The organism is uncultured Amphritea sp. (assembly GCF_937127095.1).
Classification (GTDB): Bacteria; Pseudomonadota; Gammaproteobacteria; order Pseudomonadales; family Balneatricaceae; genus Amphritea.
In genome coordinates this window covers 1-57,671 of the sequence record NZ_CAKZLP010000085.1, presented here as the reverse complement: position 1 = coordinate 57,671, position 57,671 = coordinate 1, and the positions used below count along the sequence as shown (strand labels likewise).

General features: G+C 47.3%; 60 protein-coding genes and 1 tRNA gene (1 of these 61 running past the window's edge). 20 read left to right on the top strand and 41 right to left on the bottom strand.

Annotated features, from left to right (window positions below):
- The 9 genes in view from Q0499_RS22535 to Q0499_RS22495 are tightly spaced (at most 25 nt apart) and all read left to right on the top strand, a layout consistent with a single transcriptional unit that may run on beyond the window.
- A protein-coding gene (locus Q0499_RS22535) for an LPS-assembly protein LptD (protein WP_299204896.1) crosses the window boundary here: on the top strand, positions 1 to 1,041 show its 3' end. The gene continues 1,611 nt to the left of window position 1, outside the view; only the last 1,041 of its 2,652 coding nucleotides appear in the window; the start codon falls outside the window, past its left edge; its stop codon occupies positions 1,039 to 1,041.
- 25 nt (positions 1,042 to 1,066) lie between these two features.
- Complete coding sequence (locus tag Q0499_RS22530) at positions 1,067 to 2,323, top strand: peptidylprolyl isomerase (RefSeq protein ID WP_299204894.1); 1,257 nt, start codon at positions 1,067 to 1,069, stop codon at positions 2,321 to 2,323.
- Between the two features lie 5 nt (positions 2,324 to 2,328).
- Positions 2,329 to 3,339, top strand: coding sequence for a 4-hydroxythreonine-4-phosphate dehydrogenase PdxA (gene pdxA, locus Q0499_RS22525; RefSeq protein WP_299204892.1), 1,011 nt, complete (start codon positions 2,329 to 2,331; stop codon positions 3,337 to 3,339).
- Entirely contained in the window at positions 3,329 to 4,129 is an 801-nt protein-coding gene (rsmA, locus tag Q0499_RS22520) for a 16S rRNA (adenine(1518)-N(6)/adenine(1519)-N(6))-dimethyltransferase RsmA (protein ID WP_299204889.1), read from the top strand. Before pdxA ends, rsmA begins: the two co-directional genes overlap by 11 nt.
- A 19-nt stretch (positions 4,130 to 4,148) precedes the next feature.
- A complete protein-coding gene (apaG, locus tag Q0499_RS22515) occupies positions 4,149 to 4,535 on the top strand; it encodes a Co2+/Mg2+ efflux protein ApaG (protein WP_299204886.1) in 387 nt (128 codons plus the stop codon).
- Between the two features lie 8 nt (positions 4,536 to 4,543).
- Positions 4,544 to 5,365: a symmetrical bis(5'-nucleosyl)-tetraphosphatase gene (locus Q0499_RS22510; protein WP_299204883.1), complete on the top strand. Its 822-nt coding sequence runs from the start codon at positions 4,544 to 4,546 to the stop codon at positions 5,363 to 5,365.
- Complete coding sequence (gene glpE / locus Q0499_RS22505) at positions 5,365 to 5,691, top strand: thiosulfate sulfurtransferase GlpE (protein WP_299204880.1); 327 nt, start codon at positions 5,365 to 5,367, stop codon at positions 5,689 to 5,691. The genes Q0499_RS22510 and glpE overlap by 1 nt, the downstream gene beginning before the upstream one ends.
- 7 nt (positions 5,692 to 5,698) lie before the next feature.
- Positions 5,699 to 6,823, top strand: a complete 1,125-nt coding sequence (locus tag Q0499_RS22500; RefSeq protein WP_299204875.1) for a hypothetical protein — start codon at positions 5,699 to 5,701, stop codon at positions 6,821 to 6,823.
- Positions 6,820 to 7,560, top strand: a complete 741-nt coding sequence (locus Q0499_RS22495) for a pteridine reductase (RefSeq protein ID WP_299204872.1) — start codon at positions 6,820 to 6,822, stop codon at positions 7,558 to 7,560. Before Q0499_RS22500 ends, Q0499_RS22495 begins: the two co-directional genes overlap by 4 nt.
- Before the next feature lie 52 nt (positions 7,561 to 7,612).
- Here the strand turns inward: Q0499_RS22495 and Q0499_RS22490 are convergent, their stop codons facing one another.
- From Q0499_RS22490 to Q0499_RS22470, 5 genes are read right to left on the bottom strand one after another with little or no spacing between them, the layout of a single operon-like run.
- Positions 7,613 to 9,523 carry a M48 family metallopeptidase gene (locus Q0499_RS22490; protein WP_299204869.1) on the bottom strand — a complete coding sequence of 637 codons (1,911 nt, stop codon included), beginning with the start codon at positions 9,521 to 9,523 and terminating at the stop codon, positions 7,613 to 7,615.
- A 48-nt stretch (positions 9,524 to 9,571) separates the two neighbouring features.
- Positions 9,572 to 10,168: a LemA family protein gene (locus tag Q0499_RS22485; RefSeq protein WP_299204866.1), complete on the bottom strand. Its 597-nt coding sequence runs from the start codon at positions 10,166 to 10,168 to the stop codon at positions 9,572 to 9,574.
- 36 nt (positions 10,169 to 10,204) lie between these two features.
- Positions 10,205 to 10,714: a 2-amino-4-hydroxy-6-hydroxymethyldihydropteridine diphosphokinase gene (gene folK / locus Q0499_RS22480; protein WP_299204863.1), complete on the bottom strand. Its 510-nt coding sequence runs from the start codon at positions 10,712 to 10,714 to the stop codon at positions 10,205 to 10,207.
- Positions 10,714 to 11,070: a dihydroneopterin aldolase gene (gene folB, locus Q0499_RS22475; protein WP_299204860.1), complete on the bottom strand. Its 357-nt coding sequence runs from the start codon at positions 11,068 to 11,070 to the stop codon at positions 10,714 to 10,716. Before folB ends, folK begins: the two co-directional genes overlap by 1 nt.
- A 50-nt stretch (positions 11,071 to 11,120) precedes the next feature.
- The gene (locus Q0499_RS22470) at positions 11,121 to 11,435 is read right to left on the bottom strand and encodes a hypothetical protein (protein ID WP_299204857.1); all 315 of its coding nucleotides are present in this window, start codon (positions 11,433 to 11,435) and stop codon (positions 11,121 to 11,123) included.
- Positions 11,436 to 11,532: 97 nt separating this feature from the next.
- Here Q0499_RS22470 and plsY point away from each other — a divergent pair, with 97 nt between their 5' ends.
- Positions 11,533 to 12,123 carry a glycerol-3-phosphate 1-O-acyltransferase PlsY gene (gene plsY, locus Q0499_RS22465; RefSeq protein WP_299204854.1) on the top strand — a complete coding sequence of 197 codons (591 nt, stop codon included), beginning with the start codon at positions 11,533 to 11,535 and terminating at the stop codon, positions 12,121 to 12,123.
- Positions 12,124 to 12,155: 32 nt separating this feature from the next.
- Here the strand turns inward: plsY and tsaD are convergent, their stop codons facing one another.
- Positions 12,156 to 13,190 carry a tRNA (adenosine(37)-N6)-threonylcarbamoyltransferase complex transferase subunit TsaD gene (gene tsaD, locus Q0499_RS22460; RefSeq protein WP_299204851.1) on the bottom strand — a complete coding sequence of 345 codons (1,035 nt, stop codon included), beginning with the start codon at positions 13,188 to 13,190 and terminating at the stop codon, positions 12,156 to 12,158.
- A gap of 220 nt (positions 13,191 to 13,410) precedes the next feature.
- On the opposite strand from tsaD, the gene rpsU reads away from it, so the two are divergent.
- The 5 genes from rpsU (at position 13,411) to Q0499_RS22435 (ending at position 18,459) form a co-directional block, all read left to right on the top strand.
- Positions 13,411 to 13,626, top strand: a complete 216-nt coding sequence (gene rpsU, locus Q0499_RS22455; RefSeq protein ID WP_019622914.1) for a 30S ribosomal protein S21 — start codon at positions 13,411 to 13,413, stop codon at positions 13,624 to 13,626.
- Positions 13,627 to 13,672: 46 nt separating this feature from the next.
- Positions 13,673 to 14,122, top strand: coding sequence for a GatB/YqeY domain-containing protein (locus tag Q0499_RS22450; RefSeq protein WP_299204848.1), 450 nt, complete (start codon positions 13,673 to 13,675; stop codon positions 14,120 to 14,122).
- A gap of 46 nt (positions 14,123 to 14,168) precedes the next feature.
- Positions 14,169 to 16,097 (top strand): DNA primase, encoded by a 1,929-nt coding sequence (gene dnaG, locus Q0499_RS22445; RefSeq protein ID WP_299204845.1) that lies wholly within the window; start codon positions 14,169 to 14,171, stop codon positions 16,095 to 16,097.
- Positions 16,098 to 16,313: 216 nt separating this feature from the next.
- Positions 16,314 to 18,131, top strand: coding sequence for an RNA polymerase sigma factor RpoD (rpoD, locus tag Q0499_RS22440; RefSeq protein ID WP_299204843.1), 1,818 nt, complete (start codon positions 16,314 to 16,316; stop codon positions 18,129 to 18,131).
- A gap of 251 nt (positions 18,132 to 18,382) precedes the next feature.
- Positions 18,383 to 18,459, top strand: a tRNA-Ile gene (locus Q0499_RS22435).
- A 251-nt stretch (positions 18,460 to 18,710) separates the two neighbouring features.
- Here the strand turns inward: Q0499_RS22435 and Q0499_RS22430 are convergent.
- The 15 genes from Q0499_RS22430 to Q0499_RS22360 are packed head-to-tail and all read right to left on the bottom strand — an operon-like array spanning position 18,711 to position 35,095.
- Positions 18,711 to 20,180 carry a DegT/DnrJ/EryC1/StrS family aminotransferase gene (locus Q0499_RS22430; RefSeq protein ID WP_299204841.1) on the bottom strand — a complete coding sequence of 490 codons (1,470 nt, stop codon included), beginning with the start codon at positions 20,178 to 20,180 and terminating at the stop codon, positions 18,711 to 18,713.
- Positions 20,173 to 20,799, bottom strand: coding sequence for an acetyltransferase (locus tag Q0499_RS22425; protein WP_299204839.1), 627 nt, complete (start codon positions 20,797 to 20,799; stop codon positions 20,173 to 20,175). The genes Q0499_RS22430 and Q0499_RS22425 overlap by 8 nt, the downstream gene beginning before the upstream one ends.
- Entirely contained in the window at positions 20,789 to 21,919 is a 1,131-nt protein-coding gene (gene neuC, locus Q0499_RS22420; RefSeq protein ID WP_299204837.1) for a UDP-N-acetylglucosamine 2-epimerase, read from the bottom strand. Before neuC ends, Q0499_RS22425 begins: the two co-directional genes overlap by 11 nt.
- Entirely contained in the window at positions 21,916 to 22,950 is a 1,035-nt protein-coding gene (gene neuB / locus Q0499_RS22415) for an N-acetylneuraminate synthase (protein ID WP_299204835.1), read from the bottom strand. The genes neuC and neuB overlap by 4 nt, the downstream gene beginning before the upstream one ends.
- Positions 22,951 to 23,000: 50 nt before the next feature.
- On the bottom strand, positions 23,001 to 23,705 hold the full coding sequence (locus Q0499_RS22410; protein WP_299204832.1) for an acylneuraminate cytidylyltransferase family protein: 705 nt from the start codon (positions 23,703 to 23,705) through the stop codon (positions 23,001 to 23,003).
- A 16-nt stretch (positions 23,706 to 23,721) separates the two neighbouring features.
- Positions 23,722 to 24,933 (bottom strand): N-acetyl sugar amidotransferase, encoded by a 1,212-nt coding sequence (locus Q0499_RS22405; protein WP_299204829.1) that lies wholly within the window; start codon positions 24,931 to 24,933, stop codon positions 23,722 to 23,724.
- Positions 24,934 to 24,943: 10 nt separating this feature from the next.
- The gene (gene hisH / locus Q0499_RS22400) at positions 24,944 to 25,546 is read right to left on the bottom strand and encodes an imidazole glycerol phosphate synthase subunit HisH (protein ID WP_299204827.1); all 603 of its coding nucleotides are present in this window, start codon (positions 25,544 to 25,546) and stop codon (positions 24,944 to 24,946) included.
- Complete coding sequence (locus Q0499_RS22395; RefSeq protein ID WP_299204824.1) at positions 25,543 to 26,298, bottom strand: imidazole glycerol phosphate synthase cyclase subunit; 756 nt, start codon at positions 26,296 to 26,298, stop codon at positions 25,543 to 25,545. The genes hisH and Q0499_RS22395 overlap by 4 nt, the downstream gene beginning before the upstream one ends.
- 34 nt (positions 26,299 to 26,332) lie before the next feature.
- Positions 26,333 to 27,553, bottom strand: coding sequence for a CDP-glycerol glycerophosphotransferase family protein (locus Q0499_RS22390; RefSeq protein ID WP_299204821.1), 1,221 nt, complete (start codon positions 27,551 to 27,553; stop codon positions 26,333 to 26,335).
- On the bottom strand, positions 27,550 to 28,569 hold the full coding sequence (locus Q0499_RS22385; RefSeq protein ID WP_299204818.1) for a hypothetical protein: 1,020 nt from the start codon (positions 28,567 to 28,569) through the stop codon (positions 27,550 to 27,552). Before Q0499_RS22385 ends, Q0499_RS22390 begins: the two co-directional genes overlap by 4 nt.
- Positions 28,562 to 30,343 carry an asparagine synthase (glutamine-hydrolyzing) gene (asnB, locus tag Q0499_RS22380; RefSeq protein WP_299204815.1) on the bottom strand — a complete coding sequence of 594 codons (1,782 nt, stop codon included), beginning with the start codon at positions 30,341 to 30,343 and terminating at the stop codon, positions 28,562 to 28,564. Before asnB ends, Q0499_RS22385 begins: the two co-directional genes overlap by 8 nt.
- A gap of 2 nt (positions 30,344 to 30,345) precedes the next feature.
- Positions 30,346 to 30,900: a sugar transferase gene (locus Q0499_RS22375; protein WP_299204812.1), complete on the bottom strand. Its 555-nt coding sequence runs from the start codon at positions 30,898 to 30,900 to the stop codon at positions 30,346 to 30,348.
- Positions 30,884 to 31,714, bottom strand: coding sequence for an aldolase/citrate lyase family protein (locus Q0499_RS22370; RefSeq protein WP_299205131.1), 831 nt, complete (start codon positions 31,712 to 31,714; stop codon positions 30,884 to 30,886). The genes Q0499_RS22375 and Q0499_RS22370 overlap by 17 nt, the downstream gene beginning before the upstream one ends.
- Before the next feature lie 6 nt (positions 31,715 to 31,720).
- Positions 31,721 to 33,202, bottom strand: coding sequence for a lipid II flippase MurJ (locus tag Q0499_RS22365; RefSeq protein ID WP_299204809.1), 1,482 nt, complete (start codon positions 33,200 to 33,202; stop codon positions 31,721 to 31,723).
- 39 nt (positions 33,203 to 33,241) lie between these two features.
- Positions 33,242 to 35,095 (bottom strand): nucleoside-diphosphate sugar epimerase/dehydratase, encoded by a 1,854-nt coding sequence (locus tag Q0499_RS22360; protein ID WP_299204807.1) that lies wholly within the window; start codon positions 35,093 to 35,095, stop codon positions 33,242 to 33,244.
- 612 nt (positions 35,096 to 35,707) lie between these two features.
- Between Q0499_RS22360 and Q0499_RS23725 the strand changes: the two genes are divergently transcribed.
- A complete protein-coding gene (locus tag Q0499_RS23725) occupies positions 35,708 to 35,887 on the top strand; it encodes a transposase (protein ID WP_363317851.1) in 180 nt (59 codons plus the stop codon).
- On the opposite strand, the gene rfbC is transcribed toward Q0499_RS23725, so the two are convergent.
- The 4 genes from rfbC to rfbB are packed head-to-tail and all read right to left on the bottom strand — an operon-like array spanning position 35,841 to position 39,254.
- On the bottom strand, positions 35,841 to 36,431 hold the full coding sequence (gene rfbC, locus Q0499_RS22355) for a dTDP-4-dehydrorhamnose 3,5-epimerase (RefSeq protein WP_299204804.1): 591 nt from the start codon (positions 36,429 to 36,431) through the stop codon (positions 35,841 to 35,843). The two genes, Q0499_RS23725 and rfbC, sit on opposite strands and share 47 nt — an antisense overlap.
- 3 nt (positions 36,432 to 36,434) lie before the next feature.
- On the bottom strand, positions 36,435 to 37,307 hold the full coding sequence (rfbA, locus tag Q0499_RS22350) for a glucose-1-phosphate thymidylyltransferase RfbA (protein ID WP_299204801.1): 873 nt from the start codon (positions 37,305 to 37,307) through the stop codon (positions 36,435 to 36,437).
- Complete coding sequence (rfbD, locus tag Q0499_RS22345) at positions 37,304 to 38,179, bottom strand: dTDP-4-dehydrorhamnose reductase (RefSeq protein ID WP_299204798.1); 876 nt, start codon at positions 38,177 to 38,179, stop codon at positions 37,304 to 37,306. Before rfbD ends, rfbA begins: the two co-directional genes overlap by 4 nt.
- Position 38,180: 1 nt before the next feature.
- The gene (gene rfbB, locus Q0499_RS22340; protein ID WP_299204795.1) at positions 38,181 to 39,254 is read right to left on the bottom strand and encodes a dTDP-glucose 4,6-dehydratase; all 1,074 of its coding nucleotides are present in this window, start codon (positions 39,252 to 39,254) and stop codon (positions 38,181 to 38,183) included.
- A 136-nt stretch (positions 39,255 to 39,390) separates the two neighbouring features.
- On the opposite strand from rfbB, the gene mnmC reads away from it, so the two are divergent.
- A complete protein-coding gene (mnmC, locus tag Q0499_RS22335) occupies positions 39,391 to 41,379 on the top strand; it encodes a bifunctional tRNA (5-methylaminomethyl-2-thiouridine)(34)-methyltransferase MnmD/FAD-dependent 5-carboxymethylaminomethyl-2-thiouridine(34) oxidoreductase MnmC (protein WP_299204792.1) in 1,989 nt (662 codons plus the stop codon).
- A gap of 35 nt (positions 41,380 to 41,414) precedes the next feature.
- Positions 41,415 to 42,083: a CBS domain-containing protein gene (locus Q0499_RS22330; RefSeq protein WP_299204788.1), complete on the top strand. Its 669-nt coding sequence runs from the start codon at positions 41,415 to 41,417 to the stop codon at positions 42,081 to 42,083.
- A 55-nt stretch (positions 42,084 to 42,138) separates the two neighbouring features.
- Here the strand turns inward: Q0499_RS22330 and Q0499_RS22325 are convergent, their stop codons facing one another.
- The 14 genes from Q0499_RS22325 to ccmA all read right to left on the bottom strand — a co-directional run bounded on the left by Q0499_RS22325 (position 42,139) and on the right by ccmA (position 54,656).
- Positions 42,139 to 42,813 (bottom strand): DUF4126 domain-containing protein, encoded by a 675-nt coding sequence (locus Q0499_RS22325; RefSeq protein WP_299204785.1) that lies wholly within the window; start codon positions 42,811 to 42,813, stop codon positions 42,139 to 42,141.
- 17 nt (positions 42,814 to 42,830) lie between these two features.
- Complete coding sequence (locus tag Q0499_RS22320; protein WP_299204782.1) at positions 42,831 to 43,043, bottom strand: YheU family protein; 213 nt, start codon at positions 43,041 to 43,043, stop codon at positions 42,831 to 42,833.
- Between the two features lie 2 nt (positions 43,044 to 43,045).
- A complete protein-coding gene (locus Q0499_RS22315) occupies positions 43,046 to 43,636 on the bottom strand; it encodes a hypothetical protein (protein WP_299204780.1) in 591 nt (196 codons plus the stop codon).
- A gap of 13 nt (positions 43,637 to 43,649) precedes the next feature.
- The gene (gene ligA / locus Q0499_RS22310; RefSeq protein WP_299204777.1) at positions 43,650 to 45,680 is read right to left on the bottom strand and encodes an NAD-dependent DNA ligase LigA; all 2,031 of its coding nucleotides are present in this window, start codon (positions 45,678 to 45,680) and stop codon (positions 43,650 to 43,652) included.
- Positions 45,681 to 45,699: 19 nt separating this feature from the next.
- On the bottom strand, positions 45,700 to 47,562 hold the full coding sequence (gene zipA, locus Q0499_RS22305; RefSeq protein WP_299204774.1) for a cell division protein ZipA: 1,863 nt from the start codon (positions 47,560 to 47,562) through the stop codon (positions 45,700 to 45,702).
- Between the two features lie 67 nt (positions 47,563 to 47,629).
- Positions 47,630 to 48,883: a c-type cytochrome biogenesis protein CcmI gene (ccmI, locus tag Q0499_RS22300; RefSeq protein WP_299204771.1), complete on the bottom strand. Its 1,254-nt coding sequence runs from the start codon at positions 48,881 to 48,883 to the stop codon at positions 47,630 to 47,632.
- Positions 48,880 to 49,350 (bottom strand): cytochrome c-type biogenesis protein, encoded by a 471-nt coding sequence (locus Q0499_RS22295; protein WP_299205128.1) that lies wholly within the window; start codon positions 49,348 to 49,350, stop codon positions 48,880 to 48,882. Before Q0499_RS22295 ends, ccmI begins: the two co-directional genes overlap by 4 nt.
- A gap of 2 nt (positions 49,351 to 49,352) precedes the next feature.
- Complete coding sequence (locus Q0499_RS22290) at positions 49,353 to 49,883, bottom strand: DsbE family thiol:disulfide interchange protein (protein WP_299204768.1); 531 nt, start codon at positions 49,881 to 49,883, stop codon at positions 49,353 to 49,355.
- Positions 49,884 to 49,907: 24 nt separating this feature from the next.
- Positions 49,908 to 51,869, bottom strand: coding sequence for a heme lyase CcmF/NrfE family subunit (locus Q0499_RS22285; protein WP_299204766.1), 1,962 nt, complete (start codon positions 51,867 to 51,869; stop codon positions 49,908 to 49,910).
- Entirely contained in the window at positions 51,866 to 52,333 is a 468-nt protein-coding gene (gene ccmE, locus Q0499_RS22280; protein ID WP_299204763.1) for a cytochrome c maturation protein CcmE, read from the bottom strand. Before ccmE ends, Q0499_RS22285 begins: the two co-directional genes overlap by 4 nt.
- A complete protein-coding gene (gene ccmD, locus Q0499_RS22275; protein WP_299204762.1) occupies positions 52,333 to 52,509 on the bottom strand; it encodes a heme exporter protein CcmD in 177 nt (58 codons plus the stop codon). Before ccmD ends, ccmE begins: the two co-directional genes overlap by 1 nt.
- 10 nt (positions 52,510 to 52,519) lie before the next feature.
- A complete protein-coding gene (locus tag Q0499_RS22270) occupies positions 52,520 to 53,272 on the bottom strand; it encodes a heme ABC transporter permease (protein WP_299204760.1) in 753 nt (250 codons plus the stop codon).
- A gap of 20 nt (positions 53,273 to 53,292) precedes the next feature.
- Positions 53,293 to 54,021, bottom strand: a complete 729-nt coding sequence (ccmB, locus tag Q0499_RS22265) for a heme exporter protein CcmB (protein WP_299204757.1) — start codon at positions 54,019 to 54,021, stop codon at positions 53,293 to 53,295.
- Positions 54,018 to 54,656, bottom strand: coding sequence for a cytochrome c biogenesis heme-transporting ATPase CcmA (ccmA, locus tag Q0499_RS22260; protein ID WP_299204754.1), 639 nt, complete (start codon positions 54,654 to 54,656; stop codon positions 54,018 to 54,020). Before ccmA ends, ccmB begins: the two co-directional genes overlap by 4 nt.
- 154 nt (positions 54,657 to 54,810) lie before the next feature.
- Between ccmA and Q0499_RS22255 the strand changes: the two genes are divergently transcribed.
- Together Q0499_RS22255 and Q0499_RS22250 are read left to right on the top strand one after the other, a co-directional pair.
- Positions 54,811 to 56,388, top strand: a complete 1,578-nt coding sequence (locus Q0499_RS22255; protein ID WP_299204751.1) for a flagellar hook-length control protein FliK — start codon at positions 54,811 to 54,813, stop codon at positions 56,386 to 56,388.
- A gap of 20 nt (positions 56,389 to 56,408) precedes the next feature.
- Entirely contained in the window at positions 56,409 to 56,672 is a 264-nt protein-coding gene (locus Q0499_RS22250; RefSeq protein WP_299204748.1) for an EscU/YscU/HrcU family type III secretion system export apparatus switch protein, read from the top strand.
- Between the two features lie 33 nt (positions 56,673 to 56,705).
- Here the strand turns inward: Q0499_RS22250 and Q0499_RS22245 are convergent, their stop codons facing one another.
- Together Q0499_RS22245 and Q0499_RS22240 are read right to left on the bottom strand one after the other, a co-directional pair.
- A complete protein-coding gene (locus tag Q0499_RS22245) occupies positions 56,706 to 57,098 on the bottom strand; it encodes a DUF2802 domain-containing protein (protein ID WP_299204745.1) in 393 nt (130 codons plus the stop codon).
- Between the two features lie 15 nt (positions 57,099 to 57,113).
- A complete protein-coding gene (locus Q0499_RS22240; protein WP_299204742.1) occupies positions 57,114 to 57,569 on the bottom strand; it encodes a chemotaxis protein CheW in 456 nt (151 codons plus the stop codon).
- Between the last annotated feature and the right edge of the window lie 102 nt (positions 57,570 to 57,671).

Below are 57,671 nucleotides of genomic sequence, written 5' to 3'. Positions count from 1 at the left end.
TACCTCAGCGATGCTACCCAGTTTGACCGTAAGATCGACGACCTGAGCGGCATTGACCGGGTGACCGGTAGCCGCCTGCATCTGCAGCCCTCTATCAGTGTTCCGATGCTCTGGTCCTGGGGTTATCTTACACCCAAAATGAGCTATTGGTTAAGCCACTATGATCTGCAGGATCAGGTCGCCGGACAGGACGACAGCATTAACCGGGCAACCGGTGTTTACAGTATTGACTCAGGCTTAATCTTTGAACGCCAGTTGCAAGACTATACACAAACGCTTGAGCCCCGCCTGTTCACTCTATATAGCCAGCATGAGGATCAACAGGGTATTCCCGACTTTGATACCGCTGAAACCGATTTCAGTTACCAGGGACTTTTCCGGGAAAATCGTTTTACCGGACTGGATAAAATCGGCGATAGCCAGCAGCTGTCTCTGGGTCTGAGCTCCGGCATCTTCCGTAACGATGGCAGCGAAATGGCCCGTTTTGGCGTAGCACAGGCCTACTATTTCGCTGACCGCTCTGTGCAACTTAACGGCATTACCCGTGTCGATACAGAAGACCAGTCCAACTTCGCCGCTGAAGCCTACTGGAACCCCAACGCGAAACTTCGATTATCAGTCGATACCGAGCTGGATAAAAGCACCCTGAACCCGTTAGAGAGCAATTTCAAAGCGCGTTACACCCCGGCTCTCAACAAAGTGATCGGCTTTAGTTACCGCTACCGGGAAAACACCAGAAGCCAGGCAGAGATATCCTTTATCTGGCCTCTGGCACCGGAGTGGACGCTGATGGGACGCTGGCAGGAAGATATGGAGAACTCTCAGACACCGGAAGCACTGCTGGGTCTGGAATATGCCAGCTGCTGCTGGAAAGTTCGGGTTGCTGCCCGCCAGTGGATAGAGGATGATAGCGGTGGAAGGGAAGATAGTGCGCTATTTCTGCAATTTATCCTGAAAGGTCTCGGCACTGTAGGCGGTGGTAGCGCTGCTCTGCAAGATATTATTGGCTTTAAAGAACGTGAAGAGAATGATGACTACTAATCTCATAAAAAAACTAAAGCCAGGTATGGCTGCCCTTCTTTTGGGCCTAAGTGTCTCGGCCAGCGCCGCGAATACATCCCTTGACCGGATCATCGCGATTGTCAACGATGATATCGTTCTGCAAAGCGAACTGAATGACCGCGAAGCGATAATTAAGTCACGTCTAAGTGCTCAGGGGCGCTCGTTACCTGATGAACAAACCCTGCAGAGTCAGGTGCTTGATCGACTGATTCTGGATAATATCCAGCTACAGATTGGTGAAGAGCGAGGTATCCGCATCAGTGACAGCGAACTCAATGCCTCGATGGAACGGATCGCCGCCAGCTCTAATCTGACGTTGGAACAGTTCCGCGAAGCACTGATCGCTGAGGGTCAGGATTATGCTCAGGCACGTCAGCAAATCCGTAACGAGATGCTGATACAGCGAATTCAGCAGCGTATCGTTAACAGTCGCATCAACGTTTCCCAGCAAGAGATTGATAACTATCTCAGCTCACAACAGGGAGAGCAACTCAGTGCCGAAAGTTATAACCTGTCACAGATACTGATTGCTGTGCCGTTGCAGGCCACAGCACAGATGATTCAAACCGCGCAACAACAGGCAGAAAAGATCGCAACAGAGCTAAAAAACGGCGCTAATTTCGCTGAAACCGCGATTGCTCAGTCAAAAGGCCCTAACGCCCTCAAAGGCGGTGAAATCGGCTGGCGTAAGTTGAATGAGATACCGGAAGAGTTTGCTGCTGTTGTGAAAAAACTTAACCCAGGCGAATTCAGCGCCCCACTTCGCAGCCCTAGCGGTTTTCATCTGCTGAAAGTGAATGATAAACAAGGTGGTTCAGTTCAGCTGGTAAACCAGGTAAAGGTAAGGCATATCCTGCTCTCACCGAACGAGATTCGCTCGCCAGCGCAGACCCGTCGGGAGATCGAATCTATCTACCAGAAACTGCAACAGAGCGTACCTTTTGCAGAACTGGCTAAACAGTACAGTGATGACCCGGGCAGCGGCTCACTGGGAGGTGACCTGGGCTGGGCACAAGCCGGCCAGATGGTGCCTGAATTCGAAGATGTGATGTTCAATACCGAACCGGGTAGTATCAGCGCACCCTTTGAATCCCGCTTTGGCTGGCACATTCTTAAAGTTGAAGATCGCCGTCAGCAGGATATGGGCGAAGAGATGAAGACCAATCAGGCCAGAGCCACCATTCGCCAGCGCAAGTTTAACGAAGAGTTGCAAAACTGGTTGCGCGAGATCCGTTCTCAGGCCTATATCGAGATTAAGTAATTCAGATGCACTCCTACAGACTGGCCCTGACCCCGGGCGAACCGGCCGGGATCGGGCCGGACCTTTGTATTCAGATCGCCCAACAAGGACACGACCACCAACTGGTCGTCATTGCAGACCCCCTGATGATGCAAGCCAGGGCGCGCCAGCTTAACCTGCCGATCACTCTGATTCCCTACAATGCCGACGAGCCGGTCTATCCGACGGCTCCGGGCACCCTGTGGATCGAACCGGTTTGTCTGGTAAAGACCACCGTGCCCGGGCAACTAAATCCAGCCAACGCCCGCTATATTCTCGACACCCTGACCCGTGCCACCCTGGGCTGTCAAAGTGGCGAGTTCGCTGCCCTGGTCACAGCTCCGGTACATAAAGGGGTTATCAACGACGCCGGCATACCGTTCAGCGGCCACACTGAGTTTCTCGAACAACTGACCCACAGCAGCAAAGTGGTCATGATGCTGGCAACCGAAGGGTTACGGGTGGCTCTGGCGACCACCCACCTGCCTCTGGCAGCCGTACCTGCAGCGATCACCCAACCGCTGCTAGAGGAGGTCCTGTCGGTGTTGCAGCAAGACCTGATACACAGCTTTGGCCTAAAGCATCCCAGAATTCTGATTGCCGGGCTGAACCCCCATGCCGGGGAAGGTGGCCATATGGGGCGGGAAGAGATTGAGGTCATTCAACCGGTCATCGACCGCCTCAGAGCTCAGGGCTATAATCTGAGCGACCCGCTGCCTGCCGATACGCTGTTTACCGACAAACTACTCAACACAGCGGATGCAGTGCTGGCGATGTACCATGATCAGGGACTACCGGTGCTAAAATACAAAGGCTTCGGCCGGGCGGTTAATATTACCCTGGGGATGCCGATTATCCGCACTTCAGTTGATCACGGCACTGCGCTAGACCTGGCCGGAACCGGCAAAGCCGATTATGGCAGCCTGTTAACCGCTATTAATTATGCTGCTGAGATGTCAGCTAACCGAAACACCACCGGAACTATGAATGAGCAATAAACCCGCAGGCCATAAAGCACGCAAACGTTTTGGCCAGAACTTTCTTCAGGATCAGGGCGTTATCCGCCGCATCATCCGGGCCATCGCCCCGGGTGACACAGAGCACCTGATCGAGATTGGCCCCGGCCTCGGCGCCATCACTGAAGAGTTACTGGACCTGTGCCAGCGACTGGATGTGGTTGAACTCGACCGCGACCTGATACCAATTCTACGCACCAAATTTTTCAGCTATGCCGATAAGTTCACCATCCATGAAGGCGATGCCCTGAAGTTTGATTTCAGCACCCTGCAGCAGCAGGATGAACAGTTACGTGTGGTCGGCAACCTGCCCTATAACATCTCTACACCACTGATCTTTCATCTGCTCACCTTTGCAGATCAGATTGAAGATATGCATTTTATGTTGCAGAAAGAGGTAGTCGATCGGCTGGCAGCGCAGCCTGGTGAAAGCGCCTATGGCCGCCTCGGCATCATGGCGCAATATTACTGCCAAATAGAGCCGTTGTTTCTGGTACCGCCCCATGCGTTCGACCCAGCCCCGAAAGTTGATTCGGCCATCGTCCGCCTGATACCTTATAAAGAGCTGCCCCAAAAAGCACAGGATATCAGCAAACTGGAAACCGTTGTGCGCACCGCATTTGGCCAGCGCAGGAAAACCCTGCGTAACAACCTCAAGCCACTGCTGGATGCCGACGAGATTGAATCGCTGGGCATTGATCCGGGTCTGCGCCCGGAACGCCTTGCTCTGACTGACTTTATCCGGATAAGTGATTATCTGAGTAGTAAATAACAACTTATAACGAAACTATATGATCCTCTCAGAGATACCTCATAACATCGCGATCAATGTGGAAACCGCCTATCTTCCGGAGCAATCCGATCCGGAAAAAAAGCGCTATGTTTTCTCCTATCACATTACTATCACCAATCATGACCCTCATCCGGTTCAGCTAATGCGCCGCCGCTGGCTGATTGTCGACGGGGATGAACTGGTTCAGGAAGTTGAAGGTGAAGGCGTGATCGGTGAGCAACCGGTTATCGAGCCCCAACAGAGTTATAGCTACACCAGTGGTACAGTGTTAGCTACACGGGTCGGTAGCATGCAGGGGCATTATCAGATGAAAACTAATGACGGCCAGACATTCAATGCGGATATCGAGCCATTCACCCTGGCTTTGCCGAACGCGCTGCACTGAGGAGTTTCATGGCCACCTATGCGATCGGCGATATTCAGGGCTGTTATGATGAACTGCAGTCACTGTTGGAAACAATAGCGTTCAGCGAAACTGACCAGCTCTGGCTAGCCGGAGATCTGGTCAACCGGGGGCCTAAATCCCTTGAAACCATCCGTTTCCTTTACAGCATTCGTGACCGGGTTACAGTCACCCTGGGCAACCATGACCTGCATATGCTGGCAGTGTATAGCGGTGCCATCAGACCCAAACGCTCTGACACTTTTCATGATCTGCTGAAAGCCCCCGAAGCCAAACAGCTGATGAAGTGGCTGCGCGGTCAACCGTTGTTAATTACCGATAAACAGCTGGGCTTTACCATGGTGCATGCAGGCATCCCACCCCAGTGGTCGCTGGAAAAAGCCCATAAACGGGCAAAAGAGGTTGAAACCGTGCTGCAAAGCACCCTGGGCTCTGAGTTTTTCAAGCGGATGTATGGCAACCAGCCAGCCTGCTGGTCTGGAAAACTGGAAGGTTTCGACCGGCTCAGGACTATTACCAACTATTTTACCCGCATGCGCTTTTGCGACAGCAAAGGCCGAATGGAGTTTTCCGCCAAAGGTACACTCGCCAGTCAGCCAACCGGCTTCCTGCCCTGGTTCAGCCATGAGGGTAAAACGTTACAGGAGAGCCGGGTCATCTTCGGCCACTGGGCCGCGCTGGAAGGCAGAGCTGACCGACACAACGTCTTTGCTATCGACACCGGCTGCGTCTGGGGGAATAAACTGACGGCACTGCGACTGGAAGATCAACAACTGTTCACTGTAAATAGCAAAATGAGGTACGGCAACTGATGGACAACTTTGAATGTATCGACATCGTCAGGGCTGAAAAGCTGATCGCAGAGGGTGCGGTAGTCGCTGATATCCGCGACCCACAAAGCTATCAACAAAACCATATCAAGGATGCCGTTCACCTGAGCAATGACACCCTGCACGATTTTATCCAGTCTGCCGATATGGATACACCGGTGATCGTCTGCTGCTATCACGGTTTCAGTAGTCAGTCGGCTGCCGGCTTTCTGATCCAGCAGGGGTTTGACCAGGTGTACAGTTTAGATGGCGGCTTTGAACTCTGGCAAACCAGCCGTCCTGAGCAGTGTTCCAATAGCGCTGAATAACCCAAGAATGCAAATCTATCTGGTAGGCGGAGCAGTCCGGGACACACTTCTGGGGTATCCGGTGTACGACCGCGACTGGGTTGTGGTCGGGGCAACCCCTGAACTGATGTTACAACAGGGATTCCGCCCCGTCGGCAAAGACTTTCCTGTATTTATCCACCCGGACAGCGGTGAAGAGTATGCCCTGGCCCGCACCGAACGCAAGTCTGGCAAAGGCTATACCGGATTTCATTATCACGCCAGCCCTGAAGTCACCCTCGAAGAGGATCTGATCCGCCGGGATCTGACCATCAACGCCATGGCCATGGACGATGATGGCAACATCATCGACCCTTATAATGGCCAGCACGATCTGCAACAAAAGCTGCTGCGCCATGTCTCACCCGCCTTCTCTGAAGACCCTCTGCGGGTCATCCGGGTCGCCCGTTTTCAGGCCCGCTATGCCCACCTGGGCTTCACCGTTGCCCCCGAAACACTGCTATTGATGCAACACCTGGCAGCAGGCGATGAGCTCGAGCACCTGACCGCCGAAAGAGTGTGGCAGGAGTTCCAGCGTGCGCTGGGTGAAAAGACACCGCAGCAGTTCCTGCTAACCCTGAAGCAAGCGAACGCGCTGCAGATACTGTTTCCTGAACTGATTACCGCCGTGAATGATCAACAAACTCTTACGGCGATCAGCAAACCCGCCGATGCCCGGGTCAGGTTCGCTGTACTCCTTCGCAGCGCCTTCGCGGCAACGAACGCCGAGCTTCGCAGTGAGAAGATTAAAACCTTTTGCGACACTCACCGCAGCCCCAATGCCTATCGTGATCTGGCGCTGCAGTTCAGCAGCCAGGCTGATCAACTGTGTCGATTCACCCAGCTTAACGCTGGTCAGCGACTAGAGTTGATAAAGAACCTCGACCTTTTGCGTCGCAGCGAACACCTCGATCTACTACTGGAGGGCTGCTCTCTGATCACCGATAATTCGATCACTGCAAAAACAGAACTCCCCCTGCTACTGCAACGACTACAGCAGGTTGACCCGGCTCAATTGATGGCGCAGGGTTTCAAAGGCAAGGCACTCGGCAAAGCGATCAATCAGGCTCAACTGCAGATCTGTCAGCAACAGATTGTCGGAGTCTCAATATGACGCAGCCTGTAGCCCTGATTACCGGTGCGGCACGAAGAATTGGCGCCACCATTGCCCGCCAGTTATGGCAACAGGGATACCGGATTATTGTTCACTGTCATCACTCACTTGACGCGGCGAATCAACTGGCGCTGGAGTTAAACGAATTAAAGCCGGATAGCGTCAGAGTATTACAGGCTGATCTGAACAATAGCGTCGAAGTCTCAACATTAGCCGATCAGGCACTGTGCTGCTGGGGACAGATCGATCTGCTAATCAATAATGCGTCCTCATTTTACCCGACGCCGCTTGAGCAAAGCACTGAGCAGCAATGGGATGATCTGGTCAACAGCAACCTCAAAGCCGCTTATTTTCTCTCAGCTAAGCTGGCAGCGTCACTCAGACAGCAACAGGGCAGTATTATTAATCTGATTGATATCCATGCTCAGAGAGCGATGCCCGGTTACCCGATCTATTCAATTGCTAAGGCGGGATTACAGATGATGACCATCAGTCTGGCTAAAGAGCTGGCCCCGGAGGTGCGCGTCAACGGTGTTGCCCCAGGGCCGATACTCTGGCCAGAACAAGACGCCGCAATCAGCCCTGAAGAGCAGCGCGCCATTGTGGATAAAACACTGCTCAAGCGGGCGGGAACACCGGAAGATATTGCCCAGGCGGTGGTTTTTCTAGCCAGCCAGACCTTTATAACCGGGCAGATTATCGCCGTGGATGGCGGAAAATCACTCTATAGTCACTAAAATCCATCTAAAGTAACTAAGATTGTATTTATACGTTCACCCGGAGCCAGGCTTAATCCTCGTCCAGACCGACCAGCGGACTCTCCATTACCGCGGCGACTGCGGTTATCAGTTCACGCTCAACCGCCACAATCCTGCCATCGTGGCGCACCACCTGAACCATCCCTTTAAGCATCCGCTGGCGCACAAACGGTGTGGCCGCAGCCAACTCTGTTACCGCTGCAGCGAAAGCCTCCCGGGTGCATTCAGACAGGGGAACGGGTTGCAACATATAAAGCCCGGCAACGCCTGCGCCACGGTTAAATGCTTTGAGAGTCATCTCATCGGATGTTTCACCATGATAAGCCAGCATCGAGATAACCACGGCATAGTGCTCAGACAGGGAATCAATACTGTTGTAACGATTTTCCCGTTTACGCACCGCGCCAAAATGAGCATCACAAAAGCGACTCACCAACTGATACAACACCCACTCAAACAGATCGATCTGCTGATCCGCCTTAACAACCTGCAACAATAACCGCTTGAACGCTTTGTACTGATTGGCTGACTGCGACTTAAGGGCCGGCAGGGCCAGTTGAATCAGTTGCAAATACTCAGATCGGGATAGCGTTTGAAACTGATCCAGACAGTGATACAAACGATCCGCCAGCGCCGATTCTTCTGCCGCAATCAGCTTAAACTGCTGCCGCCTGATCTGGCTATCGCCATCCATCAACAAACCCAGCAACACCACCCGGGCATCATAAGGATCTCGTGCCAGTTGATACAGGTCATGATCAGATGATTGCAGTTCTTCAGGCACCCCTGCCCCGTCCTGCCCGACATAATCGAGCAACTCCGCGCCTGCCAGGGTGCCGATAAGACTATCAATGACCTGAGCGGTGGGACGATTGGCTTTTAAGGTTTTATCAACATCGGTCTCCGGAGTCACCATAGAAGGCTGCGGCTTGAGGTATTGACCGTCCCAACGGGGATCAACCTTACGAATCCGGACATCCAGAGGAGGATGCGTAGACCAGAGCCAGCCGGGCATCACCGCAGAGAAAAACAGGTGTCCGGCTTCCTGACATTCCGGATGATTCAGATGCCCCTGAAACCGACTGCCACCGATCACTTTCAGCGCCCCGCCAATACCTTCAGGGTTGCGGGTAAACTGCACCGCTGAGGCATCCGCGAGAAATTCCCGCTGCCGACTGATGGCAGCTTTGAGCATATTACCAAGCATCACCCCACACCAGCCGACCACCATCAACCCCAGCCCCAACAGCACCAGATAACCACGACTGGAGCTGCGCGACTTCGTTGAGTCAGCCCACCAACTGGTTTTACTGCTGGCAAACACCCGACCTAATTCAGCAAAAAACACCATCCCGTGGAGCATCACCAGCAAACGCATATTGATACGCATATCGCCATTAATAATATGACTGAACTCGTGGGCAATCACCCCCTGCAACTGATCGCGGCTCAAACTATCCAGCGTCCCCCGGGTCACGCAGATCGCCGCATCGGTCAACCCCAGTCCGGCTGCAAAGGCATTGATTCCCATCTCACTGCGCATCACATAGACTGGTGGAACAGGCACCCCGGCAGCCAGTGCCATCTCCTCAACCACGTTGATTAACCGTCGCTCGGCCGTATCCCGGGTTAAAGGCTGCACCTGCTGACCACCAAACATCTCTGCAACGGCCCCGCCACCTTTTTTTACATCCAGCCATTTCAGCCAGGCAGCAAAAAGCAGCAACAGCGCTATCGCACTTGCTACAACAGCGATTCGTTGCCAACTAAGATAATCAAGAAACACCCGGTCGGGCAGCGCCAGAGGGTCATCATTCACCCAGAGATACCAGGCAAACAGCAGGTTTATCAGTACGACCAGGCCGATATTCAGCAGAATAAAGAGCAGCAGGAGAAAGCGACTGCTCTTACGGGCCTGGTCCTGGGCCGCATAGAAATTCATTGATCGTCCCTATCTCAGATATGTGTCACACAGACGGCGACGGGCAAATCAGAAACTAACTTTAGGCGCGATTTGCAGTTGTTCCCGATCCGCAAATTCAAGTAGTGACGCATCCCGCACATGGCCAAAGGTGCCCGCCAGAATAACCGGCGGGAAGCTCTGTTTGTAGCTGTTGTATTCAGTCACTGCATCGTTAAACGCCTGACGGGAAAAAGCGACGCGGTTTTCCGTTGAAGTTAACTCCTCACTCAACTGACGCATGTTGGTATCGGCTTTCAATTCAGGGTAAGCCTCAACCACGATACTGAGCTTGCCCAGAGCGCCCTGCAAACCACCTTCGGCCTTTGACAACTGCGACAGCGCCTGCGCATTACCCGGATCAGCTGCAGCAGCTTTAAGCCCTGCCATCGCCTCATTACGGGCGGCAATAACCGCTTCCAGCGTGCCCCGTTCATGTTCAAGATATGCCTTAGCCGTTTCCACCAGATTAGGTATCAGGTCATAGCGACGTTTCAGCTGCACATCGATTTGAGCAAAGCCGTTTTCATAGCGATTTTTCAGTGTCACCAGGCGGTTGTAAATCGCCACAACATAGAATACCAACGCGGCAATAATAACCAGAAAAATAAGTGATCCCATTCCCATCGTGTAACTCCTTTTTCATGAATAGACTGGCCTGTATCAGGCGGAGAGATCCTTCTTGCGCCAGATAAACGGTACCGGGTGTAGCGACTGTTTGGTTTTATCGTAATCCAGCCATAACTGCTGATAGGTTTCAGCCAGAACCGGATGCCGGGATTTAGGCGCCAGTTCCGCTAAAGGCCACAGCACAAAGGCGTTCTCAGTAATCTCCTCACGAGGCAAAGTGACACCATCAATATTGCCAATCAATGCATCATAGGTGAGGATATCGATATCCAGGGTACGGCTACTGAACTTGGGTGATGTCCGGCAACGGCCGTTATCATCCTCGATCATCTTCAGTTTCTTGCTCAGCTCACCTACCGGCAAATCGGTTTTAAAAGATGCCACCAGATTGTAGAAGTTGTCTCCATCAAAACCGACCGGCGCACTTTCATAAACCGGCGACAGCGCCAGCTTTTCAAAGTTAGCATCCAGCGCCTCAAGGCACCGTTCAATATAGACTTCACGTTCGGTATTGCTACCAATGCTTACAAACACCTGAGCCATCAGAAGCGCTCTCCCCGTTCAATAATTACACCGACATCCTCCGCCATCGGCACTGCACCGGGTTTTCCCAGTTTCAGCTTCAGCCAGCGGACACCAAACTCTTGCAAAATAATCTGCGCAATCTCTTCAGCCATCGTTTCCACCAGCAAAAATTCACTGGTCTCTATAAAACTGATCAGGCGATCGGAGACCGTCTTATAATTGAGAGTACTGTCAATATCTTCAGCGGCTGCCGCTTGTTGAATATCGGTAGCCATCTTAATATCCAGACAGACGGTCTGACGGATCTCTCGTTCCCAATCGTAGATGCCGATCAAGGTCTCTACCTTTAAACCCTTAATGTACACAATATCCAAGACAAAACCCTTACAATCCAGCAAACATTATCAGTCTGCCCTAAAAATATTTAAAAGGCGGCCTTAAGCTCTCTTTGTGAACGCGTCCAGCCTGTTTTTATAATCATCCGCCCCGACACCTGCACCAGCATATAACGACCATCACGCTGCCAGATCAATCGTCGAGTAGAGCAATACTCCCGCTTTAACGCAATAATACGATTGCAGGTCTTTTCAGTCACCAGTCGCTGACTCTCTTTACCCCAGTGATCATAGAGCTGATCGATATTATCACCTGCGCCGACCAGACTACCATCCTCCATCCTGAATCCTGCTTCACAGCTGTTTGCCAATAGCAGCAACGATAACACTATTCGTTTCTTCATCCCTGAAATCCTCAGCCGCACCGTTTACCGCTTTCATCCTGAGCCTAAGTGCGTTATAAAAAATAGTTAACTTTAAAGAAAACAGCGGAACAGGACTATGATCGGAGCAGAGGGCCTCACAACGCTGACCGTTATGTTAATCGCCTATCTGCTGGGTTCCATTCCTAATGCTGTACTCATTTGTCACTTTATGGGGATCGAAGACCCTCGTCAACTGGGCTCGGGTAATCCTGGTGCAACAAATGTTTTACGTACAGGAAACCGACCTGCAGCATTGTTAACACTAACCGGTGATGTCAGCAAAGGGATGCTGGCCGTGTCAATCGCCCAATGGGCAGACCTTGCTCTGTTTGACCAGTCACTGGTCGCGATATCAGCCCTGATCGGCCATGTCTGGTCGATTTTTCTGCGCTTCAGAGGAGGGAAAGGCGTTGCCACCATGCTCGGTGGCTGCCTGTTTCTCGATTATCGACTGGCACTGGCGCAGAGCGCCGTGTGGCTAACCGTATTAGCCATCCGCAGGATTTCATCTCTGGCAGCGGTCAGCATGGCGTTACTCAGCCCGCTGATTTGCGGAATTTTTATTCCACAGTTGCTACTACCGATCATGATTATGAGCAGTCTGATCCTTGCCACTCATCATCAGAATATCCGCAACCTGTTAAACAACAAAGAAAGCCAGCTTTAAACTCAACGGGCTGCTTATACAGTTTTATTAGCTCAAGGCTGCTTGATAGGCTCAAGGCTGTCCATCGGCCAGCGCGGTACACACTGAATAGACAGGTCACTTCGCTGTCCCGCCATCAGACGCTGGCAACCGGCATAGGCGATCATCGCACCATTATCGGTACAAAAACGGGGGCGGGCATAAAACAGTTTCGCCCGTTCTTTTGCGACCATCTCTTCAAGACGGTCACGCAGCCGCTGGTTAGCGCTCACTCCACCGGCAATGATCAGCTGTTTAAATCCGGTTTGTTGCAGCGCACGGCGACATTTAATCGCCAGGGTTTCAACCACCGCCTCTTCAAAAGCAGCGGCGATATCACGACGATCTTTTTCTGCCAGCACCCCATCCACCCGTAGGTCATTCGAGGTATTCAGGGTAAAGGTTTTCAGGCCGCTAAAGCTAAGATCCAGCCCGGGACGATCGGTCATTGGGCGTGGAAAGCGAAATCGTTTCCGATCACCCAGCGCGGCCAGACGAGCCACTTCAGGCCCACCCGGATAGTCAAGACCCAGCATCTTAGCGGCTTTATCAAACGCCTCCCCTGCTGCGTCATCCAGAGACTCGCCAAGCAAGGTGTATTCACCGATTGCATCGACCTGCACTAATTGCGTGTGTCCGCCAGAGACCAGCAATGCGACAAAAGGAAACTCAGGAGGATGCTCCTCCAGCATCGGCGCCAACAGATGGCCTTCCATATGATGCACACCGATCGCAGGTATATCCCAGGCCAGCGCCAGCGCCCTGCCGGTTGAAGCACCCACCATCAGCGCACCGATAAGACCGGGGCCTGCGGTGTAGGCCACCGCGTCCAGTTCTGCCGCGCTGGTATTCGCCTGACCCAGCACCTCTTTGATCAGCGGCAACAGTTTGCGAACGTGATCGCGGGAAGCCAGCTCCGGCACAACACCCCCATACTCTGCATGCATCGCAACCTGGCTATAAAGCGCATCGCCCAACAACCCGGTTTCGCTATCGTAGATCGCCACACCGGTTTCATCACAGGAGGTTTCGATTCCTAACACACGCATTGTTGACTGTTCTCACTCTAAATCACGAATAAAAAGCGGCGTTCAAAGCCGCAGGACTGCTCATGTCGCGTCATTATCATCCATTTTAACAATCATTTCATCGTATTTAGGCTTTACACTGCCTGATCATGAGAATAAAATACCGGCCCTTATTGGCCAGCTGTGTCTAAAGCTCAGCGGAACAGACATTAAATTTCTACAGGAAAGGTAAGGTATTTATATGCCAGCAGTTAAAGTTAAAGAAAACGAGCCATTTGACGTAGCTCTGCGTCGTTTCAAACGTTCTTGCGAAAAAGCCGGTGTACTGGCTGAAGTGCGTCGTCGTGAATTCTACGAGAAGCCAACTTCTATCCGTAAGCGTAAGGCTGCTGCTGCTGTTAAGCGTCACCTGAAGAAAGTTCAGCGCGAAAACCAGCGTCGCGTTCGTCTGTACTAAGATCGCTACAACGCATTAAACAGCCCTATACAGACAGGAGAGCGGTATGTCCGAACTGAAGCAACGCATCAGTATCGAGATGAAAGCAGCCATGCGCGCGAAAGCTAAAGAGCGCCTGGGCACTATCCGCATGATTCTGTCTGAGCTCAAACGCATCGAAGTTGATGAGCGTATTGAGCTGGATGATGCACGTGTACTCGCGATTCTGGACAAGATGCAGAAGCAGCGTCGCGATTCGATCGAGCAGTTTAACGCTGCCGGTCGTGATGATCTGGCCGATATTGAGCAACAGGAACTTCTTGTTATCAGGGAGTTTCTGCCTCAGCCGCTGACCGAAGCAGAACTTGAAGCCATTGTCGCCCAGGCGGTGATAGATTCAGGTGCGCAGAACATGCAGGAGATGGGCAAAGTCATGGCCCTGGTAAAACCTCAGGTTCAGGGACGCGCAGATATGGGCGCCATCAGCCAACTCGTCAAAAACGCTCTGAATAGTTAATATAACTGCTGAACCTTCCCCTCTAATCAGCAGGTAGTCTGACACTATGGCCGGACGCATACCGCAAAGTTTTATCGATGATCTTCTGGCGCGAGTCAATGTACTCGATATCGTTGAGGCCCGGGTCAAACTCAAACGCACCGGAAAGAACTATTCCGGCCTCTGCCCGTTTCATAAAGAAAAATCCCCCTCTTTTACCGTCAATAATGAAAAACAGTTCTATTACTGCTTTGGTTGTGGCGCCGGTGGCAACTCGCTTAGCTTCCTCATGGAACACGACCGCCTGAGCTTCCCCGAAGCAGTTGAAGAACTCGCAAAACTCGCTGGCGTTGAAATTCCCAAAGCGGAAGGACCGGTTGATCATCAGAAAGAACAGCGTATCAAGGATATTTTTGCGCTGCTTGAGGAAGCCTCTGAGTATTATCAGCAGCAGCTGCGCGAACACTCCAGCAAAGAGATCGCCGTCAACTACCTGAAGAATCGAGGCATGACTGGCCAGTTCGCCGCCCGCTTCGGCATCGGTTACGCGCCGCCGGGCTGGGATAATCTGTTAAAGAAACTTGCCAGGGACGAGGACACCAAACTGCGGCTCGAGCAGGCTGGCATGCTGATCAATAAAGAGGACTCAGATCGTTATTACGACCGTTTTCGTGAACGCATCATGTTCCCCATCCGGGATATGCGCGGCCGGGTCATCGCCTTTGGTGGGCGGGTACTGGGTGATGAGAAGCCCAAATACCTGAACTCGCCGGAAACCGATACCTTTCACAAGAGCCGCGAACTTTACGGCCTATATGAAGCCCGCAAGTACAACCAGAACCTCGATCGCCTGATTATTGTTGAAGGCTATATGGATGTTGTCGGGCTGGCTCAGTACGGTATCGGTTATGCGGTCGCCACCTTGGGCACAGCGACTACGGCTCAACACCTTGAGCGACTGCTGAAAATGGTGCCCGAAGTCATCTTCTGCTTTGACGGCGATGAGGCCGGCCGCAAAGCCGCCAAGCGCGCACTGGACACCACTATGCCTGTGATCACCGATGGCAAACAGGCGCGTTTTCTCTTTCTGCCCGAAGGTGAAGACCCCGACAGTCTGGTACGCCAGGAAGGCTGCGAAGCATTTGAGCAGAGACTCAGCGAGTCACTGCCGCTGTCCGATTTTTTCTTCAAGACACTGGAGGAAGGTGCGGATATGAGCTCACTGGATGGGCGTGCTCGCTTCAGCAATCAGGCGCTGCCGCTCATTAATCAGATGCAACCCGGCATACTGAAGCAGATGATGCAGGAAAAAATTTCCGAACTGACCGGACTCAGCCTCGAACAGCTAATCAGCGTAAACAACCTTCAGGAAACCACCGCTACGCATTCCGCGCCTGAACCTGATTACTATCATGGTGAGTCTGATTATCCCGATGACGGATACTTTGACTACCAACCGGAGCAAAGCAACTTCAGACAGGATAAAAAGCCGGGCAAAGAGTTCTCCAAGGGCAATAAAAAATTTCGCCAGGCGCCACCACCACCCGGAGGCTCTGCAGTACACTTCAATCCGGCCAGCACGGCTGTATCGATACTGCTGCATCTGCCGTCACTGTCCAGCCAGTGCGGTGACCTTGAAATACTGGCCAGCTCAGATACCGGTTCGGAACAGCTACTCTATCAGCTAAACCGATATCTCCAGGAAAACCCCGGCGTAACGCCCGGCATACTGGCGGTAGACTGGCAGGAACACGACCATCTCAAACCCCTGATTCGACAGCTGAATGAGATTGCCCATCAGACACCCATCATTGACGCCAACAATGCCCAGCAGGTTTTAAGTGACAGCCTCAACCGTTTGCAGGAGCGTCATTTAGACCGGGAAATACTGCAACTGAAATCCCAACCTCACCTGAGCGCCGACGACAAACAACGTTTAAACCAGCTAATTATGAAACAAGCAGGCAGCCGCTTAAGAAAAGCGCCTGAAAAATAACCAGCCACCATTGAAATTGATCAAACTACCCCCATTTACAAAGCTACAGAGCAAACCCTGGCCCAATTTTCAACTTTCTGCACAAAGCACTGAAAATAGTCTATTTTTATAGATGAAATAGCCATATAACCGTCCGCACTCTGTAGAATTTTCACCCTGCAATCGCTATAATATCGGGCTAATTTTTTTCACTTTTGTCATCACTGAAGGGCAATTATGTCAGACACCTCAAAGCAGCAGTCACGCCTCAAGGAATTGATCGCACGGGGTAAGGAGCAAGGCTACCTTACTTATGCTGAAGTTAATGACCACCTGCCAGAAGATATTGCTGATCCGGATCAGGTCGAAGACATCATCCGCATGATCAATGATATGGGTATATCGGTCACGGAAGAAGCTCCGGACGCCGAAACCCTGCTGATGACCGAAGGCGATTCCGCTGAAGAAGCGGACGAAGAAGCCGTAGCCGCCCTGGCAGCTGTTGAATCCGATGCCGGACGCACCACCGACCCGGTGCGTATGTATATGCGTGAGATGGGTACCGTTGAGCTACTGACCCGACAGGGTGAGATCGAAATAGCCAAACGGATTGAAGAGGGCCTGCGTGAAGTGATGGCAGGCTTGGCAGCATTCCCGGGCTCGGTTGACGCAATTCTCGCTGCCTACGATACCAGCCAGGAAGAAGAGGGCCGCCTGAGCGACATTTTCAGTGGCTATATCGATCCCGATGATGGCGCTGAGATCCCTTCTGCAGCACAACAGGCCGAAGCAGCTGAAGAGTCTGACGATGACTCTGACGATGATGAAGAGAAAGAGCGCGGCCCAGATCCTGAGGAAGCCAAGCGACGTTTTGATCTGTTACGCAGCACCTACACGACCTACCAGAAAGCGGTAGAGAAAGAGGGTCGCAGCAGCAAAACCGCAGCGAAAGCGTTCGAAGAGCTTGCAGACGCTTTTTCTCCAATCAAGCTTTCTCCACGTTTTTACGACATGCTGGTCGATAACGTGCGCAACTCGATTGACCGGATTCGCAAGCAGGAACGGACAATTATGCAGATCTGCACCCAGCGTGCAAAAATGCCGCGCCGTCAGTTTATCAAAGAGTTCCCGGGCAACGAGACCAACAGCGCATGGCTGGATGGTCTGCTCAGCTCTGACGCTGACTACGCAAGCGCCCTCAAGCGCCACGAAATAGAGCTGCGCAGAGCGCAGAAAAAACTGGTCCAGGCTGAGCATGAGATGAAGCTCACCCTGAACGAGATTAAAGAGGTTAACCGTCGCATGTCGATCGGTGAAGCCCGTGCTCGTCGCGCCAAGAAAGAGATGGTTGAAGCTAACCTGCGACTGGTTATCTCTATCGCTAAAAAGTATACCAACCGCGGCCTGCAATTCCTTGACCTGATACAGGAAGGCAACATCGGTCTGATGAAAGCGGTCGACAAATTTGAATACCGCCGGGGTTACAAATTCTCCACCTACGCAACCTGGTGGATTCGTCAGGCGATCACCCGTTCGATTGCCGATCAGGCGCGTACTATCCGTATTCCGGTACACATGATCGAAACGATCAATAAGCTCAACCGCATCTCCCGTCAGATGCTGCAGGAGATGGGTCGTGAGCCTACGCCTGAAGAGCTGGCTGAACGTATGGATATGCCGGAAGACAAGATACGCAAGGTGCTGAAGATCGCAAAAGAGCCTATCTCAATGGAAACACCGATCGGTGACGATGAGGATTCCAGCCTGGGTGACTTTATCGAGGATATCACGATTGACTCCCCGGTAGACTCAGCCACTGGCGAAGGCCTGCGCGAAGCAACCAAAGAAGTTCTGGCAGGACTGACTGCACGTGAAGCGAAAGTTCTGCGTATGCGTTTCGGTATCAACATGAATACTGACCACACCCTCGAAGAGGTGGGTAAGCAGTTTGATGTTACCCGTGAGCGTATCCGTCAGATCGAAGCGAAAGCACTTCGTAAGCTGCGCCACCCAAGCCGCTCAGACCATCTGCGCAGCTTCCTTGACGAACATTAAAATCTTTTAAATCAGACCGTTGCGCCCATAATATCCTGTGGTATTATGGGCGTCCTCTCCCAGAGAGTCGCTTTTACACTCAGTTTAAATAGATATTTCTTCTGACGTGCTCAAAGCTATTTTCAATGGGGGCCTTTAGCTCAGTTTGTTAGAGCACTCGACTCACTCTTCGATAGAGACGGATCGGTCAAAGGCTCTTATGAGGGATGAATGTCTAGGTGACATTTAAACGGATTTTTACACATCTTTGTGCCTCTTTAGCTCAGTTGGTTAGAGCACCCGACTCATAATCGGTTGGTCGCAGGTTCAAGTCCTGCAAGAGGCACCACCTTCTTCACAGACTTTCACAAAAAACTCGACTCACTCTCAAATAGAGACCGATCGGTCGCAGGTTCAAGCCCCACCTCCTTCATCTGAAAAACCCAAGAAACAAGCTCGACTCAGTCTTTAATAGGCAGATGCACCCCCTGCAGGACCCGCCATTTTAGCTAACGAATATATTAGAAATAAACTATTTACAGCTGTTAACTGTCATACATATATTATCTAAACCGATTTTTCATCACATCAAGCCAATAGCTACTGAAACATCTTCCGTATGCGCTGTATAACGACGTTTTGCAGAGATGGATCCATATTTGATGCTGATGGCAAACATAGACCCCTTTCAAACAGATCATCACATACGCTAACATTAGCATGGCGATAATATGTCACGTCTTTAAACAGTGGCTGCTTGTGCATAGGCCTCCACAAATGACGCGCTTCAATATTTATTTCTGCCAAAGAAGCAATTATCTGGCTCGGTGTAACATCTGCGCACTGCGGATCAATAGTAAAAGTAGTGAGCCAACGATTTGAAAAGGTTCCTTTCAGTTCTGGCATCCATTGAATTGCCTTAATGTCGGACAGACTCTCTAAATAGAGGCTAAAAATGGACCTCCTAGCTTCTACACGAGCATCCAAAACTTCTAGCTGCCCTCTCCCTATACCAGCTAAGACGTTGCTCATCCTATAGTTATAGCCAACCTGCGAATGCTCATAATAGGGTGCATCATCCCGTGCTTGAGTGGATAGAAAGCGTGCCTTTCTAATCATTTCCTCATCATCCGAGATCAACATACCGCCACCAGATGTAGTGATAATTTTATTCCCATTAAAAGAGAAAATACCGAATTTTCCAAAAGTTCCTGTAGCTTTTCCTTTAAAAGTGGCTCCTAACGACTCAGCAGCATCTTCAATAACAGGAACTCCATATCTATCGCATAAAGACATAATGGCATCCATGTCAGCACTTTGGCCGTATAGATGAACAACAATAATGGCTTTAGGCAGCGATCCAGCAGTAGAGAAATCCTCAAGAGCTCTCTCAAGAGCCATAGGAGACATGTTCCAGCTGGACGGCTCTGAATCAATAAATACGGGAGATGCCCCCTGATAAAGTATCGGGTTCGCACTTGCGATGAACGTGAAGCTAGAACAAAAAACAATATCCCCTGGGCCTACATCTAATAGCCTTAAAGCAAGATGAATTGCCGCCGTCCCTGAACTTAACGCTGCAGCATGTCCACAACTTACGTATTCAGAAATTTCTTTCTCAAAAGCATCTACATTTGGCCCCAGAGGAGCGATCCAGTTTGTATCAAACGCCTCTTTTACATAACGCTCTTCTGTGTCGCCCATATGGGGTACAGATAAAAGAATCTTAGGATGTATATTTCTTCGAAGAAATAACTTTACAGGTCTGAAATGCTCATCAACAACAGGTATATGATCTATAAGATTTTCATCCATGATGAGAAGCGCATCTTCTGAGCTTTCATCCAGAGAAATAGTCAAAGGGGTTTTAGAGTCGAGTTCCTGCAGACATGCTTCAAGCGAAAAACCAGCGAGTATAAGCCTTCTGATATCACCATCAGTAACAGTTCTTTGCAAAACCCCCGTCTGATCAACCAAAAGAAGGATAGCTACACCAGAACTATCCAGAGTTTGTAACGCTTCTTTCAAAGTTGTTTGGGAATAGACTATAACAGACTCAACATTATTCATTTTGTTTCATTTTCCCAGGAACACCGATAATAGTCAGCCCGTCAGCGACATCAGAAATCACAACGGCACCGGCAGCAATAATTACGTCGTTACCAACAGTAACGCCGGGTAAGACTACAGCCCCTGCACCGACAAGACAATTCTGACCAACATTAACTCCTCCTCCCAGAGTAACATTCGGTGCAATATGAGAAAAAGCACCTATATAACAATCATGATCGACAATAGCACCGTGATTTACTATGACAGAGGAACTCAATACAACATCTGGCCCAATGATAGTCTGGGCAGCTATGAAGCAGCCTTCTTCAATCTTAGCAAAGCTAGAAACCGATGAATTGGGGTGTATAATTGTAATTAATTGATTCCCAGCAGACAGTAGTCTTTCAGATACTTCTTTACGAGCAAGGTTATTACCAATAGCAACATGAAAACTAGCTGATTGATACGTATAGTGTTCTTCACGAACAACAGCAACACCATCGATTACTGAATACCCAATTCGCTCAGAGTCACCATCTAAAAAAGCTATTGAGTATTCTTCACATGATTTTTTTGCTGCATCATAAACGACTTTAGAGTGTCCCCCTGCTCCATATATGAAAAAGTCAATAGGCATTTATTTTATCCAGAACTGAGCTATTCAAAGAAATATCAGAAAGAAGCTCTACAATCCGTGAAGCTGAATTACCATCACCGTAAACATTATCGCCAGAAAATACCCCTTTTTTTCTGGATTGGATTATACCTCGATAAATATCCTCAACATCGACCTGAACATCTATAACATTAGCATTACGCTCTCTTGATCGCTGTCTATCACCAATATTCACAACCCGGGTTCCAAGTGATGCCGCCTCTATAATACCACTACTTGAGTTTCCGATTAGCATTTCACTAGCTTGGAGTAATGACAGAAAATCTATTCGAGACAAGTGAGTAACAATATGCATGTCGCTTGAAGATCTAAACCCATCAATCACTGAGTTTATTGCTGCCCCCCCTGCATCAGCATTTGGTCGTATGATAAGGTATTGCCCACCACTTTGAATTAATGCGTTAAATACCTTACTAAACTGATTTCCTGCATCAGCCGCGTGTTGTACAACAGGATGAAATAGAACAAGACTAAAAGGCCTGGCTGGGTCAAGATTATATTCGCTACACACATCAACAGGAGGACGTAAATTCGCGTTTACTATTTCGTCAAGACCTGGGGCACCTGTTACAAAAACACGACTATCATTCTCACCCATTTTTATAAGTCGTTCCCGGGCCTGGTTTGTAGCAGTAAAATGAAAATGAGATAATTTTGATATTGCATGTCGAACGGGCTCGTCTACCGTCCCCGATAATTCTCCGCCATGAATATGGACTATTGGAATATTCAAATGCAACCCACTGATAGCTCCAGCCAGCATCTCACCACGATCACCTAAGAGAAGTATTAAATCGGGACTTATTTTCTTAAGCGCATGCGTAAAGCCAATAACCTGCTCGCCAATAGCAACTGACATCTCATCACCACACCTTCCTGCGAGCGTTACAGGAATACGCGAAGTGATTTTTAACCCAGTGTTTTCAATTTCCTTAAAAGTATAACCATAATCTGCAAGCAGATGCATACCAGTGACAATGATATCTAAAGACAACTCATTACAGCGGTCAATTTCAACAAGAACATTTTTCATTAAACCGAAATCAGCCCTTGTACCTGAGATATAACAGACTTTTCTCATATATCTATATCACTCCAACAAAGCATGTGACCTCGTTTAACCTCCTTAATCAGACTTTTGCCAATTATTGTCTCAAGATACTTTGGAGCAATACCTGAGCCCGGCCTCAACAACTGAAAATCAGAATCAGCAAGTACATCACCAACTTTTTTATCGGAAGCAAGAACTATACTCCGCCTGACGAGATCCCTTACAGGTAACTCGGAATCGCGAACACGCTTTACACCATCACCAAAACTCAGCTCCAGTTTTCTTATCTGAGCAATCATCAGCTCAAGCTCTTGAGGATCGAGAGATGCTTTATGATCGGGGCCAGGAAGAGTCTTATCAAGCGTAAAATGTTTCTCTATTACAACAGCCCCCATCGCTACAGCAGCGGTTGAAATAAGACAGCCTTCTGTATGATCAGAATATCCAACAGGTAATGAAAAAGTATTTTTCAAAGAAACCATAGCCTGTAAGTTTACATCTTCAGGCTTAGTCGGATAGTTAGAAGTACAATGAAGTAAAGTAAGCACCTGTGATAAAGGCTGTGAATATCCAAGTTTTTGGCGTTCGGCATCTATGCAATTAACGGCGTCTTCAACTTCATTGAGGGAAGACATTCCCGTCGACAAAATAATTGGACAGTTGTACCGAACCAATTGTTTAATAAGTGGCAGATTAGTTAGCTCACCCGAAGGAATTTTAAGACGCTTCATGCCTAAATTAATCAACATTTCGGCTGCATCAAGATCAAAAGGGGTAGACATAAACTCAATCCCGCGATCTTGGCAACGATCTCTCAGCTTAAAATGCAATGAATCCGAAAGTTCCAGCTGCTTCAGCATCTGAAACTGATCACTAGACCCCGTATGGCGCTGCTGATATTCAGCAGTAGAAGTTCCTCGGAGAACTAACCGGTCTGCTTTAAATGTCTGAAATTTGATAGCATCTGCACCAGCATTAACCGCGATATCTATCAGCTTGAAAGCAAGATCTTCAGAGCCATTATGATTCACACCAGCTTCAGCAATTATAAAACAACTCATTAAAATCTATACCTATATAGAAAACAAAAGTTTATATTTACAACTAGTATTCATTTATTTTCATCATAACTAAGCATCGCCTCTGCATAAAGAAAATCATAGATTGTATCGATATCTACAGAACTTTCCTTATCCATTATAAATGCAAAAGATTCATCAAAAATCAAACAATTTTCAGCTATCAATCTGTCTATTGAGACAATATAAATTGCACCATTAAGCCTATAATAAATATCTAAATCCTGACTACGCTTGCCAACAACATCTGACCTTATAAAACCCTTAAGGCTATTATCATTAGGCAAGGTATTTTCCCACAGCGGGCTATGATCAACTTCACAAACAGATACTACTGAAGGGCTTTTTTTCAACTCTGAGTAGTCAATCGCAGCATCAATATGGCTCTCATTTCGCAATGGACTTGTAGGCTGCAGTAAAACGATGTGATCAAAACCCTCACCTTCTTCTGCTACTGCATGTATCAACGCATCTACAGTACTGGATGTATCCGCAGAAATAGAAGCAGGGCGTCTCAAAGCAACAACACCCTCCTTTTCCGCCAAGGTTAAGATGCAATCATCATCACTACTAACAACAATTTTATCGATACACTGACTATTTCTAGCCGCATTAATAGTCCAACTCAACAGAGGTATTCCAGCCAATAGCTTGAGGTTTTTCCCAGGGAGCCTCTTACTTCCGCCTCTGGCTGGTATAACAGCTAAATACTTACTGTTTCTTGTACGTTTTAGCACTTAATTTTACCTCGATTTATTCTTTCCAAATAGGCTTAACAAGCTCCCACTGATCGAACTTTTTATGCCATAAATGAGGAGAGCGGAATTTCTCAATAATATCATGATAACGAGTCAAACTTATTCCCATGTAATCACAACAATCAAGAATATACTGTTCAGGAAACTCTCCATCAAATCTTTTTATTAAAGCAATACCTTCGTCACGCGTGATATCTCCATTACGAATTTCCTGGGCAGAATCGTAAGTAGCTCTACCGATACCAAACTTGATAGTCGTGGTATGGTAATGTAACCAGTCTATCTTATCATCCAAAGAGCTATATTTACTAAAGCTACCTTCCGTACGATAATAATTGGGCATAAAATCACTATTTTCAACAGAGTAATAATATGTCTCCTGTGGATGCCACTTAACATAATACCCAAGATAGTGAACTTCTGTTTTCGTTTTCTCAATAGCGTACGGATCTACCGGAAAATAAGCCTCTAAGTCAGAAAGCTTGAAACCATGCTTATCAATTAATTCGACTGCAGGAACTCCGCCTAAAACTAGATCAGAAATTGCCACTTCTGCTGAGAAATACTTAGCATCTCTTTGTGGTTTTTCATTATCTTCAATAGCATTCCCATATTCTGCTTCATTCTCTCCAAAAATTACCAAAGGAATATCTAGCAACACAGACAATCTTGGAGCTAAGTTTTTCTGCCCGAGAATAAATGGTTGAAATGGATGACCGAGATTTTCAAAAGCACACTTTGTTAAAAATCGATGTAACTTTTTATTCTGGTTATATGTATAATTGGCAAAGCCTGAATTCAACCATGCATCGAAATTATCACGCCCAATTTCTGTATACAAAGCAGGAGGCCATGTTATTAAAATTGGATTCATATTGTATTTATATTTAAGCATATGAGCTGCTTGAACACTATCCTTACCACCGCTACCAGGAACAACTACATCATACCTTCCATCATTACGACGAAATCGATTACAAAGTTCTTCAAGTTCTAGGTGTCGATCATTCCAGTTTATAGCCTTCTTTTTCTCAGCATAACGACATGCCTCACAAACACCCTCTTCATCAAATGCCAACGTCCTCTTTTTTTCACCTGCCTTTTGCTTGAATTCTACAGTAGATGAAGGTCTCTGATTGTTCATTGTGCATTTTCTGCAGAACTTAACTTCGAGCGGCAAGCCATACTTTCCTGTAGTTTCTTTCATCATCGCCACCTTATAATTCAATAAAATTCTTAAATAACTCTATTCCTGCATCACGGCTTTTTTCAGGGTGAAACTGAACTCCGTGAATATGCCCTTTGGATATAGCAGACACAAAATCATGATTACAGTAGGTTGTTAAGGCAGCGATGTCGGTATAATTAACAACCTCATATGAGTGCATGAAATAAAACTGCTCACCATCAAGACCATTCAATAGAGGACTTTCTTTAACAAGTCTTATATTGTTGAAACCAACATGAGGAACACTACCCGAACATATAACAGGCTTAACCTCTGCATCAATAAGACCCAAGCCCGCAGTTTCTCCAAACTCAAATCCAATTCTTGACAAAATTTGCATGCCGATACAAATACCTAAGGTTGGTTTAACTCTAATAGCAGAAATCAGACCTTCGAGTAATCGATCGTTCTTTAATTCTTGTATAGCATCCTTAAAACTACCGACTCCAGGCAATAATATTTTATCGGCTGACTCTAACTGAGATGCCTCTTCAACTATCAAAAAATTTGCGTCGGCTTTTCTCAGAGCTTTACAAATACTATGAATATTTCCTGCAACACCATAGTTAACAACGCCAATGATATTGCTCATAGTGATACCTCTATACCATTTTCAATTAGAAACATTTTAATATCTCTTATAGTGGCAATGTCATAATGTAGCAAAGACGCTACAGCAACCGCATCAGGCTTACCATTTTTCACTACATCCAGGATATGCTGGAGAGAGCCTGCACCACTGGCTGCGATTACGGGAACACTAACTCTATCCGTGACACTAGCAACAAGATCAATATCAAACCCGCGACGACGTCCATCACAATCAACAGACTGCAGCATAATTTCGCCAACGCCTAATTCAACGGCCTCGGTGACCCAGTCAGTAACTGAACGTCCACTTCTAATTCTTCCACAATCACTGTAACACTCCCAATGATCAGTCCATTTTTTTGCTTCAATATTTAAAACGACCGACTGTGCACCAAATATACTAGAAGCATCTCGTATCAAAGAAGGATCACTCTGAAGAACTGATGTATTTATCAATACTTTGTCTGCGCCTGAGTGAAACAGCTTTGAAAAATCATCTACTGATCTCACACCACCACCAACGCCCATAGGAATAAACAACTCATTAGCAGTTTCTTCTATATATTGATAAAGAATTTCTCTCTGGTACAGAGAAGCAACAATATCAACATACATAACCTCATCAGCCCCTTGCTGATAATATTTCAAAGCAAGATCCGAAGGTGTACCAATTTTACGCAGCCCTTCAAAATGGACTGGTTTGACAACAAACGGAGGTTTGACGTCAAGTTTCGCAATGACTCTTAAGCTCATAAAATTCTCTCAAACTTATAACTTAGCATTGGCCTCATAGGCCCAACATGCATTTAATTTCCTTGACAACCTTTTGCGTCGCCTGCCCTACTGGTGGAAGCAGACCTGAGATTGGTTTTTTTTGCTTAAGCAAAGAGTCGATAACTCCACCGAGCTCCTCAAGCTTATAGACAGGTGCTGACAATCCCATTTCATCATAAGGAGCATCATCTGCAAAAACAGATAGCCTGACATTTATCAGAGGCTTTTCTAAATAGGCTGCTTGTATACCTACTGTAGAAGCAAAAACGATAACAACATCAGCAGCAGTTAGCACCTCTTCAATTGATTGCTCTTGTGTGCTTAAAAAAACATTTTTACGACCTGATAGCTTCGGTACCTGCTCACTTGGATGAGGGCGTATAACCAACCTATATTTAGACGATGAATTTGTAATTCTCACTAACTCATCTCTTACTCTCTCTGGTAAGGTAATGTCACCTTTGCGATTTGTAAACGGATGTATAGCGGGTTCAACACTTGAAGCCCATAAAATAATGCGTTCGTACTCGCTACATCCTAATTTTTCACGGGTCTGTTGCCTTAACACTTTTCTATCTAAAGTAGAAAGAGGATCAAAAGCAGGATTACCTGTAACGACTACATCTCCAGCCCGTCTTCCTTTCTCTACTAATATATTTTTAACATACTTGGATAATACACATACCTTAGAGGCATATGAATTTTTACAAATCCATTCAGACTCTTGCAATGCGAACAGATCAACTAAGCATATTGACGGTATATTCAAATTACCTGCTGCATCAAGTGCAGCTTTTTCACATCGGGGGGAATTCGTTGCAATCACAAGATCCGGTTGCTGGTGTGTCAGAAACTTTTCCATAACGGTCAGTTGATAAAAAGCCTGACGGCCTTTATCTTGAAATAATTCTTTTGCTGCTATTTTTCCAAGCCTCGTTTCCATATCCAAGTATGAAAGCCCCATATATGCAACACTTTCATCATAACCTACGGGTGAAAATTCAGCTTCCGGCCCTAGTAAACGAATGCCATTTTCAACAGCCTCATCATCCGAGCCAACCAATAGATCCCTAAAGCCTAGATGCTCTATCCCCTCTCTTTCCAGCACTTTTCCAGCGGTAGTCAATGCTAATATACACAGTATAATATCCGACTCATTTGTAAGCTGCCTGATAATTGGAAGAAGCATGTTTATATGGCCGCCACCATATGTTACGATGACAATTTTTTTCATTTCATTAACTTCCCTATTTGCAATCTCCCATGCAGAACTGCAGGCACGAGCATACTGCTCGCTAAAACCCCCAGGACAGAAAATGGAACAAAAGCTATTACGAGAATAGAATTTGCAAACATTGATAAAAACAATAACACGCTGCAAAAATAAAAAGTCACGTACAACGCCCTACCATTTGAAATAAACCGCCGTAACACGACAACAAAAAACACTAGAAAAGCCAAAAAACAAAATAAAAAAACTTTGAACAGAAGCTGCAGATTCATACCAGAATTATCTTCAGCCATTAGCCCATGATCTAAAGCATTTACCGCAGCTTCTGCTCCGCCTCCAAAATAAAAATAATTCTTAATAAACATCATTAAAAAAATAGGAAAAAAAACATAGAAAACAATTAAAATAAAAAGATAACCAACAGCGAAAGAACGCCCTAAAAAAAACCTATAATATACAGCACAAATAAAAAAAATACTCATATAAATAAAATAAAGCGAAATAAAAACACCACTCGATACAGAAGAAAATACAAACCCAAAAAAACATAAAAAAGAAGAAACAAAGTAACTATTCCTAATAAGAAACAATGCAGACAACAAGACCAACCCACAACCTAATATACCGAAAACCAGGCGACCATTCATGAAAAACGATAAAAAAAACAGCAGCAGCGGAATCAATAACTTATATATGAAATCCACATTCCCAAAAACATCAACTACGCTACTAATTACAAAAGACGCTATAGAAATAATAAGAATCAAATAAACACCAAAGACAAAACCTTGACCTATTTCAAAGAAATAGGAGGCCTCATATACGGGATAAACTAACAAATACCTTAATTTATGCCATTCCGTATATATTCCTCGCAACGTAATTTCTGGAGATGATTGTCTAACATACTCAACCTGATCCCAAAGTTCGAAATTGAGCAGACCTAATGCCATCATCAATAGCAAAGCAGAAAACAGAAATACTGTTTGTTTAAAATTATTATACAAAGCATCAATCATCGATAAATTCTCTAAACCAAATTTCCAAGGCCATTATCGCACGTATTTGACGTGTATAATTCGATATACCTTTAATATGCTCATAGAGAATTTTTTCTAGAAACATCACATCAAAAATATTTCTACGCTGCGCACGTTCAGAAAGCAAAAGATCTTGACATAGAGGTAAAAGTTCATCTTTGAACCATTCCCCTACAGGCACTGTAAACATTTGTTTTTTTCGATAAGCTAAATCTTTACCTATAAGCGGAGCAACTGCTTTTTTATATATATATTTAGTTTCACCATTTTTCAACTTTAGACTACCCGGCATAGAGAATGCTAATTCCATCATCCTATAATCAAGAAAAGGAGCTCTGGTTTCTAATGAAACAGCCATCCCCATCCGGTCGGGTTTGACCAGATTGTTCCCTGGAAGTAGCATCATAAAATCGATATACAACGCCTGATTAATCCGGTCCATCGTAGAAGACTTGTTAAAAAAGTATCTAGCCACACCAATTGAGTCATGATCATTTAGTGTTTGTTTGAAATGCGTTGTATACAACTGACTTTTATCACACTGATTAAAAAGAGAAATACTTTCAATATACTTCTCTTGAAAATCCAGATCAGACATCTGAGAAACATCATTAGCGAAAAAACTTTTATATTTATCGTAACCAGCAAAAAGTTCGTCAGCTCCATCACCTGTCAAAACCATCTTTACATCATTTACAGCTAAACTGGCTACTTTATACGTAGGTAAAAAAGATACATCTCCGTGAGGCTGATCGCAGTGATAAGTAGCCAAAGGCCAAAGATCAATAAGATTTGCTTTTACTTTCTGCATTTTATGGCAAGTGCGAAATCGTTCAGCAGCACTAAAGGCATATGGAGATTCATCATAATTAACATCATCAAAGCCAATGCAAAACGTTCTTACAGGATCATTCAAACATTTACTCATAAGCCCTACTACTGAGCTAGAGTCCACGCCTCCTGAAAGAAAGGCGCCAAATGGAACATCTGATCGGAGACGTAATCTGACAGAATCCTCTAACAAGGCATTAAATTTTTCTATCCACTCGCTTTCTGAAAAGTTTTGCTCTTTTATCCGGGCAATATCCCACCAACATTTTTCTTTCACTCCTTCTTTTGAAACTTCCAAATAATGCCCTGGCATTACATGATAGATCCCTTCAAAAATCGTCAGCGGAGGAGGTATGTAGTTATATGTTAAAAACTGATCGATAGCTTCAGGAGATGGAATAAAATTGCTATCCCTCCCTTTTAGTATTGATTTTATCTCTGACCCAAAAAGTAATTTTGTGCCGTTATAGTGATAATACAGAGGTTTTTCACCGACCCTATCTCTTACTAAAAACAGGCGTTCCTCAGCCTTATCATAAATGGCAATTGCAAACATCCCATTTAACTTAGATATCCCTTCGATTCCATCACGTTCATATAACCTGAGAATAACCTCTGTATCACAATGAGTTTTACAATCAAATCCTGCATTTCTTAAGTCCGCCGCCAGTTCTACATGATTGAAGATTTCACCATTCTGGACAACAATAATACTCCGATCATCTGATATAAAAGGCTGATGTCCATGCTCAACATCTAAGATCGCAAGCCGCTGGTTTCCTAATGCTACAGATCTAGCTTCATCATGATAGCAGCCATTACCATCAGGCCCTCTATGATTAATTACTTTTCCCATATGAGAAAGTACTGAATCACTCAGGCGCAAACCATATGTATCAAAGTAGCCGTATATACCACACATTGTTAGTTGCCACCCTTCATAAAAACTTGTTTAACTGTTAACAACAAAATTTTCAGATCTAACATAAATGAAGCTTTTTCAACATATTCTAAATCAAGAGCAGTACGCTCATCCGGTGTTGCACTAGAACGCAAAAGCGCTTGCGCAAGTCCTGTTATACCTGGCCTGACCGAGTTTCTCATTTCCCAATCATCAGCATCGTACTCCGGACGTTGAGCAAAAACATTAGGACGAGGGCCTACTAAGCTCATTTCACCTTTAATAACATTGATAATTTGGGGCAACTCATCAATACTCGTTCTTCTAATTAACTTTCCAACCTTTGTTATTCTTTTATCATTGTGATCTGTGAAGTAAGGCCCTATTTCCGAAGCATTCTGGACCATACTTCTAAACTTATATATATAGAATGACTCCCCATACAGTCCAACTCGCTCTTGATTAAAAAGCACAGGGCCTTTCGACTCAATTTTAACTAAAACTGCGATAATAAGAAGTATAGGAGCAATAATAATCAAGACAAAAACAGCCACAGAAATATCAAATATTCTTTTCATTTAAGCTCACCACAAAACTTTCAACTTTCTGTAAAAACAGTTTACGATCTGCATCAATCTCTGCATGACTGCGGGCTCTAAGTTGATTTTCAGCCTCAATCAGTTTCGATAATTCAAATTTGAGATTCATGTTAGCTTTAATATCCTCAACACTGTTGCTTTTCCTATGAAATGTTCTCGATAAAATAACACTACTAGACCCCAACCTTAAGTGTTCAGCGAGAACCATCTCTCCGGGAATAACACCTTCACCAACACGTGCAATACCACCAAAACCAAAAGGCATTCTGTTTTTTTTACAAATAATCGCAAGGGAATCGATCAAGCCGCTCGAAACTGGCTGAAACATAAACGCTAGTCCCATATCAAGGTGAAGATCGTTTAATCCTATATACACTTCTGTTACACCATTTACTGAAACTATGTTACGCATATCCATTGCTGCATCATAAGTTTCAACAAGTGGCATAACACCCGCTCTTCCATCCACCATCCGGCAAAATTCGCCTACTTCTATACCACTCCTGAACATAGGCAAAATTAAAGTTTCAGCACCGCCGGCTATTGAGGCCTCTATCTCTTCATATGTATTATCATTAAATGGATTGAGTCTTACTAATAGTTCGCTCGTTGACAATACTGACTTCACTTTGGGTATATCATCAAAAGCATGTTGACTTATTAATGTATCAAGATGCCCCTGCCGCTCTACCTTTCCCAGCCGCTCCAAGTCTATAAATATTTTTCTTACACCACAGTCTTGTGCAAAAAAAGCCAAGTCTGGGTCATTAGTAATAAGAATATAGTTAATCATTTTCACTTACCTATACCTAGCTTTTTTTTCTACATAAAATATTGGAAAGGCGGTAGTTATACAAAAAAACGATGCGCACATAATCACTACAATCAAACGACCAAGATCGCTTTGAAAATGTAAAACCAAATTATTAATAGATACATACAAAATCAAAACATTCACTACCGCCCAAAATAACAACCTAGGCTCAAGAACAGAAATAATCAAAGATTTAAACATTACAAAAACACAGACTAATGAAAACAAACCTGAGAAGCAATAAGTCAACATCAGGCTAAACATTATTTGCTCATTATTCTCATTCTGACCTAAATAAAGAGATGCAATCAGAAAAAATAACGTCAATACATTTATAATAAGAGGCGTTTTACTATCCCTTGCAGCATTAAATATTGCTGCGGTGAATACAGTAATCCCCATACCAACAATACTCCATATACCTATATCAAAAACTCGACTGACTTGCTCAACAGCTTGAATTTCCATTTCCCCATAGCCATACACTAAGTTTGCTATTGAATTGGAAATCACCCACATTGAAACTGCTGAAACTGACGCCAAGAAAAAAGTTATTCTCAATCCCCAAACTGATAGGTTACCAAATAGAGATAAATTATCCGAAAAAGATCGTGCTAAGCGTGGAAAAAAAACAACAGAAAGAAATGTTACAGTCAACGCCAGTGGAAATTCTACAAGCTTCAATGCATAGCTAAATTCAGCGACATCCCCTGACCCATTAATAGAAGCAAATGCTCTGGCAATCACAGGAAAGCACAATATTAAACTTCCGGCACCGGCCACCTGGATATACCTTTTTAATAAATCACGGTCAATCAACCATGGGGTAAGACAAAACCGGGGGCGACCATCAATATTCAAAGCTGCTACATATTGCATTATCAGTCTGAGAAGACCTCCTAATATTACAAAAAATGCCAATATTGATAATGAATTATCTTTAGTTACTATAAAAAAAAGGCCGAAAATTATTGTAATATTAATTACCAATGTACCTAAAGACGGAACAAAAAACCGATTGTCAGCTTGAAGATAGGCAGATACCACACCTGAAGCAACAGTGAGAGGAATCAACCACAATACTATAGAAAGCCCTTTTATCGACAAGTCCGATTGGTATGCACTGAAACCAGGAGCTAATAACTCAACAAGACTTCCAACGCACATTAACAAAACAAAAGTAACGGCAATAAAAAGTAATGTGAAAAAAAGTAGTGCCTGAATAAAAAAAATTTTCGTATCACGACTTTTGTCAGAAAGGCTCGGTATTAAAGCAGCAGACAATGCACCGCCTACAAGTATATTCACCAGCAGATCTGGCACAGACAAAATAAGGACAGCAACATCTGCTTCAGCAGAGACCCCTAAAGACCCAGCTAAAACGGCCTCTCTAGCGAAGCCAGACAATCGCCCAAGCATAACGCCAAGGTTAAGCAATACAGAAGATATTATTATTTTTTTGAGCATTTACATGCCAACCGTTATTATGCATTATTAATAGGAAAATCAATGCCTTACAATCTGCGTATATAACAAATCAACCAACTCCGATGAAGGAATAAACCCTGAAATATTATTTTGTAGTAATATTCTTGCTTTAGCGCTATCCCCCTCAGATACAGCGTTCTGTAATTCAACGAGTAACAACTCCAGCTTTTCTGAAGCTATTATTTCTTCACGCGCTCTCATAATCTTCGGGTGGGCGGTTCTTGTAACATCATCCCCTATCAGCAACTCTTCGTATAACTTTTCACCAGGCCGCAAACCTGTGAAAACTATTTCAATACTATCAGCATCAGAACCTGAAGATGACACAGAAAAACCAGTAAGCTTTATCATTCGTTTAGCCAGATCTAAGATCTTTACTGAATCGCCCATATCTAACACAAAAACATCACCATCCTGTCCCATCGAACCTGCCTGAATGACTAAAGAGGCGGCCTCAGGGATCGTCATAAAGTAACGAGTAATTTCTGGGTGAGTAACTGTAACAGGCCCCCCGCTTTTTATTTGCTCCCTGAACAACGGCACCACTGAACCAGACGACCCAAGCACATTACCAAAACGTACCATTGAAAACTTAGTATCGCATCCATCCACTAAGGCTAAGTTCTGAAGTATTGCTTCTGCAAGTCGTTTTGTTGCTCCCATTACATTAGTAGGCCTAACAGCCTTGTCAGTTGAAATTAATACGAAACGTTCAACATTAAGCCTTGCAGCTTGCTCAGCCACAACCTTCGTCCCAAATGCATTATTAACGATTCCTTGCAAAACATTATGCTCAACTATTGGTACATGCTTATATGCCGCAGCATGATAGATAGTGTGTACATTAAAACGCCGTATTACTTCAGCTACTCTTTGCTCATCACAAACAGAACCTAACAATGGATAAATCGGGAGATTTATTCCTTCCGATTCCATTATACATCTCAATGACTGGTCTACCTGATATAGTGAATACTCACTTAATTCATACAGTATTACACTTCGCGGAGCCGATTTAATGACCTGCCGGCACAGTTCAGACCCAATAGATCCTCCTGCACCTGTAATCAATACATTTTTTTCAAATAAGCTTTCAGTTACGAGATCCATCCTTGCTGGTACTGGATCTCTTCCTAACAATTCTTCTAACTCTATTTCTCGTAATAAATCCAGGCTAACACTACCATTAGCTATTTCATCGATAGTAGGAAGCGTCTGAACATGAACAGGATGGCCCTCTAAACTTTTAATAATTTCTGCCTTACGACTAATATCAACTGAAGGTAAAGCAATAAAGACCCTATCCACTTTATAGTTTTCAATCAATGTTGATATGCAATCCGGCGAATATACTTTCAAACCTTTAATCATTTTACCCCTGAGAGCAACATCATCATCCAGATATCCACAAGGAAAAAACTGACAGTCTCCTGTCATACCTGAAGCAAGGCGAACCCCTGCTGCACCAGCTCCATATATCAGAACAGATTGTTTATCCACATAATGCTTTTGAAGCCAATAATAATAGTTACGGAACGCAAATCTCCCTCCGCCAATCAAAACAAATGCTATAATTGAAAAACCAATTGCTACTGTTCTAGGTAAAAAAGGAAAGTCTAAGACGGCATCAACAAAAAGAATGCCCAGCGATAGAATTAGAATACTTTTAATAATAATCCATATTGCATATGAGCCTGCATATCTCACCACCACTCTATAAAGGCCAAAAAAATCAAAAAGCAACACACCAAATACAGGGATTATCAAAAACATCCAAGCTGATTCTCGCAAATAACTTTCCGGCCAGAAATCAGCAACTCTTAAAACAAAACTTCCCCATATAGCAATCATCAATGATAAAAAATCATACATTAATAATATGCTTCTCTTTAGACTCCTGGAGATTAAAACAAGATTAACAGACACGATTATTCCCCCACCCTCGCCAAGTACAGTCCATTCATTATAATCGCCTAAAATCACCTAAAATTATGCCCAATCCCGTACACCTGCACCGTTGATTAAACAAGAATAATATGATAAAAAAATATATATTACTAATACACTAAAGTAAGAACAGAAATCACATTATATATAAATACTTTACCATTGTAATCGATATTATTAGCCGATTAATGACGAAGAAAACCGTCGAAGATCAGATGGATCAGCAACCCATCAATTCTATATCAGCTTCATGATTCCTATTTCGCATTCAACGAAGGGGGCTCTGAATCAAAAGCTATTGTATATATGATTACGTTCTTTGTATGAGATAAGATCAGCAAAAAGCGATGTACGATCTAGAAATCGATAAGCAGACCACATTTAATGACAGCGAGCTCAGCAATAAATACCGTCAGTCCCAAAAGTAGAAGATCCGGTCTCGGATGGCTAAGTTGATCTCATGGATGGCCCCGATGCAGTCATTAAGCCTTACTAACCTAACCCAGCAGCGGCCGTCGACCTTATCCGTTATTCACCATGTCGCGAATCCATTGCATGCAACATGGGCACTACTCGAGTGACCCGACCATAGAGAACACACTCTATGAGATCGCATCCATGAATCTATTTGCTGGTTTGTCGCTGGACAAAGCCACTCCTTATCACTCAACTATCCTAAAGTTTCTACCAATATTGGAGTGTCACGGTAATCATTGAGTTCTGATGCAGCTTGTTCAAAACTTAGTCCAACTCGATCTTTTTCTGAAAGCAGCAATTCTATAGCGCTATCCAACCCCCACTCAATATTCAAAACAGGATCAGCCCAATGAATTGTGCGTTCAAGTTCCGGGGCATAATAATCAGTACATTTATACTCAAAATCCGCTGTTTCGCTAGTTACCAAAAACCCGTGGGCAAAACCCGGCGGTATCCAGAGCATGTGACGGTTCTGTTCAGAAAGACATTCACCTACCCATTGGCCAAAGGTTGCTGAATCTGGACGTAAATCAACCGCAACATCAAACACTTCTCCAGTGGTGACACGCACCAACTTTCCTTGAGGTCGCCTGATTTGGTAATGCAAACCACGCAAAGTATTTTTGACCGAACGACTATGATTATCCTGAACGAAGGAAACATGTATGTCTGCGTCCTGAAAGACCTGCTCATTCCAAGTTTCCATGAAGAAGCCGCGCTCATCACCAAAGACTGTCGGCTTGATGAGCTTTACATCCGGAATTCGGGTTGACCTGATATCCATACCTTACCTACCCGCTTTAGCCAGTTTTTTTAGATAAGCACCATAGCTGTTTTTCTGAAGTTTTTTTGCTTCAGCAAGTAATTGATCTTCATTAATATAGCCCATTCGATAAGCAACCTCTTCGAGGCACGCGATTTTCAGCCCCTGCCGTTTTTCTAACGTTCTAATAAAACTGGCGGCTTCCTGAAGAGAGTCGAAAGTGCCAGTATCAAGCCAGGCAAAACCGCGCCCCAGCAATTCCACATTCAAGTCACCACGTTCCAGATAAATCTGATTGACCGTGGTGATTTCAAGCTCTCCACGAGCTGAAGGCGTAACTGATTTAGCGATGTCGACTACGTCATTATCATAAAAATACAACCCGGTGACCGCATAATCGGATTTAGGGTGGTCGGGCTTTTCCTCAATGGTTATTGCTTTATGTTTTTCATCAAACTCAACGACTCCGAAACGTTCCGGATCGGTAACCTGATAACCAAACACCGTCGCGCCTTTATCCTTCGATGCAGCCGTCTGCAGAAGTTTGCTTAGCCCTTGCCCATAATAGATGTTATCACCCAAGACTAAACACACACTGTCATTGCCAATGAACTCTTCGCCTATAATGAATGCCTGAGCAAGGCCATCAGGGCTCGGTTGAACAGCATAACTAAGATTGACACCCCATTGACTACCATCACCCAGCAGACGATTAAAACCTTCCTGATCTTCAGGAGTAGTGATAATCAGAACATCCCGAATTCCGGCAAGCATCAGCACAGAAAGTGGATAATAAATCATCGGTTTATCATAAACCGGCAATAACTGCTTTGATATGCCACGGGTGATGGGATACAAACGAGTGCCAGAACCTCCGGCGAGGATTATGCCTTTCATTTTTTCTCCAGAAACTCTGTCAGAGTAATTGCCAACTGACTTTTCCAATTGGGAAGCTTCAGATTCAGAGCGTTTTCCAGCTTGCTCAAGTTCATTCTTGAGTTTACAGGCCTTTTAGCTGGTGTGGGGTAGTCAAGAGTACTTATTGGCTCTGCATGTTCCAGAGATAATGGCAGTGGCTCACTAGCCTGCCTCACCCCGTTAAATATCTCTGTTGCAAAGCCATGCCAACTCGTTTCACCTTTTGATGCTAATTGATATATACCGCATTTCAACTCATCACGGATCGCCAACAGGCTAATAGTAGCGATTAAGCAAGCGGGGGTTGGGGCGCCAACCTGGTCTGATACTATTTCCAGCTGAGTGTGGCTTTGAGCCAGGCGAAGCATGGTTTTCATAAAGTTTTTGCCACGCGCACTATAAACCCAACTAATACGGAAGATAAGGAAGTCTGCTCCACTGTGCTCTATTGCCTGATCACCCACCAACTTGGTTTTCCCATAGTGGTTTAGCGGACCGACTGGACTAGTTTCCGACCAGGGAAGCGTCCCCGTTCCCGGATAAACATAATCACTGCTGTAATGAAGGAAACGAATACCTCTTTCAGATGCATAGGTGGCCAGCTGAGCTGGCAACACTGCATTCAGACGATAAGCCTCAGCCTGATGCTCTTCCGCACCATCAACATCTGTCCATGCAGCAGCGTTAACAATAAGATCGGGGTTACTATCGATCAGATAGTCGTTTACCGCTTCTTCATTCATAAGATCCAGTGTGAGTCGCGAAGGCGCATCAATGGTCCCTAATAAGCTCAACATTCGATGTAACTCGAATCCAACCTGGCCAGTTTTACCCAATAGTAAGATTTTCATCTTACACTTGCTCCCCTAAACGCTCTCGCTGATAACTCCCGTCCTGTACTCGCCGACACCACTCAAGATTTTCAAGATACCATTGCACTGTTTTGCGAATACCTGATTCAAAGGTCTCCAATGGCTGCCAGCCAAGCTCACATTTAATCTTACTCGCGTCAATGGCATAGCGTCGATCATGGCCAGGGCGATCTTTCACTTCAGTAATCAAATCCCTATACTGAATGCTGACGGGAACGAGTTCCTGTAAAACATCACATAACGCATTTACGACTTCGATATTTTGTTTTTCATTGTGACCACCAATATTATAGGTTTCTCCCACCTTGCCTTCGGAAACAACTGTATACAAAGCTCGTGCGTGGTCTTCCACATATAGCCAGTCCCTTATCTGGTCACCTTTGCCGTAAACAGGTAACTGTTTGCCTTCAAGCGCGTTGAGAATAACCAGTGGAATCAGTTTTTCAGGGAAATGATATGGCCCGTAATTATTGGAGCAATTAGTTACCAATACTGGCAAACCATAAGTTCGCATCCAGGAACGCACCAAATGATCAGAACTTGCTTTACTGGCTGAGTATGGAGAGCTGGGAGCATAAGCAGTTTCTTCGGTAAATAGCTGTTCTGCAGCATTCTCATAATCAGCTGGATGAGGTAAGTCCCCATAGACCTCATCGGTGGATATATGATGGAGGCGGAACTTCGCTTTGCGCACCGGAGACAGGCCAGCCCAATAAGAGCGGCATTCCTCCAACAATATATAAGTGCCAACAATATTGGTTTGTATAAAGTCACCTGGCCCATCTATTGAGCGATCAACGTGCGACTCAGCAGCCAGATGCATTACAACATCTGGTTGGTGCTCAACAAATACTCGCCTAAGCTCTTTGTGATTACAGATATCTACCTGCTCAAACGTATAGCGGTCATTATTGAACACTTGTTCAAGAGACTCAAGATTGCCAGCATACGTCAGCTTATCCACGTTCACTACACTATCCTGTGTATGTTTAATGATATGACGTATAACGGCAGAACCGATAAAGCCAGCGCCCCCTGTAACCAACAGCTTCATTCATTAATCCCTTTCTATTCTTACAAAAAAATGACCTGAACAGGTCATTCACAAACTTCAGCACAGAGTAAACAGATTCTATACAATTGTTCGCTTAAGCGCGGTACTACTGTCCAGGGTTATAACTCAAAGAAACATGAAAAAACCAAATACATTTGCCAATTTAGACTGGTCTTCTGAAGCCCCTTTATCAACAAGGTTCGACGACATCTACTTCTCCACCGAAAACGGTCTCGATGAAACCACTTATGTGTTTCTCGATGGCAACCAACTCACTGACCGGTTCAACGCAGCGGAGTCATTGACCATTGCCGAAACAGGTTTTGGTACGGGGCTTAACTTTCTCGCGACCTGGCAACTGTTTAATGACCAATCGCCAGCGGCTGCAAGGTTGCATTTCATCAGTGTCGAAAAATATCCAATTATACCGGATGATCTGATCAAAGCACTGGCTTTATGGCCAGAGCTTAGCATGTTTTCCGAGCAACTCATTGCTCAATACCCCATCAACGCTCCCGGCTTTCACCGTCTTAGTTTCGATAACGGTCGGGTCACACTAACACTGATGCTGGGTGATGCCGTTGAATGTTACAGCCAGTTAGATGCAGAAGTCGATGCCTGGTTTCTTGATGGGTTTTCTCCCGCTAAGAATCCAGACATGTGGAGCCCTGAACTTTTTCAACAGGTTGCCAGGCTCAGCAAGCCGGGCACGACATTCTCAACCTTCACCTCTGCCGGTATTGTAAAGCGAGGTTTGCGGGAAGTCGGGTTTCAGGTCAAGAGAACCGATGGTTTTGGCCCAAAATGGGATATGTTAGTCGGCTCTTTTGCCAATAACGCGTTATCGGAAGAGCCTGAAACAACATGGTCACCCTCATGGTTCAAGCTACCTCAAAAGCATACCGGTGACCGGTCAGCGCTAATTATCGGTGCGGGTATTGCGGGATGTTCGACTGCCCGTTCGCTGGCTCAGCGAGGCTGGAAAGTGACGCTTGTGGATAAAAACCCGCAGATTGCTGCTGAAGGTTCCGGTAATCGTCAAGGCGCACTCTATGCCAAGCTCCCGGTGGAACCGATACCCGCCAGCCGCTTTCACCTTTCCGGCTTTCTCTATAGCAGTAACTTTCTTAAACAGAATCTGGCAGATCGCTCTGATATCTGGTCACCTTGTGGCCTGCTACAACTGGCTGCCAGTGAGAAAGAACTGGCGAGGCAGCGCAACCTTGCGGAATCCGGTAACTATCCAGAAGCGCTCGTCCGTTTTACAGACAGCACAGAAGCGTCAGCACTGGCGGGCACCACGGTTAATAAAAGTGGTTTATTCTTTCCCGATGCGGGCTGGGTGACCCCACCGTTACTGTGTCAGTGGTTAACCGACCATCCGAACATCACAGTATTAACCAATACTGAGATCACCCGACTGGAGCAAGTGGATAGCTACTGGAACGGTTTCACCTGCGACAATCAAACACTGACTGCAGCCATTATCGTGGTTGCTTCCGCCGCAGATAGCAGAAAATTTGAACAGTTAAAGCATCTTCCGTTACAAAATATTCGCGGACAGGTTTCTCTGACTGAATCGACATCCGATGACTATCCTCCAGCACTCAACACTGTACTCTGTAGCGAAGGCTATATCTCTCCGGCCAAAGAAGGTCGTTTCTGTTTCGGTGCAACCTTTGATCTGAAGGATGAAGCAACCGATATCCGCGACTCAGGGCACCAACACAACCTGGAAAAAGTCACCGATATGGCGACTGAGTTAGGAACACAGTTAAAGCAGTACCATAATAACAAAGGCCTGAAAGGCAGGGTTGGATTCCGCTGCGCATCGCCTGACAAGCTTCCAATAATTGGCCCTGTGCCGGTATATGACACTTTTATCGAAGACTATGCCCCCTTGAGGCATGATGCAAAAACAGTGATAGATATTTCTGCTAAGCATTATTCAGGATTATTTGCCAACCTGGCTCATGGATCAAAAGGGCTGATCACCGGTCCAATAAGTGGAGAGATTATCGCCTCTATGCTTGAGAATGAGCCATTACCTCTGGAGAAAGAGTTGATTGATAAGCTCAATCCGGCACGATTTATCATCAAGAATCTGATCAGACGGGCGATATAGTAGGAACAGTTCTGACATTACAGTGATAGACAGTTATGGCATTGGTTATTTACGATCAGGGATATCGTATTCAGACACCGGTTAGATCGATGTTCGCTCCTCGAGGGGTTGAGCAACTGGGTGCGTCTGCCCGCGCTTCAGAAGCGGGGGTTGAAAAGGATCATGAAAAAGATCATGCCGATCAGATATTGCATCATGAGTCTGGCACTCAAACAAAAGGCAACGCGCGTAAAGCCGCATCGGTCTACAGCCAAACCAGTGGTAGCAGTACCACAATTGAGCATCCTCGCGCCTACATCCCTGCGTCACTTATTATGACTCATCCGGTTCAGGCTGTATTACAGGGCAGCAAAATTCAGTCCGCCCTATACAAAATGAAGCAGTATGATATCAGCCATCTACTGGTACTCTCGGGTGCCGGACGGCTGATGGGGATTGTCACTGAAAAGTTGTTGCTGCAATACCTCAGCTATCAGGGCAGTGCCCAGTCGCATACCGTGGAAGACACCATTGAACAGTGTTATTCAAAACAGGTGATTACCGCCACGCCGGATACCAATATTCGTCAGCTGGCGGTCAGCTGTGTTGAACACCAACTCAGCTGCATACCTATCGTTCAGGACAACGGCAATCTGGCGGGTATTATTACCCGAACGGATCTGTTGCAGTCACTGATCAATAACGAGTGGCTGGATAGCCGTTAACGCTGAGATTTATTGATAACGTTTTTGAGTAAACGCTGATAATAAGAACTGGCTATCAGCTCTTATACCTGTTGCTCTGGTTGGGCAAAGCGTTGTTGCCAGTATCGAGTTGAATATCGTTATCCCGTGCGCCAAACAACCCCGCCAGGAATGCGAATACCTTTTTCACACCCCGCCAGATTTTGGGTAGCAACCAGACCACCAGCGCAATAAACAGTACCAACCCGATCAGAAACGCAATGGGATAGTTTAACGCAGCCCATAAGCCACCAAAGACGGCCAGATCCTCTGTAACCGAAGCGGCCCAGTTACTGACCGGCTCAGGTGAGGTATTGATCATCACCCGCCCGCCCGCTTTCAGCGCATGACTGGTGGCAGAGAGTGAGCCGCCCACAAGGGCAGCCGCGAGGATAACCGCTTCATTCATATCGCCCACCGCTCCGGCGGCCAGTGCAGCGCCTGCGGGAATGCGAATAAAGGTATGCAAAGTATCCCAACCGGTATCAACCCCGGGAATTTTGTCAGCAAAAAACTCGACACAATACATAAACCCGGCCGCCATCAACACCATGGGATCGGCGACAATCTCCAACCCCGCCGGCAGTTGCAGGTTGCCCATATTCGCCATCAGTCCCAGCATCAGGATCGTTGCATAAAGATTGATGCCGCTGGCCCAGCCAACCCCCATCGTCAGCGCAATCAGTGCTGTAACCTGTTCCAACTGATCCATAAGGATACCTCCGCCAACTATAAACTATTACGGGCAACTATATTGCACTGGCCTGTACTCTGGCTGAACAATACCACCGCCTCACCCTGTTTGAGTCGGGCTCTGACCTGCTCTATTCGCGTCTGCGTGCTTGTTTCATTAAAACCATAGTCTGTCCCATCACGGGTGACAAACTCTTCTATCAGGCTGTTCAGTGTCTCTGGCTGCAGCTGTTCCCAGGGAATAATCATGCTTACCAGGGCCAGCGGAAGAAGCTATCGGCCCGTTCACGAATACGGGGGCAAGTTTTCAAGTCTTCCCGATACTGCTGTGCACGCTGATCAACCTTCTCAGCCTGACGCATCAGTATCGGATCCGGCTGGTGATACTCCAAACGGCGCAGGCCTCCATGACCAATGTGTGAGGCGATATAGAGTTTACCGGCCTGATTCATATTCAGGTCGTTACGCTGGCTGGCCATCTGCGCATGCCAGCCGAGAAAATCCAGCGCCGTACCGATATCCGCAACACTGCCCGACCAGTTTTCACTGGCCAGACGATACTCTTCCCAATCGGAAGGCGCCGGGCTGATATACTCGCTGGCCTCAGTGCCCACCGGCATATTCAGCTCCGCCAGGGCGATATGCAGTGGCAACCCCCAACGATTTTCGGTTAAAACAGCAGAATCCAGCCAGTCGTTGTTCTGGTAGAGTCCCAGGCAAAAAGGATTATCCGGTTTTACAAATCGTTGCGGCACCACCTGAGCAATATCACTACAACCCTGCAGTATTAGAGCACTGAGGAAACACACCGGTATTGATCTGTAAAACGTCGATCTTAACATCCGCCTGCCTCTCTTATTCGTTATATTCAGCCAGCCGGGCCAGTAATTGGGCCTCATCCAGCACCGGAATATTTAACTCTTCCGCTTTTTGCAGCTTAGAGCCTGCACCAGGTCCTGCCACAACACAATCAGTATTCTTAGAAACACTGCCAGCCACCTTAGCACCCAGTGCCAGCAACTGCTTTTTCGCTTCAGTACGGGGCATCTGCTCCAGTGTCCCCGTCAGCACCCAGGTCTGGCCTGCCAGAGGCAGTGACTTTACATCCACCTCAACATCCTGCCAGTGAACTCCGGCGTTGCGCAGCGCTTCAATAACCTCGCGGTTATGCACTTGATGGAAGAAACTAACGATATATTTTGCCACCACCGGACCAACATCGGGGGCAGCCTGCAGCTGCTCGTCACTGGCCGACATAACCGCCTCAATAGAACCAAAATGAACCGCCAGAGTACGTGCGGTAGCTTCGCCTACTTCACGAATACCCAGTGCATAGATAAAGTTCGCCAGCTCTGTCGATTTGCTATTATCAATGCTTTGTAACAGTTTCGTGGCTGACTTATCGCCCATCCGCTCCATACTGGCCAGTTGCAGATGGTGTAATCGATAGAGATCAGCCGGGCTATGTACCAACTCTTTTTCAACCAGCGCATCGATCAGTTTCTCACCCAGGCCATCGATATCCATCGCTTTACGGGAGACATAATGTTTCAGCGCCTCTTTGCGCTGGGCTGCGCAACTCAAACCACCGGAACAACGCGCAACCGCCTCGGTTTCCACCCGAACGATCTCAGAATCGCAGACCGGGCAGCGCTCCGGTAAATTAACGACTTCAGTTGCGTCAGGGCGGCGTTCAAGCACTACCGACACCACCTGAGGGATGACATCCCCTGCCCGGCGGATAATCACACTATCCCCTGCCCGAACATCCAGTCGTTCGACTTCATCCATGTTGTGCAGTGTGGCATTACTCACCGTAACCCCCCCCACAAACACCGGTTTCAGGCGGGCGACCGGGGTAATCGCTCCGGTACGTCCCACCTGAAACTCAATAGCGTTGACGACGGTAATCTCCTCCTGCGCCGGAAATTTGTGTGCAATCGCCCAGCGTGGTGCCCTTGAAACGAAGCCTAACTGCTGTTGTAGCTCAATCGCGTTAACCTTAAATACAATCCCATCGATCTCATATGCAAGCTGGTTTCGCTTCTCTGACAGCCTGTCAAAGTAATCAAGACAGCCCTCTGCGCCCTCAACAACGGCCATCTCGGCATTGATCTTTAAGCCCCAGGTCGCCAGCTTGCGCAATATTGCTGCATGGCTATCGGGTAATTCACCTCCACTGACAACCCCCACCGAGTAACAACACATCTCCAGAGAGCGTTGCGCGGTAATTTTAGGGTCTAGTTGTCGCAGACTACCCGCAGCCGCGTTACGAGGATTAACAAAAGGCTTATCCCCGCGTTTCAGCGCCAGATCGTTGAGTCGTTCAAACCCTTTACGGGGCATGTAGATCTCACCCCTGACTTCGAGCCGTTCAGGATAATCAGCGCCCATCAGTCGCAAAGGGATGGAGGGGATAGTACGGACATTCAGGGTGATATCTTCACCGGTGCTGCCATCACCCCGGGTTGCGCCTCTGACTAAAAGGCCATGTTCATACATCAGACTGACGGCAATACCGTCCAGCTTGGGCTCGCAGGCAAACTCAATGGGAATATCTTCACTAAGTTTTAACCGGTCACGCACGCGCTTTTCAAACGCCCGCATATCATCCGCTGAAAACGCGTTATCCAGCGATAGCATCGGCATCTCATGACGCACCTGGGTAAAGGCGGCCAGGGGCTGGGCACCGACTCGCTGAGTTGGCGACTCGGGCGTTACCAGCTGAGGGTTTTCATCTTCCAGCTTTTTCAGTTGCTGAAACAACCGGTCATACTCTGCATCAGGCACCTGCGGGTCATCAAGCACATAGTACTGGTAATTATGATGGCGCAGTTGATCGCGCAGCTGCTCAAGCAACTGCGTAGGGGAAGTATCAGGTTTCATCGGCTTTTATCTGGAACTATCAGGCAGTTGTGGATTTTTTCAGCTTGCGCATCTCAAACTTACGGATACGCTCGCGGTAATGCTCTTTAGTCTGATCGCGCATGGTGGAGCGGTTTTCATCCAGCAGAACACCGTGCAGGTTTTTAGCCACGGCAACTGCCGTCGCCAGCATACACTCATAGGCATTCATGACATCTCGGGGTTCTTCCATCGACATAAAGAAGGTCACGCCACGGGTTTCCATGCTATCCATGGTGTCGATGTCAAAATAGCCCGGCTCCAGCGCATTGGTCATGCTGAACTGGATCGCGCCCTTATCGATACCATCCTCATAGCGATGGAAGATTTTCATATCACCGTAACGCATACCGCAGGCGAGCAGAATTTGCAGCAGGCTACGTCCGGAGAAACCCAGCCCATCATCGGCTGCAGCAACAGAGATCACCAGCACTTTATCGGCTTCGGGAATTTTCTGCAGTGACTGGCCTTTAATGCCAATACCACTATCGGCTTTAGCCGTTTTAGCTGCTGGTTTTTCTTCCGCGCCAATTAAAGGTGAATCGATAAAAAAACCATCAGCCAGATCATTCTCTTCATCATCAAGCGCAGAGAAATGTTTCTCTTTACGCTCAGATTTATGGTCTGATTTACGTTCAGCCTTATGCTCTGATTTAGGCGTTGCTGAGAGCTCTGAATTAAGTTCTGCATTGTGCTCAGGTTTCAGCGCTGCTTTCACTCGCTCAAATCTGGATTTTTTAAATGGCGGCTGTGACTTAGTTACAGGTTCATCAACCAGTGAAAAAATCGATTCCTGACGTTCAGGCAGGTCCATTGCGGTCTGCTGCAACCGGTTGTTATCTTCGCGTACCGGACGCATCAGCTCGCTAACCGGACGAGTATAGTCGAACTCATGTTCGTCATCCTCATCATCCGTCTCAGCGGCACGATCTACCCGGAACCCCTCAGGAAGCGAGTCGATCAGGTCATCATCCTCGGCGGAGTAGGCAGAGACGCGCTGGATCGTTTCAGGCTCCAGCTCAGCTTCAAGTTCGATCTCATCATATTCAACAGGAAACAGTTCTTCATTTTCAGGCACCGCTTCGGACTGAAACTCAGTCTCGGGTTCAGGTTCTGATTCCAACTCAAGCTCTGGCTCTGGCTCTGGCTCTGGCTCTGGCTGAACAATGATATTAACAACCGGGATCATCTCTTCAACAGCGTTGTCATCCAGCGGAGACTCTTCAGCATCAACCTCAGTGCTTATTTCGACACGCGGCTCAGGTTCCGGCACACGCACGACCCGCGGAGCAGAGACACCTTCATCCATCTCATCAAATGAGGGACCATCATGATGGGGTGGAAAGCTGTCGGATGCAGCAAACAGAGGATCATGTTCATCCTCAGCAAAGGTCGGGGTAATATGCACAGGCTTCTTAACCTCAGACTTTTTAGCCCAGGACTGTTTTACGGCAGCAGTGGAGGTGACAGGCGTTTCAAAGACCGGTGCTTGCGAGGCGGCCTTTTGTAAGACTGGCTTTTGTGAAATAGGCTTTTGCGCAATGGGATGATGAGCAGCGCTACTAGTTCTCGGTGGCGAAAGATCAAGTTCGTCATTGCCAAATACAGGCTCACGGCGGGAGTCAGCATTTGAACTACCTGAATGAGGGTTATCCTGTCGGCCAACAACCCTGGCACCACCACCCGGCAGTTCAGGGTTGTAGGATGACTCTTCGGGCAGATCCGGAATATCGCTGAAGGATTTATCAATTTTCATCTTCAGCCGGTTGCCGCCGCCACGCATGCGGCGCCAGCCATCCAATACAATCAGGAGAACAACTATCGCGCCACCGATAATCAGCCATTCGCGTAATCCTAATTCCATTGCCAGATTTTACCCTTATATCAATTTATGTGCGTAGTAGACTCTCTATTGTGCCGAATTTGTTCAATCATTCAACTATATGATCAATAGACAGCTCTAATATATCAACTTGCCCATGAACAGCAACAGGAGAAATGGTTCCGCTCAGGTCTCCCGGCTGCGGTGTTGGCTGTCCTGATGCAGATATCCGCGCAGTCACTTCAACCGTTTCTGCACCTGAAAGCTTCGCTTGTGGACTCATCGCCAGGCTGTCATCCAATACAATACTGAGCGGCAGATCAGCAACGGTCACCCGTTTTGCAGCCAGAGGCATTCTGCCACCTACTGGACGGGCAAAGATAAACACGGTCATTTCAGGGGTTACCCGGCTTTGAAGCTCGGGACTCAAACTAACTGCCAGCTGGATTTTAGCCTCAGCAAGCTCAGGAAGATCGGGCACGGTTTCACCCGCTGCAACCAATTTATCACGAGCAGAAGTGATGCCAGATTTCAACGAATCGGCTTGTTCAGCGCTGGCGTTGGTCAACCCTTTTCGCCAGAACTCCATAGCCGCACGATAGTCAGCCGATTCGTAAGATTCGATCCCCAGCAAACCAAGCGCGGTAACATCAAAAGGATCCATGGCGAGAGTTTTATCGACCTCCGCACGGATCTGTGGACTCATTTTACCGTTATTAGCAAAGAACAGAGCCTGAGCATACTGACCGTTAACCCCCGCATACTGCGGCGCATCAGCAGGCAGGTATTGAAGTGCTTTACCATAACCATCGGCAGCTGCAGCAAAGTTTTGCATACTCATAAAGGTATTGGCCAGCAGATACCAACCTTCCGGATTTGCAGGCTCATCCTTCAGTCGATCCTGCAAGGCGGTAACCGCCTCATCAACGGTTGGCTGGCGGCCATTAAACGGATCTGCAGGGCGGTTCATCGCTACTGCCAGATCGCCAGAACGACCATACTTAGCATAGATTGCCAAACCCGTCGCAGGTATCAATGCTGCCAACAGAAATGCGGTAATAATCGCCTGACGGGTAACATGCACAGGCTTGCTTGAAGAAGATACAGTATCCTCAACATCCTGAAGCAGGTTGCGTTCCAGCTCGAGCTTCAGAGAGTCATAGTTTTCCTGATCAAGCGTGCCTAAAGCCCGCTCAGCGTCTAATTCGGCCAAACGCTCCTCGTAAATAGAGATATTAAGCTGCCGACGGTCGACATCCGGCTGAACCTCATTCTCAGCCTGACGTCCCCGATAAACCGGCACTAAAACAAATGCCACTGCCAGAAGTGATAGCAGTGCAATTCCTAACCATAACGCCGTCATTTATTCTGTTCCTGTTTCAGTAACTGATCGAGTCGTTCTTTCTCTGCATCACTTAAACTGCTATTCGGCTTACCCGGCTCAGCTTTCTTGCGCTTACCGCTAACCAGCAAAACCACCACTACGCCAATCAACAGCAACGCCGCAGGTCCATACCAAAGCAGGTAGGTCTGCTCTGTCATCCGCGGACGATAGAGCACAAACTCACCGTAGCGAGTCACCATAAAGTCGACTACCTGATCATCATCTGCACCACTTTCAAGCATTTGGTACAGCTCATCACGCAGGTCTTTGGCGATGGGCGAATTGGAATCGGCAATATTCTGATTCTGACATTTCGGGCAACGTAGCTCAGAGGACAAAGACTTGAACCGTTCACGGGTCGCATCATCTTTAAACTGATAGGTATCGATCGCCGCAGTCGCGATACTGCTCAGACTAAGCAGCATCACCAAGAGAAGGTGCCGGATCATCAGTTCACCTCCAGTTGTTTCATTTTCTGGCGCAGCTCACTCCAGACACGCTGATCGATAGCACCGACATGCTTGTAACGAATAATTCCCTGTGCATCCAGCAGGAAGGTTTCCGGCGCACCATAGACACCCAGATTGAGGCCCAGTTTACCGTCAGGATCATAGATATTCAGAGCATAGGGGTTCATATACTTGTCCAGCCAGATTTTTGCCTTGGCCCGATCATCCTTATAGTTGACCCCATAGATAGTAACGCCTTCGTCCCGGGCCATACGATTCAACTGCGCATGTTCCTGTTTGCAGGTCGGACACCAGGTCGCCCATACATTGAGAAGGGCCGGACGACCTTTCAGATCGGCAGCGGTAATGGTTTTCTGCTCATCAAGAAGGGCAGACAAAGCGAACTCCGGTACCGGTTTATCGATCAGCGGAGAAGGGATTACCTGGGTATCCTTACCGATGCCATTCCAAAGAAACAACCCCAGGGCAATGAACAGAACCAGAGGCAACAGAACAATTAATCGACGCATCATTACACCTTTAGAAACACTAAATCAGGCTGCAGCCCTGGCAGCATCCCGCCGGGCCTGTTTACGGTAACGGGGATCGGTAGCCGCCAGCAACCCACCTGCGGTCATCAGCAAACCTCCCAGCCAGAGCCAGCGGACAAAGGGTTTATGTTGCACCCGAACAGCCCAGGCTCCGTTTTCCAACGGTTCACCCAGTGCAACATAAAGATCACGAAACAATCCTGGATCGATATCGGCTTCGGTCATCACATTTCCCCGGGCAGGGTAAAAGCGTTTTTCCGGACGCAATTCACCATACAATTTACCCTGATAAAGCACCCGAATAATACCCATATCAGAGCTGTAGTTCGGTCCCTGCTTTTTCTGTGCACCCAAAAATTCGAACTGGTAATTACTGAAACTCAGCACATCTCCAGGCGCCATCCGCAGGTCACGCTCTTCATTATAAATACTGACCATCAGCGCACCGACGACGGCAACCGCAATACCGGTGTGGGCCAGAACCATACCGAAATAGCTACGGGACATACCCGACAGCGCATTTTTAAAACCACTTCGGCCAGAGATTTTTTTCCAGAAATCTTTGATACTGCTGAATACCACCCAGAACACCAGAGTCATTACACCGGCAACGGTCAGATTAAATTCCTCAGCATAGAAATACTGGAACAACAGACCGGCAATTACACTCAGAACCGCAGGCAGCCACAGCTGTTTCAATAGAAATGCCATGGAGGTTTCCCGCCAGCGAGACGCAACCCCGACTCCCAGTGCACCCAGAATCAGCAGCATTAATGGAATAAACAGCGAATTAAAGTAAGGAGGGCCAACCGAAATCTTACCCCAACCCATCGCATCAACGATAAGCGGATAGATAGTCCCCAGCAATACCATCATCGCGGAAACCACCAGTAAAATATTATTCAGCAGTAGTAACGATTCCCGCGAGAGCAGCGCAAAACTGGACTCGCTCTTCACATTGCCAGCTTTTACAGCATAGAGAATCAGAGAGCCGCCAATGGTAATCACCAACAACGCCAGAATGAAATAGCCACGATCCGGATCAGAGGCAAACGCATGCACCGATGTCAGCACACCGGAACGCACCAGAAATGTACCCAGCAGGCTAAGAGAGAAAGCAAAGATAGCCAACAGCACAGTCCAGCTTTTAAACACACCGCGCTTTTCAGTAACCGCGAGAGAGTGTACCAGTGCTGTACCGACCAGCCACGGCATAAAGGACGCATTTTCCACCGGGTCCCAGAACCACCAGCCGCCCCAGCCAAGCTCGTAATACGCCCACCAGCTTCCCAGCGCGATCCCCAGTGTCAGAAACGCCCAGGCGATGTTAGTCCAAGGTCGTGACCAACGTGCCCAGGCAGAATCCAGTCGGCCAGTCAGCAGCGCAGCTATGGCAAATGCAAAGGCAACAGAGAAACCCACATAACCCATGTACAGCATAGGTGGATGGATAATCAAGCCGATATCTTGCAGCAACGGGTTAAGATCCCCCCCCTCTGAAGGAAACTGCGGCAGATGGCGCAGAAACGGGCTGGAAGTAAACAGGGTAAACGACATAAAGCCTACGGCAACAATCCCCATAACGCCTAACACACGGGAAACGATCTCCACCGGCATGTTTTGACTTTTAAACGCAACAGCCAGTGTCCAGCCACTCAGAATCACGACCCAGAGCAGCAATGAGCCTTCATGCCCCCCCCAAATGGCGCTGATCTTAAAATACCATGGCAACAAGGTATTCGAGTTTGTCGCCACATACGCAACAGAAAAATCATCAACAATGAAGGAGTAACCCAGACAGGTAATACTGATCGCGAGAAAGAAAAACATCCCTATCGACAAAGGCCGGGCATAGTTCATCAACAACGTATTACCGATTGAAGCACCGACCATCGGCACCACTGCAAGCAATAATGACATACATAGCGCCATAATCAGCGCATATTGACCCAGTTCAGCAATCATAGTGACTGTGCCTCCTTTGCGCGCATCTGATCAGGCATTTTACCTGCTTTCTCAAGCGCCTCCGCGACTTCCGGCGGCATATAGTTTTCATCATGCTTTGCCAGCACTTCCACGGCTTCAAACACGCCTTCGCTGTTCATCTCACCCTGAGCAACAATCCCCTGCCCTTCACGGAACAGGTCCGGCAGGATACCGGTAAAGGTTACCGGCACTTTGTGGACAAAGTCAGTCACTTCAAAACTCACCATCAGGCTTTGAGGGTCACGTTTCACACTGCCCTCCACCACCATACCGCCAGCACGGATACGGGTCCCTTCAGGGGCTTTATGTTCAACAATATCGGTCGGAGAGTAGAACAGGTTGATATTCTGATTGAGGGCATACATCACCAGTCCGACAGCAATCGATGCACCAAACACAATAAAAAGAACGATAATCAGTCGTTGTTTACGTTTCGGATTCATTAGCTCTGCTTCTCCCTGCGAAGGCGGCGAGCCTGTTCGCTAAAGATCTGACGCTTTTGCATCAGGGGGTTAACAATATTCACTGCAATCACAACCAGTGCGATCGCATAACTCATCCAGACATAGAGGCCATGGCCTCCCATGTCGATAAATGCGGCAAACGATTCAAAACTCAAGCTAATACCCTCAACCAGTAATCATGTCGCGCACCCAACTGCTGCGGCGCTCACGCTGGATAATTTCGTTACGCAGTCGTAGCATCATTGCTACGGCAAAAAAGCAGTAAAAACCGATCACCATGACCAACAGTGGCACCCACATCTCTGCAGGCATGGCAGGACGCTCAGTCAGCTTAAAGGTGGCGGGCTGGTGTAACGTGTTCCACCAGTCTACGGAATATTTGATAATCGGAATATTTACCAGCCCAACCAATGCCAATACAGCGGTTGACTGCGCCGCAGTCCGCTCACTTTCAATGGCCGAGTTGAGGGCAATAATCCCCAGATAGAGAAAAAACAGAATCAACATAGAGGTCAGCCGGGCATCCCATACCCACCAGGAACCCCAGGTTGGCTTACCCCAGATAGCGCCGGTTGCCAGCGATAGCACCGCAATAGATGCACCAATCGGGGCACAGCATTTTGCCACCATATCGGCGACTTTCATCTTCCAGATCAGACCAATAGCACCGGCAACTGCCATCAGCATATAGCACGACTGAGCCAGAATAGAGGACGGCACATGGATGTAGATAATTCTGAAACTATTACCCTGTTGATAGTCCGCAGGCGCAAATGCCAGCGCCCAGACTGTACCGATGCCTAACAACAACACTGCCGCTATGACAAAAAGGGGCAACAGCTTACCCGTAAATTCATAACACCAGCGGGGAGAAGCCAGTTGATAAAACCAACGTGGCAACCACTTTTTCTCAGCCATATTTCAACCTTATCGGGGTTTTACCCACTTACACTAATTCTTAGTGCGGCACCAATTGCGAGTGGTGCCATCACCAATCCAAGCGAGAGCATTGCTCCCAGAATAGCCAGATACCCCCCCAAGGGTAACCCCGTCACTGCCCCCTGCACCGCTGCGCTGCCAAAAATCAGCAGTGGAATATATAGCGGCAATACCAACAGTGAGATTAACACCCCACCCTTGCGTAAACCTACGGTTAAAGCTGCACCAATAGCACCCACCAGACTCAGGGTTGGTGTCCCCAGCAGCAGACTGAGCACTAATCCCCACATACCATCGGCTGGCAAAAACAACATAACCCCCAGTACCGGGGCCAGAATTGTTAAAGGTAAACCGGTCAGCATCCAGTGCGCCAAGACCTTTGCCAACACCACCATATAAAGAGGCTGCGGGCTGAGTAGTATCTGTTCCAGCGTCCCATCTTCAAAATCAGAGCGAAACAGGCTGTCCATAGACAGCAGGGTCGCCAGTAGTGCGGCAACCCACACTACCCCTGGCGCCACATCAGCCAGGAATGTTGGGTCCGGGCTGACACCCAATGGAAACAGCGTTGCCACCATCAGAAAGAAAATCAGCGGGTTAACCAGATCACTTTTTCGTCGATATGACAGTAGCAGATCTCGTTTTAATGCACCCCAGAACGGCCCATCTACTTTATACACACGGGCAGGACTGTCTGCTAACGATTGCTTAGGCACACTGTCGCTCATAAAGTTCCCGCTAATTGATCAAGATTAAGCCTGCGAATTTTATCACCCATCGCCAGCTCGTGATGCGTTGTCAGAATAACCGTCCCACCCTGCTCAGCATGGCTGGTAATGAGCGCTTCTTTCTCCGCCACACCACGCTTATCAATCGCCGTAAAGGGCTCATCGAGAATCCACAATGGCGCGCTACTCAGATAAAGGCGGGCCAGACTTACCCGCCGGTTCTGACCCGCTGAAAGAGTATGGCAAGGAGCATCTTCATAGCCTTTCAAACCCACTTTAAACAGTGCGTTATCCAACTTACTCAGATCCATCTCAGGGTGCAGTGACGCATACCACTGCAGATTTTCCCTCGGTGTCAGTACCGCTTTAACCCCCGGTTGATGGCCAAAGTAGAGCAGCGACTCACGATACTCATGGGCGCAGTTATCCAGATGTTCGCCTTGCCAGTAGATATCGCCTTCAAAATGGCGAGATAAACCACTGAGAATCCGCAGCAGCGTAGTTTTACCACTACCGTTCTGCCCCTCAATCTGAATCACTTCGCCTGCATAGACCTCAAAGCAAAGCGCCTCAAACAGCACGCGCTCATCCCGCTCGCAAAACAGATTCTCGATTTTCAGTCTGGGTGTGGACAACAGTAAAACCTCAATAAAGCAAAACAGGCAACGCAGCCTTTATAATTAGCAATATCCGCCGAAAGCAAGGCATTATATACAAAATAAACTGCCGAAGTGCATATCTCGGCCAAAAGAACTATAACTGCACCGCAACCATGCAGGGAAATCGATAGTGCTTAATCCACTGAGCATACAAAGTCTGCAAAATAGCGCCGGTAAATCCCTCCCGGCCGCAGAGCTCGTGCGCACACTGCCACTGAACACCCCTACCCAGATAACCATCCGTCAGGTCAGCCCTGATGCGGTACGGCCTAATCAGTTCACGCTGCAAGTTCAGCTGGGCAGCCAGCTTTATCAGCTAAAAAGCAACCAGTCCCTCCCCCCCGGCAGCACCGCTAGCCTTACCCGGACAGCCGCAGGACAGCTGTTGCTGAGCACCGTTCCCTTGCCCGCGCCCTTGCCTCCCACAGCCGCTGGAGCACAGATACAGACCTTGAACCTGCCGGCAACAACTCAGTCGCAGCCCATTCAGCAAAGCGCTGCAGCCATGTTATCAGGCAATCACCAGACTATCGCCCCTGATCAGCCACCCATTGTGCAGATTAAAGGCCGCCCACAGCAGAGTCCGCAAGAGCAGCGAAGTCAGCAACCACCCGGCACCTCATCGCAGCAGTCAGCACCGCCGACGCCAACGGCGACTGTCCCACCAGGATCCTTAGCCAACCTTAACCGGCTATTACCAATGAACAGACCGGTTCTGGCAACAGTATCGCTGGCGATCAGAGCCGCAACAGGTGATGCAAACTATGTCGCCAATATCAATGGCCGATCACTTCCCCTGGCTCTGCCACAGTCACTCCCTTTTGATGGCAAAGTCCTGCTCATCAGAACAACCAGCGATCAGGTGCAGATACACTCCCTGACGTCACCCTCACAGAATCAGAATATCAATCGCAGCATCAATGATGCGCTGCGCTATGTCCTACCGGCGCAACAACCCGTGGCTAACAGTCTGGTGAAGTTGCAACAACTAAATAGCAGCATTGGCGGCGAAAAAAGCCCGATAAACAGTATTATCAGCTCACTAATCAACCTGTTTGGAGTAAAAACCGGCTCTGCCGCCGAAGGACAAACAGGGGTCCAGCAAAACATTCTTAATGGTGGCCTGTTTACTGAGCGCAATCTGGCTGACCCGCGTAGCCAGATTTCTACCGGGGATATGAAGCATCAGTTAAACCAGTTATTACAACAAGCCGACAAACTGCCTGAGCAGGCACGGCAACAGCTGCATGAGTTGGTTAAAGGTCTGTTAAACCGGGTCACGGGCAATCAGTTAGAGAGTCTCCAGAATACCCGGGTTAATAGCGATGGGGCTTTGGAGCGTTTTTTTGCTCTGGATCTTCCGGTAAAAAATGGTGAGCGACTGGATAATGTTGAACTTAAAATTTCCGAGCATCGAAGACAGCAGTCTGAAGATGAGTGGCAGCGGCTGTGGCGCGTCAGACTGCACTTTGATCTGCAGGAACAGGGAACCGTAGACGCGGAGCTGGTCCTGGAGCAGGAGCATCAGGTCACGGCACATTTCTGGTGCAGCAATCCGGCAACCGCCGAGGAGCTCAACGGCAAACTACCCGACTTCAATCGCCAGTTACACCTGCAGGGGTACAGCATTAACTCGACCCACTGTAGCGAAGGTGCTGCACCCAAGCCTGTGAATCAGGTAGAACAGCTGATTGATGTGATCACCTGAACAAAGTAAATGGAGATGATGTGAAGAAAAAAACAGAAGAGTACCAGAAAGCGATCGCCCTGAATTATGATCACCAGGGAGCGCCAACGGTAACGGCCAAAGGTCAGGGAGTGATTGCCGAACAGATTATCCGACTGGCCCGGGAACACGATGTACATATCCACGAAAGCCCGGAGCTGGTCGAAGTCTTGTTGCGTCTGGAGCTGGGTGACGAAATCCCGGAAAGCTTGTATCGCGCGATTGCTGAGATTATCGCGTTTACCTACAAGCTCAAAAACGGATGACCGCTAAAAATCAGCTGAACGCCAGCAACATGCTCAGCTACGACTATTCGGCGCGGCGATCTCTTTATGCAGCAGCGCCATCAACTCAGCTTCTGGCCGCCCTATACCGCAGTTTTTCACCAGATCATCCACATCAGCACCCATCTCCATCAGACGGGCCGCCTGATTGTAAGCCAATACACCCGGATCACGATTTGCCAGTTCCTGTTGTTTTTCAGCAGTAATATTGAGCTGATTTTCGACATCCATCAGTCGATGCCCCATACCGATAGAACTACTGGTCAGCGCCTGAATTTCATTACGCAGCACATTAATCAGCGCTTCGTATTGTCGCTGATGTTGCTGTAATGTTCGCCGGGCGTGTATTGAGTATCCAATCGACACAAATGCAACGATGGCTACCACCGACAAGGCTAACCAGATCATCTTATCTCCTTGCTTCTACTGCAACGCAGCGTTCAAGCCATGCAACAGCGCCGGCACATTCACCACCGCGCACTGATGCTGCATACAGGTACCCAGCAACCAGGGCCTGCTTTGAGGGTTTTTATTCCAGGTAATCAGACTTTCCTCAATCTCTTGCGAGCCGATCATGGAATCAATAGTTATAGCCCAGTCAGAGTCTTTGAACTTAACCAATTCGGTATAGCCTGCTTTATCTGGCTCGTAGCGTTCAGGGATGATCCACATTCCGGTATCAACAACCCGAACCATCTTTCCTGATTCGGCATAATTACCGAGAATCCAGTCCGCCTCAACACTCAGCTCAAGATTCATCGCACTCAGATCATGAGCGCCCTGCAGATATTTAACCGGCAGAGCTAGCTTCACACCATACATCTTCACTAAAAGACACTGGAGTGGTTCTGAATCAACATCAACAGACGCTACTGACATTACTTCTGGTTCTGGTTCTGGTTCTGGTTCTGGTTCTGGTTCTGGTTCTGGTTCTGGTTCTGGTTCTGGTTCTGGTTCTGGTTCTGGTTCTGGTTCTGGTTC

Bases quoted from the DNA above. Each gene is read 5' to 3' on its own strand.
- Q0499_RS22530 (WP_299204894.1), top strand. From the start codon at position 1,067: ATGGCTGCCCTTCTTTTGGGCCTAAGTGTCTCGGCCAGCGCCGCGAAT.
- pdxA (WP_299204892.1), top strand. From the start codon at position 2,329: ATGCACTCCTACAGACTGGCCCTGACCCCGGGCGAACCGGCCGGGATC.
- rsmA (WP_299204889.1), top strand. From the start codon at position 3,329: ATGAGCAATAAACCCGCAGGCCATAAAGCACGCAAACGTTTTGGCCAG.
- apaG (WP_299204886.1), top strand. From the start codon at position 4,149: ATGATCCTCTCAGAGATACCTCATAACATCGCGATCAATGTGGAAACC.
- Q0499_RS22510 (WP_299204883.1), top strand. From the start codon at position 4,544: ATGGCCACCTATGCGATCGGCGATATTCAGGGCTGTTATGATGAACTG.
- glpE (WP_299204880.1), top strand. From the start codon at position 5,365: ATGGACAACTTTGAATGTATCGACATCGTCAGGGCTGAAAAGCTGATC.
- Q0499_RS22500 (WP_299204875.1), top strand. From the start codon at position 5,699: ATGCAAATCTATCTGGTAGGCGGAGCAGTCCGGGACACACTTCTGGGG.
- Q0499_RS22495 (WP_299204872.1), top strand. From the start codon at position 6,820: ATGACGCAGCCTGTAGCCCTGATTACCGGTGCGGCACGAAGAATTGGC.
- Q0499_RS22490 (WP_299204869.1), bottom strand. From the start codon at position 9,523: ATGAATTTCTATGCGGCCCAGGACCAGGCCCGTAAGAGCAGTCGCTTT.
- Q0499_RS22485 (WP_299204866.1), bottom strand. From the start codon at position 10,168: ATGGGAATGGGATCACTTATTTTTCTGGTTATTATTGCCGCGTTGGTA.
- folK (WP_299204863.1), bottom strand. From the start codon at position 10,714: ATGGCTCAGGTGTTTGTAAGCATTGGTAGCAATACCGAACGTGAAGTC.
- Q0499_RS22470 (WP_299204857.1), bottom strand. From the start codon at position 11,435: ATGAAGAAACGAATAGTGTTATCGTTGCTGCTATTGGCAAACAGCTGT.
- plsY (WP_299204854.1), top strand. From the start codon at position 11,533: ATGATCGGAGCAGAGGGCCTCACAACGCTGACCGTTATGTTAATCGCC.
- tsaD (WP_299204851.1), bottom strand. From the start codon at position 13,190: ATGCGTGTGTTAGGAATCGAAACCTCCTGTGATGAAACCGGTGTGGCG.
- rpsU (WP_019622914.1), top strand. From the start codon at position 13,411: ATGCCAGCAGTTAAAGTTAAAGAAAACGAGCCATTTGACGTAGCTCTG.
- Q0499_RS22450 (WP_299204848.1), top strand. From the start codon at position 13,673: ATGTCCGAACTGAAGCAACGCATCAGTATCGAGATGAAAGCAGCCATG.
- dnaG (WP_299204845.1), top strand. From the start codon at position 14,169: ATGGCCGGACGCATACCGCAAAGTTTTATCGATGATCTTCTGGCGCGA.
- rpoD (WP_299204843.1), top strand. From the start codon at position 16,314: ATGTCAGACACCTCAAAGCAGCAGTCACGCCTCAAGGAATTGATCGCA.
- Q0499_RS22430 (WP_299204841.1), bottom strand. From the start codon at position 20,180: ATGAATAATGTTGAGTCTGTTATAGTCTATTCCCAAACAACTTTGAAA.
- Q0499_RS22425 (WP_299204839.1), bottom strand. From the start codon at position 20,799: ATGCCTATTGACTTTTTCATATATGGAGCAGGGGGACACTCTAAAGTC.
- neuC (WP_299204837.1), bottom strand. From the start codon at position 21,919: ATGAGAAAAGTCTGTTATATCTCAGGTACAAGGGCTGATTTCGGTTTA.
- neuB (WP_299204835.1), bottom strand. From the start codon at position 22,950: ATGAGTTGTTTTATAATTGCTGAAGCTGGTGTGAATCATAATGGCTCT.
- Q0499_RS22405 (WP_299204829.1), bottom strand. From the start codon at position 24,933: ATGAAAGAAACTACAGGAAAGTATGGCTTGCCGCTCGAAGTTAAGTTC.
- hisH (WP_299204827.1), bottom strand. From the start codon at position 25,546: ATGAGCAATATCATTGGCGTTGTTAACTATGGTGTTGCAGGAAATATT.
- Q0499_RS22395 (WP_299204824.1), bottom strand. From the start codon at position 26,298: ATGAGCTTAAGAGTCATTGCGAAACTTGACGTCAAACCTCCGTTTGTT.
- Q0499_RS22390 (WP_299204821.1), bottom strand. From the start codon at position 27,553: ATGAAAAAAATTGTCATCGTAACATATGGTGGCGGCCATATAAACATG.
- Q0499_RS22385 (WP_299204818.1), bottom strand. From the start codon at position 28,569: ATGATTGATGCTTTGTATAATAATTTTAAACAAACAGTATTTCTGTTT.
- asnB (WP_299204815.1), bottom strand. From the start codon at position 30,343: ATGTGTGGTATATACGGCTACTTTGATACATATGGTTTGCGCCTGAGT.
- Q0499_RS22375 (WP_299204812.1), bottom strand. From the start codon at position 30,900: ATGAAAAGAATATTTGATATTTCTGTGGCTGTTTTTGTCTTGATTATT.
- Q0499_RS22370 (WP_299205131.1), bottom strand. From the start codon at position 31,714: ATGATTAACTATATTCTTATTACTAATGACCCAGACTTGGCTTTTTTT.
- Q0499_RS22365 (WP_299204809.1), bottom strand. From the start codon at position 33,202: ATGCTCAAAAAAATAATAATATCTTCTGTATTGCTTAACCTTGGCGTT.
- Q0499_RS22360 (WP_299204807.1), bottom strand. From the start codon at position 35,095: ATGTATGATTTTTTATCATTGATGATTGCTATATGGGGAAGTTTTGTT.
- Q0499_RS23725 (WP_363317851.1), top strand. From the start codon at position 35,708: ATGTCGCGAATCCATTGCATGCAACATGGGCACTACTCGAGTGACCCG.
- rfbC (WP_299204804.1), bottom strand. From the start codon at position 36,431: ATGGATATCAGGTCAACCCGAATTCCGGATGTAAAGCTCATCAAGCCG.
- rfbA (WP_299204801.1), bottom strand. From the start codon at position 37,307: ATGAAAGGCATAATCCTCGCCGGAGGTTCTGGCACTCGTTTGTATCCC.
- rfbD (WP_299204798.1), bottom strand. From the start codon at position 38,179: ATGAAAATCTTACTATTGGGTAAAACTGGCCAGGTTGGATTCGAGTTA.
- rfbB (WP_299204795.1), bottom strand. From the start codon at position 39,254: ATGAAGCTGTTGGTTACAGGGGGCGCTGGCTTTATCGGTTCTGCCGTT.
- mnmC (WP_299204792.1), top strand. From the start codon at position 39,391: ATGAAAAAACCAAATACATTTGCCAATTTAGACTGGTCTTCTGAAGCC.
- Q0499_RS22330 (WP_299204788.1), top strand. From the start codon at position 41,415: ATGGCATTGGTTATTTACGATCAGGGATATCGTATTCAGACACCGGTT.
- Q0499_RS22325 (WP_299204785.1), bottom strand. From the start codon at position 42,813: ATGGATCAGTTGGAACAGGTTACAGCACTGATTGCGCTGACGATGGGG.
- Q0499_RS22320 (WP_299204782.1), bottom strand. From the start codon at position 43,043: ATGATTATTCCCTGGGAACAGCTGCAGCCAGAGACACTGAACAGCCTG.
- Q0499_RS22315 (WP_299204780.1), bottom strand. From the start codon at position 43,636: ATGTTAAGATCGACGTTTTACAGATCAATACCGGTGTGTTTCCTCAGT.
- ligA (WP_299204777.1), bottom strand. From the start codon at position 45,680: ATGAAACCTGATACTTCCCCTACGCAGTTGCTTGAGCAGCTGCGCGAT.
- zipA (WP_299204774.1), bottom strand. From the start codon at position 47,562: ATGGAATTAGGATTACGCGAATGGCTGATTATCGGTGGCGCGATAGTT.
- ccmI (WP_299204771.1), bottom strand. From the start codon at position 48,883: ATGACGGCGTTATGGTTAGGAATTGCACTGCTATCACTTCTGGCAGTG.
- Q0499_RS22290 (WP_299204768.1), bottom strand. From the start codon at position 49,883: ATGCGTCGATTAATTGTTCTGTTGCCTCTGGTTCTGTTCATTGCCCTG.
- Q0499_RS22285 (WP_299204766.1), bottom strand. From the start codon at position 51,869: ATGATTGCTGAACTGGGTCAATATGCGCTGATTATGGCGCTATGTATG.
- ccmE (WP_299204763.1), bottom strand. From the start codon at position 52,333: ATGAATCCGAAACGTAAACAACGACTGATTATCGTTCTTTTTATTGTG.
- Q0499_RS22270 (WP_299204760.1), bottom strand. From the start codon at position 53,272: ATGGCTGAGAAAAAGTGGTTGCCACGTTGGTTTTATCAACTGGCTTCT.
- ccmB (WP_299204757.1), bottom strand. From the start codon at position 54,021: ATGAGCGACAGTGTGCCTAAGCAATCGTTAGCAGACAGTCCTGCCCGT.
- Q0499_RS22245 (WP_299204745.1), bottom strand. From the start codon at position 57,098: ATGATCTGGTTAGCCTTGTCGGTGGTAGCCATCGTTGCATTTGTGTCG.
- Q0499_RS22240 (WP_299204742.1), bottom strand. From the start codon at position 57,569: ATGTCAGTAGCGTCTGTTGATGTTGATTCAGAACCACTCCAGTGTCTT.